The following is a 47,002-nucleotide window of genomic DNA, read 5'->3' as shown; positions in this document are numbered from 1 at the left end:
CAACTCGCCTCCGGCGTCCTACACGTCGGCGACACCGTGACCGTCCTGCCCTCCGGCCACACCACCACCGTCGCGGGCATCGACCTACTGGGCCGCGAAGCCGACCTCGCCTGGGCTCCGCAGTCGGTCACGGTCCGTCTCACCGACGACCTCGACGTCTCCCGCGGCGACCTCATCACCGCCGGTCCCGCCCCCACGCCGACCAAGGACATCGAAGCCACCGTCAGCCACCTCAACGAACGCCCCCTGCGCGCCGGCGACAAGGTCCTCCTCAAACACACCACCCGCACCGTCCGGGCCCTGGTCAAGGAGATCACCTACCGCATCGACATCGACACACTCGAACAGCGCTCCGGCAGCGACGGGCTGAACGTCAACGACATCGGCCACATCGTCCTGCGCACCGCCGAACCGCTCGCGCTCGACGACTACCGCACCAACCGTCGTACCGGCTCGTTCCTGCTCATCGACCCGGCCGACGGCACCACCCTCACCGCCGGCATGGCGGGCGAAGCGTTCGACACCGTACGCACCACGGAAGCACCCGACGCACTCGACGAGGAGGACTGGGTCTGATGCCCAGCGAGGCGTTCTCGGACATGGACAAGGAAGGCGGCCGCATCGGCAGCGGCGTGCTCGGCAGCGGCCAGGGCGGCCTGACCCGATGTGCGGGCCGACAGGGCTGAGAACGCCCTGTCACCGGGCTGTCTTTCCCCCACAGCCGCCCGGCTTGCCCCGGCACACCGCTGCCGCGCGCACCACCTTCCCGTACCTTCCGTCCGAGACCGCCTCCTGACGGTCCGTCCGTGAACAGGACTCACCATGGCACCGAACCCGGCACTCTCGCATACCCCCGTCCGCCCCAACGCCGGACGGATCAGACGCTCCGCCGCCGCCGCCGCGGCGGGGCTGACCGCGGTGGCCCTGCTGTCCGCCTGCGGCTACGGCTCCAAGGCCGACGACAAGTCCTCCGACGCCAAGGCCAACACCGCGGCCACCGCCGGGGGTTCCGAGGCGAAGCTGTCCGCGGACACGGTGAAGATCGGCTACTTCGCGAACCTCACCCACGGCACGCCGCTGGTCGGCCTGCAAGAGGGCCTCTTCCAGAAGGAACTGGGCTCCACCCAGGTCAAGACCCAGGTCTTCAACGCCGGACCCGCCGAGATCGAGGCACTGAACGCCGGATCGATCGACATCGGCTGGATCGGCCCCTCCCCCGCGATCAACGGCTACACCAAGTCCGACGGCAAGTCCCTGAAGATCATCGGCGGTTCGGCCTCCGGCGGCGTCAAGCTCGTCGTCAACCCCGACAAGATCGCCTCCCTGGACGACCTCAAGGGCAAGAAGATCGCCACCCCCCAGCTCGGCAACACCCAGGACGTCGCCCTGCTCAACTACCTCGCCGACAAGGGCTACAAGGTCGACGCGGCCTCCGGCGCCGGTGACGTCTCCGTCGTGCGCACCGACAACAAGGTCACCCCCGACGCCTACAAGTCCGGTTCCATCGACGGCGCCTGGGTGCCCGAGCCCACCGCCTCCAAGCTGGTCACCCTCGGCGCGAAGGTCCTGCTCAACGAGAAGGACGTCTGGCCCGACAAGAAGTTCGTGATCACCAACATCATCGTGTCGCAGAAGTTCCTCAAGGAACACCCGGACGTCGTGGAGGCCGTCCTGCGCGGCTCGGTGAAGACCAACGCCTTCATCAAGGCCAACCCGGACAAGGCCAAGGCCGACGCCAACGAGGCGATCAAGAAGGAAGCCGGCAACTCGCTGGACGCCGCCATCCTCGACCCCGCCTGGGCCGACATCGACTTCCTGGACGACCCGCTGGCGAACACCCTCCAGGCCGAGGCCGACCACGCCGTCACCGCCGGGCTCCTCAAGAAGCCGAACCTGACCGGCATCTACGACCTCACCCTGCTGAACAAGGTCCTCGCCGCCCAGGGCCAACCGGCCGTCGCGGACGCCGGACTCGGCGCCAAGTAGCGCCCGCAGCACCGCCGTTCGTCACGACTCCGCGGTCCGGCCCCGCCCGCCCGGTCGATCCCCGATCGATGCCCACCGGAACGGGCGGGGCCCGGACCACGGCCCCGCAGACCTCGACAGACCACTCACGCAGGAGGTGCCCGGATGACCCCGGCACTGACCACCTCGGCGGACGCCCCCGGCGCCGACGCCCGCGGCGGCGCGCCCGCCGTCCGGATCTCGCACGTGCACAAGTCCTTCGGCCGCCCCGGCGCCCAGACCCACGTCCTGGACGACATCACGCTCGACGTCGCCCCCGGCGAGTTCGTCACCCTCCTCGGCGCCTCCGGCTGCGGCAAATCCACCCTCCTCAACCTCGTCGCCGGCCTCGACAAGCCCACCGCAGGCGACATCGAGGTGACCGGCGGACGCCCCGCCCTCATGTTCCAGGAACACGCGCTGTTCCCCTGGCTCACCGCCGGCAAGAACATCGAACTCGCCCTGAAGCTGGCCGGCGTCCCCCGCCCCGAACGCCGCCCCGAAGCCGAACGCCTCCTCGAACTCGTCCGCCTGGGCGGCGCGTACGACAAGCGGGTGCACGAGCTGTCCGGCGGCATGCGCCAGCGCGTGGCGATGGCGCGGGCGCTGGCCCAGGGCAGCAAGGTCCTGCTGATGGACGAACCGTTCGCCGCGCTCGACGCCATCACCCGCGACGTCCTCCACGACGAGATCACCCGCATCTGGGCCGAACGGCAGCTCTCCGTCCTCTTCGTCACCCACAACGTCCGCGAAGCCGTCCGCCTCGCCCAACGCGTCGTCCTGCTCTCCTCCCGCCCCGGCCGCGTCGCCCGCGAATGGCACATAGACCTGCCCCAGCCACGCCGCATCGAATCCACCGGCGTCGCCGACCTGTCCATCGAGATCACCGAAGAACTGCGTGGGGAGATCCGTCGCCATGGCCAGCACTGACACCACCCCCCTCCTCGACAAGACCGACCCGGCCGGGAAGGACCCCGGCGACACCGCCGACGTCGGCGCCGGCCTGGACGCCCTCGACACCGTCACCGCGCAGCGCGGCTCGCTCGGCGAAGCCCTGCGCGGCAAGGCCCTGCCGCCGCTGATCGGCGTGCTCGTCGTCCTCGCGCTGTGGCAGGGGGCGTACAGCCTGGAGCTCACCTCCTCCTACAAGCTGCCCAGCCCGGCGGATGTGTGGCGTTCCGCGCAGGACCTCTGGTACGAGGGCACGCTGCTCTCCATCATCTGGACCAGCGTCTGGCGCGGCCTGTCCGGCTTCCTCCTCGCCGTGGTGATCGGCACCCCGATCGGCCTGGTCGTCGCCCGCATCAAGCCGGTGCGTACCGCGATCGGCCCCGTCCTCCAGGGCCTCCAGTCGCTGCCGTCCGTCGCCTGGGTGCCGGCCGCCGTCATCTGGCTCGGCATCAACGACTCGATGATGTACGCCGTCATCCTCCTCGGCGCCGTCCCCTCCATCGCCAACGGACTCGTCGCCGGCATCGACCAGGTCCCGCCGCTGTTCCTGCGCGCCGGACGCACCATCGGCGCCACCGGGCTCACCGGCGCCCGCCACGTCCTCATCCCGGCCGCTCTCCCCGGCTACCTCGCCGGCCTCAAGCAGGGCTGGGCGTTCTCCTGGCGCTCCCTGATGGCCGCCGAACTCGTCGCCTCCTCCCCCGACCTCGGCCGGGGGCTGGGCCGGTTCCTGGAGGACCAGCGGGAGTTCTCCGACATGTCGGGGGTGCTGCTCGGCATCATCCTCATCCTCTTCGTCGGCATCGCCATCGAGCTGCTGGTGTTCACCCCGGTCGAGCGCCGGGTGCTGCGCAACCGCGGTCTGCTGGCCGCGAGCAAGTGAGGCACCGCTGATGCCCGCCCTCCTCCTGATCGCCCACGGCAGCCGCGACCCGCGCCACGCCGCGACGGTGGCCGCGCTCGTGGAGGAGGTGCGGGCACAGCGGCCCGGCACCGAGGTCGCCACCGCCTACCTGGACCACTGCGCGCCGCGGATCCCGCAGGTGGTCGGACGGACGGCGGACGCGGTGGCGGTGCCGCTGCTGCTCAACCGGGCGTTCCACGCCAAGCACGACATCCCCGCCGCGCTGCGCGCCGCCGGTTCCCGGCTGCCGGTCGCGGACGTGCTCGGCCCCTCGCCCCTGCTGCTCGCCGCCCTGGACCGCCGCCTCGCCGGGGCGGGCCTGGACGTCTCCTCCGCCGCCGTCCGCGCCCGTACCGGCGTGGTGCTCGCCGCCGCGGGCTCCTCCGACCCCGCGGCCGGTGCCGCGACCCGCGCGGTGGCCGCCGAGTGGCGGCGCACCCGCGGCTGGGCCGCCGTCGAGGTCGCCTACGCCTCCGCCGCGGGCCCCCGCGTCCCCGACGCCCTCGCCGCCCTGCGCGCCGCGGGCGCCACCCGTACGGCCGTCGCCCCCTACCTGCTCGCCCCGGGCCTGCTGCCCGACCGCATCGCGGCGGCGGCCGAGGAGTCGGGCGCGGACCTGCTGGCCGATGTCCTCGGCCCCGCCCCCGAACTGGCGGCCCTGCTCCTGGAGCGCTACGACGAGGCCCGCCGCCCGGCGGCGGCCGTCCCGGCGCTCACCGCCTGAGCGACCAGGAGGCCTTGCGGTGCTGGTACTCGGCCACCGCAGCGGTGATCACACCGAGCGGCACCGGTTCGTCCACGTCGGCGATGGCCGCCTCGATCCACTGCCGCACCATGGCGGTCGGCTTCACCCCCCGTTCCCGCGCCCGACGCCGCACCTCGTCCGTCACCGGCTTGGGCCGCCGCAGCGAAGTGGTGGTCGTCACCGGCTCCGCCGCCCCAGGTCGCGGAGCGCTCCGGCACCGAGAAGGTCCTGCGGCACGAGTGGGTGGGCGTGCTGCGGACCGGCCAGCACGTGCTGCCGGCCACCGAGGGCCTGCATCTGGTCGTGATGTCCCCGCGCGACGCCGACACCGAGCAGCGACTGCGCCGTTGGCCACGGCCCCGGCCACGGCCACGGCGGGGACGGAATCCGCGCCGACGCCGACGGCGGTGTGACCCGGCGGGCCGTTCCGGCCGGAACGAGCACGGCCCGGCTCCCCCGTGCGAGGGGGAGCCGGGCCGTCGCCGGTGCGCGCGGGCGTCAGTCCGCCTTGCGGCGCTGGCGGCCGGTGCCGTAGTTGGAGCCGGACTTGGAGCCGCTGCCGGGCTTGGCGCGCCCCGAGGAGCGGCCGATGAACCCGGCCGCCTGCGGGCGCTCGCCCTGGGCGGCGGCGCCGAGGCGCTGCTTGGGGCGGGGGCGGCGCGGGTTGCCGTTCATGTCGACGTCGGTGGGCAGCCCGGAGCGCTTGCCGGGCCGGCGGCGCGGGGCGCCGGACTTGGCCCCGGCGGGCTTGTCGGCGCCGGCCTGGGCATCGCCGGACGCGCCCTGGTCCGCGGGGACCGGCACGGCCAGCGTCACCGGGACGCCGCTGGGCGTGCGGGCGCCGGTGATCCGGGCCAGGTCGGCGTCGCCCGGGCGGATCTTGGTGACGGTCGGGCGGATGCCGGCCACCGTCATCAGCCGGTTGACCTCGCGGCGCTGCTCGGGCAGCACCAGGGTGACGACCGTCCCGGACTCGCCGGCCCGGGCGGTGCGGCCGCCACGGTGCAGGTAGTCCTTGTGGTCGATCGGCGGGTCGACGTTGACGACCAGGTCCAGGCCGTCGATGTGGATGCCGCGGGCGGCGACGTTGGTGGCGATCAGCGCGGTGACGTGGCTGTCCCGGAACTGGTCCAGGACCCGGTTGCGCTGCGGCTGGGACTTGCCGCCGTGCAGGGCGGCGGCCTTCACGCCGTTGGCGAGCAGCTGCTTGGCCAGCCGGTCGGCGCCGTGCTTGGTGTGCACGAACATGATCACGCGGCCGTCGCGGGAGGCGATGTGCGCGGTGGCGGAGACCTTGTCGGCCGCCTCCAGCTGGAGGACGTGGTGGTCCATGGTGGTGACCGCGCCGGCCGAGGGGTCGACCGAGTGGGTCACCGGGTCGGTCAGGAAGCGCTTGACCAGCCGGTCGACGTTGCGGTCCAGGGTGGCGGAGAACAGCATCCGCTGCCCGCCCTCGGCGACCTGCTCCAGCAGCTTGCTGACCTGCGGCAGGAAGCCCATGTCGGCCATCTGGTCGGCCTCGTCGAGGACCGTGATCGCGACGTCGGACAGGTTGACGTCGCCGCGCCCGATCAGGTCGTCCAGTCGGCCGGGGGTGGCCACCAGCACCTCGGTGCCGCGGCGCACGGCGTTGGCCTGCCGGTTGATCGACATGCCGCCGACGACGGTGGTGATCCGCAGGTTGACGGCGGTGGCGTACGGGGTGAGCGCCTCGGTGACCTGCTGGGCCAGCTCGCGGGTCGGCACCAGGACGAGCGCCAGCGGGTGGCGGGCGTCGGCGCGGCGACCGGCGGTACGGGCGAGCAGCGGCAGGCCGAAGGCCAGGGTCTTGCCGGAGCCGGTGCGGCCGCGGCCGAGCACGTCGCGCCCGGCGATCGAGTCGGGCAGCGTGGCGGCCTGGATCGGGAACGGCGCGGTGACGCCCTCGCGGGTGAGCGCGGAGAGGATCGCCTTGGGCAGTTCGAGCTCGCCGAAGGACTCCGCCGGGGGCCGGGCCGGGGTGCCCTGGACCACGGTGAAGTCGGCGGCCTCGGGAACGGCGGCGGGGCGGTTCTGCTTGGGGGCGCCGGCGCGGCTGCGGGCCTTGCGCGGGCGGTCGCCGCCGACGGGGCGGTCGCCGCCGGCGGAGCGGCCGGCCTGGCCGGTGCGGCGGGACTGGTCGGTGGTGCGGGGGCCGCGGTCGCGCGGCGGGCGGGCAGGGGTGGTCATGGGATCTCCGTCCGTCGGTCTACAGCCCGGGACGCGGGCTGGGTCGGCCGTCGGGAGAGGTTCGCCGCCCCGGCCGTACGGCGGCATGAGCGGGGGCCCGCACCTTGCGGTGCGGGCCCCCGCTTCGCGATGATCGCGAGTCAGCTGGAGCTGACGTCAGCCGATGATCTGGATGTTCTCGGCCTGCGGGCCCTTCTGGCCCTGGGTCACGTCGAACTCGACCTTCTGGCCCTCGAACAGCTCACGGAAGCCCTGAGCCACGATGTTCGAGTAGTGGGCGAACACGTCAGCGCCGCCACCGTCCTGCTCGATGAAGCCGAAGCCCTTTTCGCTGTTGAACCACTTCACGGTGCCGGTAGCCATAACCGTCTCCTCTAACTGGGGCATCAGGGATCCACACCTCGTGGACCCCCAAGTAGCCGCGATCCCCATCCGGAGACTGAAACACCGGACAAAACAAATGCGCCTGGCGGTTGGAACCAGCAGGCGCACACCACGTTCATGGGAACCAAAACTGCAACTGCTTCGACTGTAGCACGGCGCCACCCCGGTTGACCGGGGACTTTCCCGCCCCGTAGATCACGTTTGGCGGCTCCGCAAAACGGGCAAGCGGCGCCCCGCCGAAGCGGGGCGCCGCCTGTTCGTAACCGACCCGGCCGGGTCAGCGCCGGCCGGCCGGCTCCGGCACCCCGTGGGTGCCGGACAGCGGGGCCGGGCCCTCGCCGTGGCCGCCGCCGTGGCCGTGCCCGGGGCGGTCCGCGTGGCCGGGCCACCAGGCCTTGTTGCCGATCAGCGCGGTGAGCGCCGGGGTGAAGAACATCGCCATCACGAAGGCCGCCAGGATGATGCCGAAGGCCATCGCGAAACCGAACTCCAGCATGAAGACGTTGCCCGCGAGCATGAAGGTCGCGAAGGACGCCGCCAGGATGAAGCCGGCCGCCGCGACGGTCGGGCCGCCGTGGCGCAGCGCCTCGCGCGCCGCCTCGCGCGGGCTGCGGCCCTCCCGGGCCTCCTCGCGGAGGCGGGCGATGATCAGGATGTTGTAGTCGGTGCCGATCGCCACCACGAAGAGGTAGATGAGGATCGGCAGCATGAACATCAGGCCGGTCTCGCCGCCGAGGTTCTGGAAGAGCAGCGTGGCGGCACCGAGGGTGGCGGTGAAGCCGAGGCCGACCGAGGCCATCAGGTACCAGGGGGCGACGACGCTGCGCAACTGCAGGCCGAGGATGAGCAGGATCAGCAGACCCGCGATCGGGAAGACCAGCTTGTAGTCGTGGGTCATCGCGAGGTTGATGTCCTTGTAGACGGCGGTCAGGCCGCCGACCTTCGCCTCGGTCCCGGCCGGTGCCTGGCCGTGCGCGACCTCACGGAGCTGCGTGAGGGTGTCGATCGCCTCGTTGCTGTCCGGCTTGTGGGTGAGCGTGACGGTGAAGTCGGCCGTCGCGCCGTCCGCGCTGAGCTGGGGCTTCGGCGCGGCCTGGGCCACTCCGGACACCGCGCCGAGCTTGGCGGCGTAGGGCTCGAACGCGCCCGGGTCGAGCTTGGCACCGCCGGTGTTGGTCAGGAAGACGTGGGTCGGGTCGGCCGCACCGGCGGAGAAGCCGTTGATCATCTTGTCCTGGACGACCATCGACTCCTTCTCCTTGGGCATGGAGCTGCCCGCCAGGTCGAAGGTGCCGTTGTAGCCCAGGGCGCCGGCGGACAGCGCCAGCAGCACGCCGCCGGACGCGAGGGCGACCACTGCGGGGCGCTTCTGCACCATCCGGCCGAGCGCGGCGAAGCGCGCGTCGTTCGGCTCCCGCATCCACTTCTTGCCGGGCCAGAACACGGCACGGGCCGGGATGACCGCGAGCAGGGCGGGGGCCAGGGTGAGCGAGGCGAAGGCGGTGACCACCACGGCGATGGCCAGCGCGGGGCCGAGAGCCTTGAACATGCCCAGGCTGGAGAGGATCAGCACGGCGAACGCGACGGTGACCGCGCCGGCGGCGGAGGCGATCGCCTCGCCGACCCGGCCGACCGCACTGGCCACGGCCTCCTTGCGGTCGTCCCCGGCCCGCAGCCGCTCGCGGTAGCGGAACGCCAGGAAGAGGAAGTAGTCCGTGCCGACGCCGAGCACGACGACGATCAGGATCGCCGAGAGGATCGGGGTGGTTTCGAGGCCGAACGCCTTGGTGGCATGGTTGATCAGGCCGTTGGAGGTCGGCATGGCGACCACGAGCGAGACCAGGAGCGGCAGGATGCCGGCCAGGATGCTGCGGAAGATGAGCCCGACGATGATCGCGACCAGAACGATCGTCGCCATCCCGATGAGGGCGTCGGCCGAGCCGGAGGCCTCCTGCTGGTCCAGCGACTGGGCGGCGGCGCCGCCGAGCTGGAACTTGACGTCGGTGCCCGCGGCAAGCGCCTTGCCCTCCTCGCGGAGGTGCTTGGCGACGTCGCCGAACGCCTTGGGGTCCTGCTGCTTGGACTTGTCGACGGCTATCGGCGCGAGCGCGTACTTGCCGTCCTTGGACGTGGTCTGCTCACCGACCGGGATGATCTTCTCGACCGCCTCGATCTTCTTGTCCGTGAGGCCCTGGACGATCTTGGCCATCGCCGCCTTGTCGGCGTCGTTCAGCGCGTTGCCGTCGTTGCGCTCGAACAGTGCCAGCGCGGACGGCGTGAAGCTGGCCGGGAACGCCTGCTCCTGGAGCTGCGCCGCCTGGATGGATTCGTAGTGCTTGGGCAGGAATGCGGCTTCGTCGGTCTGCGAGGTGATCTTCGGCGCCGTGGCGACGATGGCGATCATCGCGACGACCCATGCGGCGATCACCCACCACGCACGGCGAACGACGAATTGTCCTAGTCGGTGGAACATGCTCGATGCCTCCTGGGCATGGTTCACCGCAGCCCTTGGGGGACGGGACGCTGGGCGACGGCAGGGCCGGCTCGGGGAATGCCCGCGGGCACCCCCTTGCCGGTCGGCAGGTAAGTGGATCTGGGGCATCATCCTACGAGCACTTGCTTGCCGCCCGGCAAGGAGCCCCCGTCTGCTTCAACCCCCGTCGGGCCACCACGAAGCGGCCCCGACCCAGTCTCCCCCGGGCGCGCCCCCGTCGACCTCGTGCTCCGGGTGGAGCCTTCTCCCCCTCAGGGTGGAGACGCACCCCCTACCCCCTGGGAGGAGATCTCGGGGTCACGGGGTAGGGAGAACCCCACCCCGGCCCCGGGGAGAGCACCAGGAGACGGCCACCCGCCAGCCGGATTACCCGTCAGACCCCGCTTCCCTACCGTCGGTCGGGACGCCGGACCGCACCCGGCGAACCGCAACCGGCGCCCGCCCCCACCCAGGGCCGCCGCCGCTCCCGTCCGGCGACCACCGCCGATCTCCCAGGGGGGAAGAACCACCGTGAAGCCCGTGAAGTCCAGACCCGGCCTGGCGGCCGCGATGGGCGCCTGGAGCGCCCGGCACCGCAGGACCGCCGTGTTCGGCTGGCTGCTCTTCGTCGTCCTGACCGCCGCGCTCGGCAGCCTGCACGGCAGCACCAGGATCACCGACGCCGAGCAGGTCCCCGGCCAGGTCTCCCGGGCCGCGCGGATCCTCGACGAGGCCGGGCTGAAGAGCCCGGCCGGCGAGACCGTCCTGGTCCAGAGCGCCACCCGCGGCGCCGACGACCCGGAGTTCCGCACCGCCGTCGGCCAGGTGATCGCCGCTGTGACCGGCACCGGCGAGGCCGCCGAGGTCCGCTCGCCGTACGACACCGGGGCGGTCTCCGCGGACGGCCACTCCGTCCTGGTGACGCTGACGCTCAAGGGCGACCCCGCGACCGCGCCGGACCGCGTCCAGCCGGTGCTGGACGCGGTGACCGGCGTGCAGCGGCAGCACCCCGGCCTGACCGTGGTCCAGCTCGGCGACGCCAGCTCCGGCAAGTGGATGCAGGACCAGCTCGGGAACGACTTCGCCCGCGCCGAGTGGACGGCCGTGCCGCTCGCCCTCGGCATCCTGCTGGTCGCCTTCGGCGCGCTGGTCGCCGCCGTCCTGCCGGTGGTGCTCGCGCTCACCGCCTTCGTCGCCGCCGCCGGACTGGTCGCCCTCGGCAGCGGGTTCGTGCACACCAGCGGCGACGCGAGTTCGGTGATGCTGCTGGTCGGCCTCGCCGTCGGCGTCGACTACTGCCTCTTCTACCTGCGCCGCGAACGCGAGGAGCGGGCCGCCGGGCGCGACGCCGCCACCGCGCTGGCCGTGGCCGCCGCCACCAGCGGCCGGGCCGTGCTGGTCTCCGGCGTCACCGTGGTGGTCGCCATGGCCGGCATGTTCCTCACCGGCATCGCCACCTTCGAGGCGATGGCCTTCGCCACCATCGTGGTCGTGATCACCGCCGTGCTCGGCTCGCTCACCGTGCTGCCCGCACTGCTGTCGATGCTCGGCGACCGGGTCGAGAAGGGCCGGATCCCGCTCCTCGCCAGGCTGCGCCGCCCGCAGGGCGCACCGGACGGCGGACGGTTCTGGAACGCGGTGCTGACCCCGGTGCTGCGCCACCCGCTGGCCGCCACCCTGCTCGCCGGTGCGTTCCTGCTGGCCGTGGCCGCGCCGCTGCTCACCATGCACACCGCCAAGCTGACCTTCCAACAGCAGCTGCCCGAGGGCAACGCGCTGGTCGCCGCCTCGCAGCGGATCGAGGCCGCCTTCCCCGGCAGCCCCGCCCCCGCCACCGTGGTGGTCAAGGCCGCCGACATCGACTCCCCCGCAATGACCGCGGCGATCGCCGACCTCAAGGCCAGGGCACTGGCTAGCGGGCGGATGCACGGCCCGGTCGCGGTCACCGTGCACCCCGAACGGAACGTGGCCACCGTCGACGTCCCGCTCAACGGCACCGGCAACGACGCCACCAGCAACGAGGCCCTGAGGAGCCTGCGCGAGGACCTGCTGCCCGCCACCGTGCTCAAGGTGCCCGGCACCGAGGCCCCGGTCGCCGGCCAGACCGCCGCCTCGTACGACTTCAACCGGAGGATGACCGACTCGATGCCGCTGGTCCTCGGCTTCGTGGTCGTCCTCGCCTTCCTGCTGATGCTCACCTCGTTCCGCTCCCCGGTCGTCGCGGCCACCGCCGTGGTTCTCAACCTGCTCTCGGTGGGCGCCGCGTACGGGGTGCTGACGCTGGTCTTCCAGCACGGCGTGGGCGCCTCGCTGCTGGGCACCGCCGGGGTCGGCGCGGTGGAGTCCTGGGTGCCGCTGTTCCTCTTCGTGATCCTCTTCGGGCTCTCGATGGACTACCACGTCTTCGTGGTCTCCCGGATCAAGGAGGGCCACGACCGCGGCCTGCCGACCAGGGACGCGGTCGCCCACGGCATCCGCTCCACGGCCGGGGTGGTCACCAGCGCCGCGGTGATCATGGTGGGGGTGTTCTCGGTCTTCGGCTCGCTGTCCATGCAGGTGATGAAGCAGATGGGGGTGGGCCTGGCGGTCGCGGTGCTGATCGACGCCACGGTGATCCGCGCGGTGCTGCTGCCCTCGGTGATGACCCTGCTGGGCGACCGCAACTGGTACCTGCCGCGCTGGCTGAACCGGCTGCCGGACCTCTCGCACGGCGGGTCCCTCCCGCCGGCCGGCGCCGACCAGGCCCCGCCCGCCGGGCCGACCGGTCCGGCGGAGGGGGCGCGCCACCGCCGGGCCGGGGTCTGAGCCTCCCGGACGCCGCCGCCCCAGACCCGTTCGACGCGTCCGACGCCGGGCCCCGCAGCGCGCGGGGCCCGGCGTCCGTGCGTCATGATGATCACCGTCCGGAGTCCCCCGGATGAACGTCGGCGGAACGGAACCCCTGTCATGATCCCCTTCGACGAGGGCCGCGCCCGGCTGCTGCTGGCCCGGGCCTGCGAGTCGGCCGGGCTGGCCGCCCCCGACGGGGCCGCACTGCTCGCGCTCGGCGAGAACGCCGTCTTCGACCTCGGAGACCCGGCCGTGGTCGCCAAGGTCGGCCGCGGCCCCGAGCTGTACGACCGGGCGCACCGCGAGCTGGCCCTCGCCCACTGGCTGGCCGGACAGGACGTGCCGGTGGTCCGCCCGTACACCGCGGTGGCGCCCGAGCCGCAGCTGGCCGACGGCCACCCGGTCACCTTCTGGCGCCGGCTCCCGCCCGCCGTCCGGCCCGCCCGCCCCGCCGACCTCGCCCCGCTGCTGCGCGCCCTGCACCGGCTGCCGCTGCCGCCCTTCACACTCGGCCGGCGCGACCTGCTGGCCCCGGTCGAACGCTGGCTGGCCTCCGCCGAGGGCCATGTCGACCCCGCGGACGTCGCCTTCCTGCGCCACCGCCGGGACGCCTTCGCCGCCGCGCTGCCCGACCTCGTCCCGCAGCTGCACCCCGGGATGATCCACGGCGACGCGCTGCCGCGCAACGTCCACATCGGCCCGGACGGCCCGGTGCTGCTCGACCTGGAGTTCATGGCGAACGACCTGCGCGAGCACGACCTGGTGGTCCTCGCGCTCAGCCAGGACCGGTACGGCGTTCCCGCCGAGGAGTACCGCGCGTTCACCGGGGCGTACGGCTGGGACGTGCGCGAGTGGCCCGGCTTCACGGTGCTGCGCGGCGCCCGGGAGACCGCCAGCGCCTCCTGGGTGGCGCAGCAGGCGGCCAGCAACCCGGCCGCGCTGAAGGAGTTCCGGCGCCGGGTCGACTCGCTGCGGGACGGGGCCGCCGAGGTGCGCTGGTACCCGTTCTGACGGCCCTCCCCGTTACCCCCGGCGGCGCCGGGCCGCCACCGGGGGGAGTGTGAGAAGGCTCTTACGGCGGGCCGGTCCGGCCCGCAACCGGCGAACGTACGATCGGCGTCCTGTCGGACAGTCGTCCTGACCCGAGAGACCGGCACCGCACTCGTACCTCAGGAGCCGCCGCCATGCACCGGACCGCCCGCCGCCCCTGCGCCCCGACCCGACCGTCCCGATCCCGGCTCCGGCTGCTCACGGGCACGGTCGCGGTGGCCGCCGCCCTGGGGCTGGCCGCGTGCGGGACGGCCGACGGGGCGCTCCGGCCGCCGAGCGCGGCCGCGCCGTCCGGGACGCCGTCACCGGCCACCGCCCGGCCGAGCGGGACGGCGGCGACCGCCGTCGCGCCGGCTCCCGGCTCGGACGCCGTGCCGCCGGGCGGCGCGAACTCCCCGTCCGCCGCCCCCGCCACCTCGGCGGTGCCGCCCAGGCCGACGCCGAGCCCGTCCGCGGCCACGGCCTCCGCCGTGCCCACCACGCCCACCGCTCCCGGCACGCCGACCACCCCGACCGCGCCCTCCGCCGAACCGTCCACGCCCGCGGCGCCGCCCCCGCACACCGGGGCGGGCACCGTGATCGGCTCCACCGCCTCCGGCGGGCGCACCGTCGCGCTCACCTTCGACGACGGCCCCGGGCCGGCCACCGGCCAGATCCTCGACCTGCTGGCCCAGTACCGCGTCAAGGCCACCTTCTGCCAGATCGGCCAGAACGCCGCCGCCAACCCGGCCGTGGTCAAGCGCGTCCTGGCCGCCGGGCACCGGCTCTGCGACCACAGCGTCCACCACCCGCAGCCGTTCGCGAAGCTCCCGCACGACCGGGCCGGATACGAGATCACCGCCGCCCGGAACATGATCGTCCAGGCGGGCGGCCCCGGGACCGAGGTCCGCTGGTTCCGCGCCCCGGGCGGCGGCTTCGACGCCGACAACGAGCAGATCACCGCGAACCTCGGGATGTCCTCGCTCGGCTGGTCCGTCGACCCGCGCGACTGGGCGCGCCCGGGGGTGCCGGCCATCGTCTCGGCCGTGCAGAAGCAGCTCAGGCCCGGCGGCGTGGTCCTGATGCACGACGGGGGCGGCGACCGCAGCCAGACCGTGGCCGCGCTCCGGCAGCTGCTGCCCTGGCTGGTCGCCCAGGGGTACACCTTCGACTTCCCGGCGGCATAGCCCTCCTGTCGGGACCCCGTCCCGACGTCCGGTGGGCCCGTCAGGCCAGGACGAGCCGGTAGACCTGCCGGGAGCCGCCCTCCGGGCCCGGGTCGGCGGCCTCGGCCGGGGCGAAGCCCAGCCGCTCGTAGAAGACCCGGGCGCCGCTCGCCACCGCGCCCGGGTGATCCGGGCCGAAGGTCACCACCTCGACGGTGGCCGGGCCCCGGACGTGGCGGCGCAGGGCGTCCTCGACCAGGGCACGGCCGATGCCGGTGCCCCGGGCGCGCCCGGCGACGACCAGCCAGTGCAGGCGGTGGGGCCCCGGGCCGCCGACGCCGAACGGCAGGCCGCCGAGCAGCCCCGCGACGCCCTGGCCGTCCTCGGCGACGGTGGCCAGGCCGCGGGCGACGCTGTTCTCCACCGCGCGGTGGAAGCCCGGTTCGGCGACCATCGGGCCGAACCAGTGCTCGACCTCGGCGGCGAGGGCGAGGAAGCCGGGCAGGTCCGCGGGGCGGGCCGGGCGTACCGTCACCGGGCAGGCCAGCGCGGGTCGACCACCGCCTGGGGGTCCTTGCCGCGGCGCAGCCAGGCCTGGAGGCCCTCGGCCCACTGCCGGTACCAGTCGACCTGGCGCCGGTGCAGTTCGGCGGGGGCCACCGCCCCGACCTCGGCCGGGTAGCGGTCGGCCAGCGCGACGGCGACCCGGACGGCGGCCAGCGCGTCGCTGCCCGCCTCGTGGGCGTCCGTCAGCTCCACCCCGTACAGCTCGCAGACCCGTTGCAGGGTGCGGGAGCCCTTGCGGTACCTGTCCACGGCCCGGTCGATGACCAGCGCGTCCAGCACCGGCCCGACCGGCCGGCCCAGGCGCTCGGCGAGCGTCTCCAGCCCGTGCCTCCTCAGCTCGGCGTCGAGCAGCGACAGGTCGAACGGCGCGTTGAACGCCACCACCGGCCGCCCGGCGGCGATCCGTTCGCACAGCGCGGCGGCTATCTCGTCCACCGCCCCCTTCGCCGGCCTGCCCTTGCTCCGCGCCACCGCGTCCCCGATCCCGTGGATCGCCTCCGCCTCGGCGGGTATCGGCACCCCCGGGTCGATCAGCCAGTGGGCGGCTCCCACCCGGGCGGCTCCGACGGTGTCCACGAGGGCGGCCGTGACGATGCGGTCCACGGCCGGGTCGGTGCCCGTGGTCTCCAGGTCGAAGCCGACCAGTGGCTGCTGCCACCAGCTCATCAGATGTGTCCTTCCGTCCTTCGCTCGAAAACAGCCCCCATCATCACCCGCCCCACCGACAGAGCCGCCCGCGGGGAGCCCGGCCCGCCTGTCCGACGGGCCTGGGCTTGTCCTCGGACCGAACGGAGGAGCCGCCCATGGGCACCGCCCCGAACCTGCCCGTGCCCCCTCACCGCCCGGACGAGTCCCGCCCTCTGCGGACGGTCGGAGAGATCCGCGCCTCCCTGCCCGAAGACCGGGCACAGCACTTCGACGCCGAGCTCGCCGGCACCGACATCGACGCGCTCCCGGCGAGCGTCGAGCCGCCCGATGCCCTGATCGCGGCCACGGCGACCGCGAACGGCTGGACGCTCGTCAGCCGCGACGTCGAGCACCTGGCACGGGCCGGTGCGACCGTACCGAATCCGTGGACCTGCTGAGCGGCCGTCAGCGCCCGCTGCGGGCCCGCACGGGGCGTCGGACTGTCGCACGATCCGGGGTGGTCGCGGGGGCGGGGGCCGGGCGGTACAGGTGGACGTCGACCGCGTCCTGGTGGACGGCGGTGAAGCCGTGCCGCTCGTACAGCCGCCGGGCGGCGCTGCCGCGCAGGACGACGAGGTGCACCGGCTCCCCGGCGGCGTCGGCCTCGGCGAGGAGGTGGCGCAGCACGGCGGTGCCGAGGCCGCGGCCCTGAAGGTGCGGGGCCAGGTAGAACATCTCCAGGTGGCGCCCGCCGCGCCCGTCGGGGCGGACGGTGACGGAGCCCGCGAAGGACCCTTCGACCAGCAGCACAGAGGTCCACCGGGTGGAGAAGGAGTCCGCCACCCGGCGGCGGGAGCGGTCCGGGTCCCAGCGGCCGAGGCGTTCCAGGTCGGCGCGCATGACCTGGTCCTTGAGGTCGGTGACGCGTTCGAGGTCGTCGGGCGCGGCGGGTTCCAGGGTCCAGACGGGGAGCGTGTTCACGGCCCGCAGTCTGGCAGCGCTCGCACCGCCCCGACCAGGGTTCTTCTCAGGATGCGGGCGGCGGCGGCCGGCTCTCAGGACACCGGCCGGGAGTCGGCCCAGACGCCCTCGAACTCCTCGCGGTAGACCTCCAGCAGGCCGGGCTCGGTGCCGCCGGGCTGCTGGCCGGCGCCGCCGCGCAGCACCAGGGCCGGGGACTCCATGCCGCGCGCGCGGCGCAGGTAGGGCTGGATGACGCCGAGGTCGCGGCCCTGCCGGCGGCCGCCCGCCTGGCCGGGGGTGCGGGGGCCCTCGACCAGGTAGGCGGTGAAGCGCGGGGTCTCGTCGAAGACCCGGATCTCGAAGCCGCCCTGGTCCCGCAGCCGGGCCCGGACCCGCCGCACGTGCATGATGTTCATCTCGATGGAGCGCGACAACTCGCTGCGGCCGAGACCGAGTTCGCGTTCGCGGCGGCGCACGGCGCTGCTCGCCGGGTTGAGGAAGAGCAGCCGTACCCGGCAGCCCTCGCCGGCCAGGCGCACCAGGCGCTTGCCGGTGTAGTTCTGGCAGAGCATGCCGAGGCCGATGCCGAGCGCGTCGAGGCGCCGGGCACCGTCCAGCAGGTCCTCGACCGGCAGGTCGCGCTGGAGCCGGACCCGGTCGGCGTGCACCGCGACGACGTCCGCGTACCGGCCGGCCACCAGGGACTCGACCACGTCGGCGGGCACCCCGCCCGCGCCGCCGTCCAGGACGGCCAGCAGCCGGGCGGCGGCCCGCTCGGTCTGGGCCAGCACGGTCTGGGTGAGCACCCGGTTGCGGGAGACCACGTGCCGGGCCACCTCCAGCTCGTCCAGCGCCAGCTCGATCTCGCGCCGGTCGGCCAGGTACGGCTCGAAGCAGGGCCAGTGCTGCACCATCAGCTCGCGCAGCTGGGGCAGGGTGAGGAAGACCAGCGGGTCGTCGTCGGCCGGGTCGAGCAGGTAGCCCTTGCGGCGGCTGACCTCGCGTACGGCTCCGGCCCGGTGCGCCCACTCCTCGCCGGCCGGCCCGGCGGCGGCGGTGACCCAGTCCTCGCCGTGGGCGGGGGCGTAGATCGGGTGCAGCACCTCGTCGACGAGGGCGCGCAGCCGCTGTTCGACCAGGTTGAGCCAGACGTAGGCGCGGCCGGACAGCCGGACCCGCTGGTAGGCGTCCTCCCACTCGCCGGCCGACCAGGCCAGTGCGGGTATCTCGACCGGGCCGCCCTGCGCGGGCACCAGGGCGCCGGGGCGGCCGGTCAGGGTGGGGCGCATGACCACCGTGGGCGCCTCGCTGCGGGCCGCGCCACGGTCGGGGCCGCCCGGCCCGGAGCCACGGCCGCCGGCGGGAAACACCATGCGCCACCTCATCGGCTGACCCCCGCGGGCGCGGGGACGTTGACTGTTGACTGCCTGTCGGCCCGGACCGGCGGCCGGACGATCAAGGGTACTGCCCGGCGCGAGCCGCTCGCAGCCGGATGGCACCGGGCCCGCACCGGCCGGCGGTCCGACTCTTCACAGGAATGAACGGCCGGACACCCGTTCGGGCGAACCGGGGCCGCGTGTCCCGGCCGCCGGGGGAAGGCTCGGGGAGTATGCCGACTGTGCCGTACGTCACGGCGCGCCCGCGCCGCACATGTCCGGCCGCCCGGCCGGGCAGGCACCGTCCAGATCCGGGCCGATTGTCGGATCAGTCGCCAGTTTTCTTTGCAGACAAGGAAGTTGAGAAGCCATGCAGGTCTGGCCCGGTACGCCCTACCCGCTCGGCGCCACCTACGACGGAGCCGGCACCAACTTCGCGGTGTTCTCCGAGAGCGCCGACCGGATCGAGCTGTGCCTGATCGCCGAGGACGGCTCCGAGACGGCCGTCGAGCTGCGCGAGACGGACGCCTTCGTCCGGCACGCCTACCTCCCGGGCGTCCAGCCCGGCCAGCGCTACGGCTTCCGCGTGCACGGCCCGTACAACCCGGGCCTGGGCCAGCGGCACAACAGCGCCAAGCTGCTGCTGGACCCGTACGCCAAGGCGATGAGCGGGCACATCGACTGGGACGAGTCGGTCTACGGCTACCACTTCGGCGCCCCCGAGCGCCGCAACGACCTGGACTCCGCCCCGCACACCATGCACTCGGTGGTGATCAACCCGTACTTCGACTGGGGCACCGACCGCCCGCCGCGCACCGACTACCACCGCACCGTCATCTACGAGGCCCACGTCAAGGGCCTGACCCGGCTGCACCCGGGCATCCCGGAGGAGATCCGCGGCACCTACGCGGGCCTGGCCCACCCGGCGGTGATCGAGCACCTGGCCAAGCTCGGCGTCACCGCGATCGAGCTGATGCCGGTGCACCAGTTCGTCCGCGACCACCGGCTGCGGGACCTGGGCCTGGCCAACTACTGGGGCTACAACACCATCGGCTTCTTCGCCCCGCACTCCTCCTATTCCTCCACCGGCGACCGCGGCCAGCAGGTGCAGGAGTTCAAGTCCATGGTCAAGGCGCTGCACGCGGCCGGGATCGAGGTGATCCTGGACGTCGTCTACAACCACACCGCCGAGGGCAACCACCTGGGGCCGACGCTGTCGCTGCGCGGCCTGGACAACGTCTCCTACTACCGCCTCGCCCGGGACCAGCGCTTCTACGAGGACACCACCGGCACCGGCAACAGCCTGCTGATGCGCAGCCCGCACGTGCTCCAGCTGATCATGGACTCGCTGCGCTACTGGGTCACCGAGATGCACGTGGACGGCTTCCGCTTCGACCTCGCCGCCACCCTCGCCCGGCAGTTCCACGAGGTGGACCGGCTCTCCTCGTTCTTCGACCTGGTCCAGCAGGACCCGGTGGTCTCCCAGGCCAAGCTGATCGCCGAGCCCTGGGACCTCGGCGAGGGGGGCTACCAGGTGGGCAACTTCCCGCCGCTGTGGACGGAGTGGAACGGCATGTACCGGGACACCGTGCGCGACCTGTGGCGCGGCGAGAACGCCACGCTCGCCGAGTTCGGCTCCCGGCTCACCGGCTCCTCCGACCTCTACCAGGACGACGGCCGCCGCCCGATCGCCTCGATCAACTTCGTGACCTGCCACGACGGTTTCACCCTGCGCGACCTGGTCTCGTACAACGAGAAGCACAACGAGGCCAACGGCGAGGACAACCGGGACGGCGAGTCCTTCAACCGCTCCTGGAACTGCGGCGTCGAGGGCCCCGCCGCCGACCCGGCCGTCGAGGAGCTGCGGGAGCGCCAGCAGCGCAACTTCATCGCCACCCTGATGCTCTCCCAGGGCGTGCCGATGCTCTCGCACGGCGACGAGCTCGGCCGCACCCAGCTGGGCAACAACAACGCCTACTGCCAGGACAACGAGCTGACCTGGGTGCACTGGCCGGAGGGCGACGGGCCGCAGGCGCGGCTGCTGGAGTTCACCCAGGGGATGATCTGGCTGCGCCGCGACCACCCGGTGTTCCGGCGGCGGCGCTTCTTCCACGGCCGGCCGGTGTCCGGGCGGCCGGGTTCGGCCGCGCCGGGCCAGGGCCAGGGCGGTACGGGTGCGCAGGGCCCGGGCGGGCCGGCCTCCGGCGGATTCGACGACCTCACCGACATCGCCTGGTTCACCCCGGCCGGGGAGGAGATGACCAAGCACAACTGGGGCGCCAGCTACGCCAAGTCGCTGACCGTCTTCCTCAACGGCTACGCGATCTCCGAACCGGACCGGCGCGGCGGGCGGATCGTCGACGACTCCTTCCTGCTGATGTTCAACGCCCACTTCGAGCCGCTGGAGTTCACCGTGCCCGCCGACCACGGGCAGGAGTGGCAGGTCGTGGTCGACACCGCCCGGCCCCGGCTGCCCGCTCCGGGCACCGGCGCCCGGGTCAAGGCCGGGGACGCCCTGTGGCTCACCGACCGCTCGCTGATGGTGCTGCAACGGCCCGCGTAGGCGCCGTCCCCGGGCGGCGGGCCCGTCGGGCGGCCGGTCCCCGGAGGCGGCGCGGACCCTACGGGCGGCCGGGGCGGTCACCTGTTCGGGTCAGCAGCGGGTCTTGGCGGCGGGCTCCCCCGGGTACCTATGGAGCTATGACCCCCGCCGCCGAGCCCGCGCAGCCCCGCCCGGCCGCCACCGTCCCCTCGTCGTCGTACCGGCTCCAGCTCCAGCCCGGCTTCACCCTCCACGACGCCGCCGCCGCCGTCCCCTACCTGGCCGCCCTCGGCGTCTCCCACCTGCACCTGTCCCCGCTGCTGGAGGCCGTCCCCGGCTCCACCCACGGCTACGACACCGTCGACCACACCCGGATCAGCGAGCAGCTCGGCGGCGAGCCGGCGCTGCGCGAGCTGGCCGCCGCCGCGCACCGCCACGGCCTGCGGCTGATCGCCGACGTGGTGCCCAACCACATGGCCGTGCCCGTCCCCGAACGCCTCAACCGGCCGCTGTGGCAGGTGCTGCGCGACGGGCCCGACTCCCCGTACGCGCGCTGGTTCGACATCGACTGGACCGCCCAGCCGGGCCCGGCCGACGCCCCCGGGCGCGGCCGGGTGCTGCTGCCGCTGCTCGGCGACCGGCTCGGCGGCGTGCTGGACCAGCTCACCGTGGACGGCGACACCCTGCGCTACCACGACCACGAGCTGCCGCTGCGCCCCGGCACCGAGGAGCTGCCGCTGCCCGAGCTGCTCGCCCGCCAGTGGTACCGCCTGGCCTGGTGGCGACTGGCCCGCACCGAGCTCAACTACCGGCGCTTCTTCACCGTCAACGAGCTGATCGCGCTGCGCGCCGAGGACCCGGAGGTGTTCGCCGCCACCCACGCCGTGCTGCTCGGGCTGCACGCCGACGGCGTCCTGGACGGCTTCCGGATCGACCACCCGGACGGGCTCGCCGACCCGCGCGGCTACCTGCGGCGCCTCGCCGACGCCACCGGCGGGGCGTACGTCGTGGTCGAGAAGATCCTCACCGGCGAGGAGCGGCTGCCCGAGGACTGGCCGGTGGCCGGCACCACCGGCTACGACGCGCTGCGCCGGATCGACGGCGTGCTCACCGACCACGCGGGCGCCTGCCGGCTGGCCGGGGCGTACGAGTCCTTCCGGCACGGCGGCCCGGTCCGGGACCTCTGCGCGGACCCGCACCCCGCGATCGCCGAGGCCCGGCGCGGGCGGGCCGACATGACCGGGCCGGACGGCGAACTCGCCGCCGAGGTCGAACGGCTGGTGCGGATCGCGCTGCGGATCGGCGCCGCCGAGCCCGCGCACGCCGACCACGCGCCCGGGCAGCTGCGCGCCGCGCTCGGCCGGCTGCTCACCGGCTACCCGGCGTACCGCCCGTACGTCCGGCCCGGCGAGCCCCCCTCGACGGCCTCCGCGGCGCAGCTGCGGGCCGCCCTGGACGGCTCCACCGACCCGACCGACCGCCTGGTGGCCGCGCTCGCGCTCGGCGGGCTGGGCCGCGGCGCGGACAAGGACGAGTTCTGCGCGCGCTTCGCCCAGACCGCCGCCGCGGTGGCCGCCAAGGGCGTCGAGGACACCGCCTTCTACCGCTGGAACGCCCTGCCCGGCCTCAACGAGGTCGGCGGCGAGCCCGCCCGGCCCGGGCTCCACCCGGCGGAGTTCCACGACTGGTGCCGCTACCTGGAGCACACCTGGCCGCACAGCATGACGGTGCTCTCCACCCACGACACCAAGCGCAGTGCCGACGCCCGGGCCCGGCTCGCCGTGCTCGCCGAGCGGCCGGACGCCTGGGCCGCCGAGGCCGCCGCCTGGTCCACCGCCGCGGGCCCCGGCTTCGACCCGGACGCCGACTGGCTGCTCTGGCACACCGTGGTCGCCGCCTGGCCGATCGCCCCGGACCGGCTGGTCACCGCCCTGCTCAAGGCCGCCCGCGAGGCCAAGCTGCGCACCTCCTGGACCACCCCCGACCCGGGCTACGAGCGGGCCCTGGAGCAGCGGGCCCGCGCGGTCCACGACAATCCCGGGCTGCTCCCCCGGATCGAGGGCGCCGTGCACGCCCTGGCCCCGTACGCCCGGGCCAACACCCTGGCCGCCGCGCTGCTGCACCTCACCGTGCCCGGCGTGCCGGACCTCTACCAGGGCAGCGAGGAGCCGCTGTACACCCTGGTGGACCCGGACAACCGGGGCGTGGTGGACCTCGGCGCGCTCGCCGTGCGGCTCACCGACGCGGCCGCGCCGCGCCCCGGCGACCTCGCCCGGGAGAAGCTGCACCTCACCACCACCGCGCTGCACCTGCGCCGCGACCGGCGGCTCGGCCGGTACCGGCCGCTGGACGCCGCGGGCCCCGCCGCCGACCACCTGCTGGCCTTCGCCCGGGGCGAGGACGTGGTCACCGCCGTCACCCGGCTGCCGTACGGGCTGGAGCGGGCGGGCGGCTGGCGCGACACGGCGCTGGAACTGCCGGCGGGCGGGCCGTGGACGGACGAGCTGACCGGGCGGAGCTTCCCGGCGGGCGCGGTGCCGGTGGCGGAGCTGCTCGCGGCCCTGCCGGTGGCACTGCTGACGAGGAGGGCCTGATGCCGCTCTACCAGGTGTGGGCGCCCAACGCCGGCTCCCGGGTGCGGGTCGAAGTGGACGGCACGGCCCACGAGCTGGCCCGCTGCCCGGACCGGGACGGCTGGTGGTCCGGCGAGGCACCGGCCGGCGACTACGCCTTCCGGCTGGACGACGGCCCGCCGCTGCCCGACCCGCGCTCGGCCTGGCAGCCGCACGGCCCGGACGGTCCGAGCCGTACGGTGGACCACGCCGCGTTCCGCTGGTCGCGGACCGGCTGGAGCGGCCGGGCGCTGCCCGGCGCGGTGCTCTACGAGCTGCACGTGGGCACCTTCACCGCCCGCGGCACCTTCGACGCCGCCGCCGAACACCTCGACCACCTGGTCGAGTTGGGTGTGGACTTCGTCGAGCTGATGCCGGTCTGCCCGTTCCCCGGCCGGCACGGCTGGGGTTACGACGGTGTCTCGCCCTGGGCCGTCCACGAGCCCTACGGCGGCCCCGAGGGGCTCAAGCGCTTCGTGGACGCCGCCCACCGCAAGGGCCTCGGGGTGGTGCTCGACGTCGTCCACAACCACCTCGGCCCGTCCGGCAACCACCTTCCCGCGTACGGCCCGTACTTCACCGACCGGCACCACACCCCGTGGGGCTCGGCGGTCAACCTGGACGCGCCCGGCTCGGACGAGGTGCGCGCCTACCTGGTCGGCAGCGCCCTGGCCTGGCTGCGCGATTACCGGATCGACGGGCTGCGACTGGACGCCGTGCACGCCCTCGCGGACGACCGGGCGATCCACTTCCTGGAGGAACTGTCCGGCGAGGTACGGAAGTTGGCTGTCGCCACCAACCGGCCGCTGTTCCTGGTCGCCGAGTCCGACCTCAACACCCCCGCCACCACCACCCCGTCCGAGGCGGGTGGCCTGGGCCTCACCGCGCAGTGGAGCGACGACTTCCACCACGCCCTGCACTGCGCGCTCACCGGCGAATCCCACGGCTACTACGGGGACTTCGCCCGCGCACCGCTCGCCGCCCTCGCCAAGACGCTCACCCGGGGGTTCTTCCACGACGGCACCTGGTCCTCCTTCCGCGGCCGCGGCCACGGCCGCCCGTTCACCCCGCTCGGCGACGGCCACCGGCTGCTCGGCTACCTCCAGACCCACGACCAGGTCGGCAACCGGGCGCTCGGGGACCGCGTCTCCGCCGTCCTCACCCCCGGCCGGCTCGCCTGCGGCGCCGCGCTGGTGCTCACCTCGCCGTTCACCCCGATGCTCTTCATGGGCGAGGAGTGGGGCGCCACCACCCCCTGGCAGTACTTCACCGACCACACCGACCCCGACCTCGCCGAGGCCGTCCGACAGGGCCGGCGGCGGGAGTTCGCCGAGCACGGCTGGACCGCCGAGGCCGTCCCCGACCCGCAGGAGCCCGCCACCGTGCTGCGCTCGGTCCTCGACTGGACCGAGCCCCGGCGCGCCCCGCACAGCGAACTGCTCGCCTGGTACCGGACGTTGATCCGCCTGCGGCGCGAGCGCCCGGAGCTGTCCGACCCGGACCTCGGCGCGGTGCGGGTGACGTTCGACGAGGCGGCGGGCCTGCTGGTGGTGCACCGCGGGCCGTACCGGATCGCCGTCAACCTCGGGCCGGGCGAGGCCGCGCTGCCGCTCGGCGCCGCCGGGCGCGAGGTGGTGGCGGCCTTCGGCGCGGCGGCACCGGAGGGGACGGCGGTGCTGGAAGGAACGGCGGTGCTGGAAGGAACGGCGGTACGGCTGGCGGCGGACGCGGTGGCGATCGTCGCGACGTAGCCGGGACAGCTCACCAGAGGAAGGCGCCGATCCGCTCCCGGAGCGACGGGGCGTCCAGGCCGTAGGCCGCCAGGTGCTCCCCGATCGAGCCGTAGTGCCGGTGCTCCGCGCGCGGCACGCCCAGGCCCAGCACCCGGTGCGCGCGGTCGGCCAGCGCCGCGTGCGCCTCGTTGGCGGAGGTGCCCGCCAGGTACGGCTCGACCAGCACCACGTCCGCCCGGTCACCGAGCGCCGCGCGCAGCCCGGCGGCGTCGAAGGGGCGCACCGTCGCCGCGTACAGCACGGTGACGTCCATGCCCTCGGTGGCCGCGAGCACCGCGTCCAGCATCGGCCCGACGGCGAGCACCGCGCCGCGCGAGCCCTTCCGGACGGTGGCGAACCGGCCCGGCTCGACCGGCACCGGGGCCGCGTTCTGGTGCGCCGAGAGCCGGACGTAGACGTTGCGGTCGCCGTCCGCGTAGGCGTGGCGCAGCAGCTGCTCGGCCTCGTCCGGGTGGCCGGGGACGTGGACCGTCCAGTCCGGCAGGGTGTCCAGCAGGGCGACGTCGCCCGGGGACATGTGGGTGCGGCCGCCGGCCGGCCAGTCGTACGAGCCCGCCGCGCTCACCAGCACGGCGCCGACGCCCTGGTGGACCAGGTCCAGCTTGACCTGCTCGAAGGGCCGCTCGATCAGGAAGCTGGCGAAGGTGTGGGCGATCGGGCGCATCCCGGTGAGCGCCAGGCCGCCGGCGGCGCCGATCAGCAGCTGTTCCCGGATGCCGACGTTGACCACCCGGTCGGGGTGGCGCTGCTGCGCCGGGGTGAAGGCGGCCGCGGTGATGTCGGCGAGCACCAGGGCCAGCCGGGGGTCCTCGTCCAGCAGGCGGGTGGTCAGGTCCACGAAGCGGTCGCGCATGGTGTCCATCGGTGGGGTTCCTCTCGGGGGCTCGGTCTCGGTCTCGGACTCGGCGCCGGTCTCGGTGTCGGTCTCGGTGTCGGTCTCGGTGTCGGTCTCGGCGTGCTCGGGCGTGCTGCGCCGGCTCAGTGCGGTCCCTTGGGCTCGACCCGGGCGACCACCACGTGCGGGCGGCCCGGGTGCTCCGCGGTGTACGCGCGGTACAGCGCCTCGTGGTCGCGGCCGTCCACCGTCGCGGTCGACCAGCCCTCGGCCGCGAACCGCTGGGCGATGCCGCCCTGCCACCCGTGCGTGGCCGAGGAGTTGTCGATCACCACCGCGTGCAGCCGGTCCAGTCCGTAGGCCCCGGCGAAGGCCACCGCCTCGGCGTTGGAGCCCTCGTCGAACTCCGCGTCGCCGACCAGCACCCACACCGCCGGGTCGGCCAGGCCCTGCGCCCGCAGTCCGAGCGCGGTGCCGACGGCCAGCGGCAGGCCGTGCCCGAGCGACCCGGAGGCGATCTCCACGCCGCGGACCAGGGTGCGGTCCGGGTGGTGGCCGAGCGGCGAGTCGTAGCCGCCGAAGCTCGGCAGCACCTCCGGGTCGACGAACCCCTTGGCCGCCAGCACGGCGTAGTACGCCATCGGGCCGTGGCCCTTGGAGAGCAGGAAGCGGTCGCGGTCCGGCGCGTCGGCGCTCTCCGGGGCCACCCGCAGCACCCGGTCGTACAGCACCCAGAGCGCGTCCAGGGTGGAGGTGGCGGCGGGGCCGTGCTTCTCGTCGCCGGTCATCAGGCTCATCAGGGCGGGCAGGTCCTCGAAGCGGGTGCCGGTCGCGGTCTTGGCGGTCGCGTTCGTCGTCATGGCCACGATCCTGCAACTTAAAGCCGACTTGAGGTCAAGCGGCTACAGTGGGCTTCCATGACCGACCGCCCCGACGGCCGCCGCATACCCGGCCCGCACCACAGCGACCTGCTCACCATCGGCCAACTCGCCCACCGCAGCGGCCTCGCCGCCTCCGCGCTGCGCTACTACGAGAGCCTCGGCCTGATCCACGCCACCCGCACCTCCGGCGGCCAGCGCCGCTACACCCGCGCCACGCTGCGCCGGATCGCCTTCGTCCGCGCCGCCCAGCGGGTCGGTCTCTCGCTGGACGAGGCGAAGGTCGCCCTCGACCGGCTCCCCGACCGCCCGGCCCCCAGCCGCGCCGAGTGGGACCAGGTGGCCGAGTCCTGGCAGAACCGGGTCGACGACCAGATCGCCGAACTGCAGCGGCTCAAGGAGAAGCTCACCGGCTGCATCGGCTGCGGCTGCCTCTCGCTCTCCCGCTGCGCCCTCTACAACGCCGCCGACCGCGCCGCCGAAGCCGGCCCCGGCGCCCGCTACCTGCTCACCCGCGACCCGTCCACCCCGGAGCCCCTCCCCCCGGCCGCCGACGACCGCGGGACCTGCCAGGACGGGTACTGAGAACCCCTTTGCGCCGGGTCCGCCCGCCTGTCTAGCGTGACGCCATGCTGCCCCTGGTGCTGACGGACGAGGAATGGGACGCGGTGGTCCCCGACGAGACGGTGATGCGCCCCGGCGCGCAGGCGCTCTGCGCCCGGCTGGGCGTCGGGGGCCTGCCGTTGGAGCGCTTCGCGGAGGGCTCCGTCCCGGTGTACGCGGTCGGCGCGGAACACGTCCTCAAGCTGTTCCCGGCGGCCAGCGCCCGGGACGCCCTGGTCGAGGAACGGGTGCTCACCCGGGTGCACGGCGCCCTGCCGATCCCCACCCCGGCCGTCCGGGCGGCCGGCGAGGACGCCAACGGCTGGCGGTACGTCCTGATGTCCCGCATGCCCGGCGAGGGCCTCGCCCCGGCCTGGCCGCGCATCCCGCCGAGCGACCGCGAACGGATCGCCCGCGACTGCGGCGAGGCGCTCGCCGCCCTGCACGCCCTCGACCCCGAGCCGCTCGCCGACACCCTCGGCCCCGGCGACTGGCCGGCCTTCCTGGCCCGCCAACGGGCCGGCGCCGTGGCCCGCCAGCGCGAACGGGGCCTGGCCGAGGACTGGTTGGAGCAGATCCCCGACTTCCTCGCCGCCGCCCTGCTGCCCGCCGCTCCCGTACGCGCCCTGCTGCACACCGAGTTCATGCGCGAGCACCTGCTCACCGACCCGGCCGACGGCTGGCGCCTGACCGGCCTGATCGACTTCGAGCCCGCGATGATCGGCGACCCGGCCTACGACCTGGTCGCCGTCGGCCTCTTCACCACCCGGGCCGACCCCCGGCTGCTGGGCCGGCTGCTGGACGCCTACGGGCGCCGCTTCGAGCCCCGGCTGCTGCTGGCGTACACGCTGCTCCACGTGTACAGCAACCTGCCGTGGTACCTACGGGAGTTGAAGCCCTCGGCGCGGACGCTGGACGCCCTCGCCGAGGAGTGGTTCGGGGCCGCTCAGGGGCGCGGGTCGGTGCGCAGCAGGCCGTAGCGGACGATGTCACGCCACTCGCCGTCCCGGAACGTCACCGCGCGCTGCACGCCCTCGCGGGTGAAGCCGAGCTTCTCCAGGACGCGCTGCTCGGCCAGGTTGTCCGCCTCGGTGTCCGCCTCCAGCCGCATCACCGGCGAGTGCGCGAACAGGTAGTCCACCAGCAGCCGTTGGGCCCGGGTGCCGATCCCGCGCCCGCGCACCTCCGGCAGCAGCTGCACGCCGATGCTCCAGTACGGGGTGGTCGGCCGCACCCCGCTGCGGTTGGCGGCGACGAAGCCGCCGAACCCGCCGTCGACGACCACCGCGAGCATCCACTTCTCGTCCTCCAGCAGCCCGCTCTCCTGCCACCGGCGACGGAACCGCTGCGGGTCCCGCCAGCCGTACCACTGGAACTCGCCCAGCGCCTGCGGGTCGTTCACCAGCTCCTCGATCGCGGACAGGTCGTCCTCCACGATCGGGCGCAGGGAGACTGATTCTTCGCTCATGCAGGCGCCAACGGCCGGGAGATCGTCGCGGTTCCTCGGTCGAGCGGCGGACGGGGGTCGGTGCGCAGCAGGCTGTAGAGAACGACGTCGCGCCATGCGCCGGCCCGGAAGAGCTGCGCCCGCTTCACGCCCTCGCGGACGAAGCCGAGCTTCTCCAGGACGCGCTGCTCGGCCAGGTTGGCGGATTCGGTCTCCGCCTCCAGCCGCATCACCGGCGAATGCGCGAACAGGTAGTCGACGAACAGCCGTTGCGCCCGGGTGCCGATCCCCCGGCCCCGCGCCCCGGGCAGCAGCTGCGCGCCCATGCTCCAGTGCCAACCCGTCGGCGCGGCGGCCTCCCGCATGGCGGCGGCGTAACCGCGGAACTCCCCGTCCACGGTGATCGCGAGCGTCCACTGCTCCTCCGTGAGCAGCCCGTTCTCGGCCCAGACCCGGCGGATCCGGTCGGGCTGCCGCCAGCCGAACCACAGGTGCTCGCCCATGGCGTCGGGGTCGTTCAGCAGGGACAGGAAGTGCGGGAGGTCGGCTTCGGCGATCGGGCGCAGGGTGACGTTTTCCTCGTTCATGCCGGCGTCAACGCGCATACGCGAGGTGGCGGTTCCTCATTTCGCGGAAAAACTCCCCGAGAATTCCGATCGGCCCGCGATTTACCGCGCCGCGCTCTCGTTTACCGCGCCGCGCTTTCGTTTACCGCGATCGAGCGGGCGAGCCGGAATCCCACGTCGTCGATCCGCAGGGTCGGGTGGCTGCGGCGGCGCACGGAGGCGCGGCAGCTCCAGTGCTCGTCGAACCAGCCGCCGCCGCGCAGCACCCGGTAGTCGCCGTACACCTCGGGGTCGTAGCGGTCCCAGCACCACTCCCACACGTTGCCGAGCAGGTCGTACAACCCGTAGCCGTTGGGGCGCAGTCCGCCCACCGCGTGCGGGCGCTCGTCCGAGTTCCCGCGGTGCCAGGCGATCTGGTCCAGCGGGCCGTAGCGCGGGCCGTCCGTGCCGGCGCGGCAGGCGTGCTCCCACTCGGCCTCGGTGGGCAGCCGGTAGCCGTCGGCGGCGCGGTCCCAGGCGGCGTCCTCGCCGTCCACCTCGTAGGCGGGCGCCAGGCCCTCGCGCCGGGAGAGTTCGTTGCAGTAGCGGACGGCGTCCAGCCAGGAGACGCTGTGCGCGGGGCGGTGGTCGCCGGTGGCGCCCTCGTACTGCTCGCGGGTCACCGGACAGGCCGCCAGCTCGTACGAGGCGACGTCGACGGCCCAACTGCGCTGGGTGCGACGGTCGGAGAGGGTGACCCGGCCGGACGGAACGGTGATCATCCACCGATCCTAGGGCGTGCCGATCGGCAGGGCGGTCGCGCGGGAAGCCGGCCGGGCCGGCGTCCCGCGCGACGGCCGGCCCGCTACGCCCGAACGGTGACCGTGCACAGGCGCTTGGTGGCGCGGGTGAGGGCGACGTACAGGTCGCGCTCGCCGGCCGGGCGGGCGGTGGCGATGCCGTCCGGGTCGACCACGACGGCCTCGTCGAACTCCAGGCCGCGCGCCTCCGACGCCGGGACCAGCCGGGCGTACCGCTCGACCCCCGCCGCCGCCAGTTCCGCCACCCGGCCGTCCGCGCAGACCACGCCGAGCAGGTCGCCCGGGTGCGCGGCGCTCTGCGTCCGCAGCTCCCGGACGACACCGGCCGCCAGCCGGTCCGGGGCCACCGCGACGGTCCGGGGCTCGTCCCCGTTCCGGATCGAGCGGATCGGCGGCTGGTCCGGGGCGATCCGGCGCAGCAACTCCCCGGTGGTGGCCAGGATCTCCTGCGTGGTCCGGTAGCTGACGGTCAGCGTCCGCAGGTCGAAGCGGTGGCCGAGGTGCGGGTCGAGCGCCTCGTTCCAGTCCCGTGCGGCCGTCGCCGGGCCGGCCTGGGCGAAGTCGCCGACCAGCGTCATCGACCTGCCCGGGCAGCGGCGCAGGACCATCCGCCACTGCATCGCGGTCAGTTCCTGCGCCTCGTCGACGACGACGTGCCCGAAGGCCTGCTCGGGCGGGCCGTCGACCAGGCTCGCCGCCTCGTCGAGGAGCGGCAGGTCGGCGTCGGTCCACGGCGTGCCGGGCGTGCGCAGCAGCAGGGCCCGCTCCTCCCCGGTGAGGTGCGGGAGGTGCGCTTCCAGCGCGTCGGCGTCGGCCAGCAGGGCGCCGACCACGTCGCCGGGCTCCAGCCGCGGCCAGAGCTCCTCGACGGCCCGGTCGATGTGCGGGTCGTCGAGGAGCGCTGCGCGGACGGCGTCGGCGTCGAACTCGTCGGCCCCGGTGGCGGGCGCCTCGTCGATGCCGAGGTTGCGCAGGTCCCGGGCCGCCATCCGGTCGAAGTCGACCCCGGTGAGCTGGGCCACCTCGGCGTCGATGCGCTCCAGCGTCTCGGCCATGCCCCGGGCCAGCGCGCTGGTCAGGGCGTCGACCAGCAGTTCCAGGAACAGCCGGCGCGCCCGGTTGTGCGCGAGCCCGCTCGCCCGCGCCGCCTGCCGCGCCACGGCGACCTCCGCCTCCGCCAGGCCGACCCACTCCTTCCCGACCCGGACCGTGAAGTCCCCGCCCGGGGCCTGCCGGGAGCGGACCGAACCGGCCAGCGCGTCCGCCAGTTCGGCCCCGCCCTTGAGGCGGGCCACGTCGAGCCGGTCCACGGCGCCGGGCACCACGCCGGCCAGGTCCGCGCAGGTGGCCAGGACGACGTCGTTCTCCCCGAGCGAGGGCAGCACCTGGGAGATGTAGTCGAGGAACCGCGTGTTCGGCCCCAGCACCAGCACGCCGCGCTCGGCCGCCTTGGGGAACGCGTACAGCACGTACGCGGCCCGGTGCAGCGCGACCACCGTCTTCCCGGTGCCCGGGCCGCCCTGCACCACCGTCACGCCGCGGTGCGAGGACCGGACGATCGCGTCCTGCTCCGTCTGGAGCGTCGCGACCGCCGTGCCCATCCGGCCGGTCCGCCGCTCCTGGAGCGCCGCGGCCAGCGGCCCGTCGCCGACGACGTCCCCGGCGGCCGGCTCCGAGCCGTCCAGCAGCTCGTCGCTCACCCCGACCACCGTGCGGCCCGTCAGGCTCAGATGACGGCGGCGGCGCAGCCCCAGCGGGTGGACGGGCGTCGCCTCGTAGAACGCCCGCGCCGCCTCCGCCCGCCAGTCCACCAGCAGCGGCAGCTCGTCCTCCTCCCGTTGCAGGCCCAGCCGCCCGATCCGCAGCACCGTCCCGTCCGCCAGGTCGATCCGGCCGAAGACCAGCCCGCCCTCGGCCCCCTCCAGCCGGCGCACCTCACCTGCCAGCCGGCCCGCCGCCACCTCCCGCTCGTACACCTCGCCCGCACTGTCCGCCGTCGACGCGAGCACCCGCGCCAGCTGCGCCCGCGCCCCGGCGAGCCGCTCGTCGAACAGCTCGGCGATGACGGACACCTGCGCCCGCTCCAGCTCGACCTGCTGGACGGCGTTGTCATTGGTCTGCGACACGGAAGAGCCCCTCTCGGTTCGACCCGCCACTATGCAGAGGGAATCCGGGGAAGTAAACGTTGACTTGTCCGAGTCGGATGTGTCCCCCGATTCCCCGAACGGCCTTTTCCGGGCGGAATTCCGGACGACCGCCGGGGCCCCGCTCCCCGCCCCTCCACTGCCCGGCCCAGGCGGCCCTTCCCGGCCCTGGACCGGGGCGGAGCCGTACGCCCGGCCGGGGTCCGGGCACCCGTCCGCGGGCCACCCTCGACAGCCCCAACCACCCACCGCACAAGGCTTCTTGCACCATCTGCGACCGCCCGCCGGGCCGCCTAGGCTCGTCGGCATGAACCGTACGATCCGCACCACCGAAGACGTCCTCGCGCTTCTCGACGGCCTCTTCCCGCCGGCCGAACCGTTCTGGGACCGGTTCTACGCGGACCGGTCCGCCGCGCGCCCGTTCTTCACGCCCGAGCCGGACGAGAACCTCGCCTGCTGGCTCGACCGGGGCCTGCTGCCCCCGGCGCCCGGACGGGCGCTCGACCTCGGCTGCGGCGCCGGCCGCAACGCCCTCCACCTGGCCTCGCTCGGCTTCGAGGTGGACGCCGTCGACCTCTCCGCCACCGCCGTCGCCTGGGCCGAGGAGCGCGCCCGCGAGGCCGGCGCGGGCCCCGGGCTGCGGTTCCACCGGGCGAGCATCTTCGAGGCCGAACTCCCTTACGCCCAATACGACCTGGTCTACGACTCCGGCTGCCTGCACCACCTCCCGCCGCACCGCAGGGTCAGCTACCTGGCCCTGCTCGACCGGGTCCTGGCGCCGGGCGGGCACTTCGCCCTCACCACCTTCGCGGCCGGCGTGATGGGGTCCGAGCGGCCCGACGAGGAGCTCTACCGGCTCGGCGCGCTGGAGGGCGGCCTGGCGTACTCGCCGGACGAACTCCGGTCCCTGTTCCGCGAGTTCACCCCGCTGGCGATCCGCCCGATGGCCGCCCAGGGGCCCGACTCGCCGCTGTTCGGCGTGCCCTTCCTCCTCGCGGCGCTCTTCCGGCGCACCACCGACGGCCCCACCGACGGCCGCGCGTAGGCGGCACCCGGCCCCGGCGCCGTCAGTCCCGCTCCCGCCCCACCACCGCCTCGTACGCCAGCAGCGTGTCCACCACCAGGCGCCGCTGCGCCGCGCTGAGCGGCCCGAGGGCCGTGCGCCAGGCGGCGGCCCCCGGGGCGAGCCAGGTCTCGATGGCGGACAGCCGGGCGGGGGCGATCGCGACGATGCGGCGCCGGCGGTCGGCCTCGTCCTCGCGCCGTTCGAGGATGCCCTGCCGACTGAGGTCGCCGACCATCAGGCTGACCGTGGTGGGGGCGACCTCCAGCCGGGCGGCGAGGTCGTTGACGCCCATCGGCCCGTCCAGCAGCAGGAAGGCCAGCAGGGACAGGTGACGGGGCGCCAGGGCGAAGCCGCGCAGCGGTTCGGGGACGGGGATCCGCTTGGCCCGCCCGACCAGCCGGGGCATCAGCAGCAGCATCGACCGCACCGCGTCGTCGAGCTGCTCCCCGGGCGCCGGCTTGCGCCCCGACGAGGCCGCATCCGGCGAACTCGCCTCCGACGGCTCCCCGTTGCGCGGTTCTCCCTCGGGCGTTGACATCGCACACCCCTCCCCAGTTACCTTTGATATCAAAGCTGCTTTACGTGCAAAGCGAACCGTCAGCCCATGGTACGAACCGAACCGAACGGAGCTCCACCATGCCGCACCTGAGCCTGCACATCCGCGAGGAGTCCCTCGACCCCGAGGTCGAGCGGTCGCTCATCGCCGGTCTCACCGAAGCAGTCGCCTCGGTCTTCGGCGAGCAGTTCCGCCCCCTGGTCGCGGTCGAGTTGATCGGGGTCCCGCAGCGCCGCCGGGGCATCGGCGGGCTACCGACCGACGAGGTCGCGCCGGTGGTCACGCTGACGCTGCGGGAGGCCGCCTACCACCTGCCGCAGGTCCCGGACGCGCCCGCCCGCCTGGTCGCGGCGGCCACCGGGGCCATCACCGGTGTGCTCGGCGCGGCCGTCGGGCAGCAGACCGTCGTCACCCTCGACGGCGTACCGGCGGGCCGCTCCGGCGTCGGCGGCCAGGTCGCCTGACCGACCCGGCCGCCCGCGCACCGAAGACCCACCGCCCGCGCACCGCAGGTGTGCCACCCCACCGACCGAACGCGCCCGAACCGACCGGCCGCCGGCGCCCGTTGTCCCAAGAGGGGCCGGGTGCCGGCGGCCGCCCGCGTTCGACCCGCCTCCGGCACACCCGCCCCCGCCAAGCCTGACCACATTCGCCCCATAGGCCCCACCAGCCCCAAAGGGAATCCGGGCGTCCGGCCGGAACCCGGCTTTGCGACCGGCGGTCCGGTGGCATAGGTTTCGACCGCCGTCGACGCACCACCGACGCTGACCACCCCTCAGTCCCGGGGCGGACGGCGGGGCGAGGGGCCGACGGCCGTACGCACAGGGGGGAGGAGCTGCCATGCCGCGTGCCCGCGACCACAGGTCGACCGGGCGGCGAGGACGGACGGACGGCGCCGCGCACCGGCGGCGGACGGCCGGCGCGCGCCCGACCCCGACCCACGCCACCGGACACCCGAGGAACCGTCAGTTGCGCACCACCAGACTCGCCACCGCCACCGCCGCCGCCCTCGTCTGCCTGGGCGCGCTCAGCGCCTGCGGCCCCGACAACGGCGGCCAGGACACGGGCAAGCCCGCCGCCCCCGCCGGAGCCGGCAGCACCACGCCCAGCGTCAACCCCACCAAGCCCACCGGCTCCGAGAAGGGCATCCCGGACAAGGCCTGGATGGACACCAAGAGCATTCCGATGGACGAGAGTTACCACTACACGCCGCTGGCGGCCAACGCCAAGCCGGTCTCCGGCCCGGTCCAGTTCAAGGGCATGGAGCTGTGCCGCGCCGCGGTCGCCAAGGACGACGAGCCGCTGTTCACCGGCACCGCCGCCGCGAAGGCCTCGGTCGGCTTCGGCGGGGACCGCTGGACGGCCCAGCAGACCCTGCTGTTCGTCGGTGACCCCACCCACAGCAGCGGCACCAAGCAGACCACCAACCTGGCCGAGAGCCACCTGACGGAGGCGCTCAAGTCCTGCGCCAAGACCGCGCCCGGCGCCACCGTGAAGGTGGACAGCGCCCCGGACGCGCCGTACTTCGCCGCCGTCCTGACCGTCCCGCAGGCCGACGGCGGCACCGTCACCCTGCACGAGTACGTGGTCAGCGACGGCGGTGCGGTCAGCGAGCTGGCCGTCTGGGCCACCACCAAGGCCGGGGCCCAGCCCAAGGACGCCTGGAAGGCCCCCGAGGACAAGTACGTCGGCACCGGCATGACGGCACCGATGTGCGAGGCCCTCCCGGGCTGCGACGGGCGCTGACCTCCGCGGACGCCGACCTCTCGACAGGCTCCCACCCCACAGACGGCCGCCCGGTCCGTCCGGCACAGTGGACCGGACGGACCGGGCGGCTCCCTGCGGCCCGGCCCGCGCCGAGCGGTCAGCCCCGCAGCACCGCGAGTTCGATCTCCCGGCCGCCCGCGCCGCCGGGCACCGACAGCACCACCCCGGAGGATTCGAAGCCGGCCTTCCGGTACAGCGCCTCGGCCCGAGGGTTGTCCTCGTGGACGAACAGCCGCACCCGCTCGATCCGGGGCTCGGTGAGCGACCACGCCCACTCCTGGACGGTCCGGATCAGGTCGAGCGCCAGCCCGGTGCCCCGCGCCTCCGGCCGGACGTAGACCGCGACCACGTGCGCCTGGTCGACCTCGATGACGTCGCCCTCCAGGGCGCCCGCCCCGCCGGGCCGCTCGACCAGCGCGGTCATGGAGCCGAGCCAGCGCCCGTCCTCGGCCTCGGCGACGAACTGCGCCACGTGCGGGTCCGTCGCGGCCCGGGTCGTGCGGTCCTGCCAGAACTCGTCGGGCCTGGTGACGGCCCGCTCGTGGGTCTCCAGGAAGGCCACGTCCGCGACCGGGTCCAGCAGTGCTTCCAGTCGGAGGTCCCTGGCCTGCTGCCAGTCCTCGATCCGTACCCGCCTGATGATGATTCCGCTGCTCATCGCGTGATCATTTCATCGGCACCGACGGCCTCCGCAACCGAATTCGGCGCCGCCGACCGGGCCCGCGCCGAAGGTCGGGCCGGAGCCGCCGACCGGGCCGGGTCGACCCGGGACTCCGCCAGCAGCCGCGCCAGCAGCGCCGCCGGCCCCTCCGGCAGGCTGCCGTGGACGAGTTCGGTGCGGTGCACCAGCCGGGGCGCGGCGATCGGCGCGCGCCCTACCCCGGGCGCCGCCGCGAGCACCGGCTCGGGCAGCAGTGTGAGCCCGTGCCCGGCCGCCACCAGTGCGAGCAGCGCGTGCAGGTCGGTGCCCTGGTAGCGGGTGGCGGGCCGGAAGCCGTCGACGCCCGCGGCCGCGCGCAGCCGGGCCGCCGTCGGGGTGAGGTCGGGGGCGTCCAGCCAGCGGGCGGCGGACAGGTCGGCGAGCGCGAGACCGCCGCGGCCGGCCAGCGGGTGGCCGACCGGCAGGGCGACGGCGACCGGCCGCTCGGCCACCGCGACGGTGCGCAGCGGTCCGACGTCGGCCAGCGGCAGCGGGTCGCTGGGCGCGGCGAGGCCGTCGATCAGGGCGAGGTCGACCTCGCCGGTGGCGACCTGGGCGGGCAGCACGTCCTGGGCGAGCACCCGGACGACCGGTTCCGCCCGCGGATAGGCCCGGCGCACCTCGCCGAGCGCGCGCCCCAGCGTCGCCCCGACCGCCAGCGGGGTCGCCCCGAGCACCAGCCGGGCGCTCGGAGTGCCGGCCAGGCGCGCGACGTCGGCACGCGCCGCCTCCAGTCGGACCAGCAGCGGCGCGGCGTGCTCCAGCAGCCGCTGCCCGGCGCCGGTCGGGCCGACCGGGCGGCGGACCAGCAGCGCCGTCCCGAGGTCCGCCTCCAGCGCGGCGATCTGCTGGGACACCGCGGACTGGGTGTAGCCGAGCTCCCGCGCCGCCTCCGAGAAGGAGGCGAGGCGGGCGACGGTGACGAAGGTGCGCAGCTGCTGCGGGTCCACGGCGGGCATCAACCGATCTGATCGAAGCTTAAGGAATCATCGTTGGCGCTGATCTCGGGGGCGGGGCCAGGATAGCCGCATGACCTATCTGACCCCGCGGGTCGCCCTGGTCGGCGACCGCTCCCCCGCCGTCCGCTCGCACGCCCGGATCCCGGGCCTGCTGGACGCCCTCGCCGAGCACGACCACCTCGTCCTGGACGCCTACTGGATCCCGACCGGGGACGCCGCCGAGCCCGGCGCCCTGGACGGCTTCGACGCGGTCTGGCTGCTGCCCGGCAGCCCGTACCGCAGCGAGGCGGGCGCGCTGGCCGCCGTCCGGACCGCCCGCGAGCGCGGCATCCCCTTCCTCGGCACCTGCGCCGGGTTCCAGCACGCGGTGCTGGAGTACGCCCGCAACGTCTGCGGTCTGGCCGACGCCGTCCACGGCGAGGAGCACCCGGACGGGGAGCGGCAGGTCATCGCCCCGCTGGCCTGCTCGCTGGTCGGCCACGAGGGGGCCGTCACGGTCACCCCCGGGAGCCTCGCCGAACGGGTCCTCGGCGCCACCCGCACCCTGGAGCGCTACCACTGCGCGTACGGCCTCAACGGCGCCTACCTGGAGCGGCTGTCCGCGGACGGCCTGCGGTTCAGCGGTGCGGACGAGTCCGGCGAGGTGCGCGTCCTGGAGCTGCCCGGCCACCCGTTCTTCCTGGCCTCGCTGTTCCAGCCCGAGCTGGCCGGCGACGGCACCCGGGCGCACCCCATGATCCGCGCCCTGGCCGGCGCCGCCGTGGCCCACGCGGACTCCACGGCTCCGGCGGCGCACGCCTGATCCGGCGTCACCATCCGAAACCCCGGTCCCGCGTCACGACCCGGCGTCACATCGGCAGCGACCGCAGCCGCACCGGCCCCTCCGGCCACCCGGCCCCCGCCACCAGCGGCGCCCGCATGGTGCGCAGCGGCATCTCCGCCAGTCGGCCCTCCGGCTGCTCCACCGTCACTCCCTCCGCGACCTCCCGGAACCCGAGCCCCCGGTAGAACGCGGACAGCGGCGGGCGGCAGAACAGCAGCGCGTGCCGGTGGCCGAGCGTGCGCGCGTGGTCGAGGGCGGCCCCGACCACGGCCCGCGCGAGGCCGCCGTGCCGCCGGTCGGGCGCCACGCAGACCCCGCCGACGCCCATCACGGCCAGGTCGGTGCCGCCCACGGTGAGCGGCAGCGGCAGCAGCCCGGTGTGGGCGACGAGCCGGCCGTCGGCGGCCCGGACACCGAAGTGGATCTCCTTGGGCAGGAAGGCCAGCCCGGTGTACGCGACGCCGTACGGGTCGTCGCCGGGGCCGAGGATCTCCTCCTGTTCGGCGCGGCCGTACTGCGCGAGCCGTTCGACCACCGGCGCCCCGACGAGGTGCGGCTCTGGCGAGAAACGATCATTCATCCCGCCATGCTCTCCCCCCACCAGGGCTTTTCACCAGTCCCTTCCCGGCCACTCGGCCCGAGGACCGGTCCCGGCGCAGCGCCGGCCCGGCCCGGCGCCCCTCCCGGCGCAGCGCCGGTGCGGCAGCAGCGCCGTCAGGCCGCCGCGCGCCGCGCCAGCTCCGCCCAGACCCCGTCCACCCGCGCCTCCAGCTCCGCCAGGCCGCCGCCGTTGTCGATCACCAGGTCCGCGATCGCCAACCGGTCCTCCCGGGAGGCCTGCGCGGCCATCCGGGCCCGGGCCTCCTCCTCGGCCATCCCGCGCAGCCGCACCAGCCGGTCCAGCCGCACCTCGTCGGCCGCGTCCACCACCACGACCAGGTCGAACAGCGGCGCCAGGCCGTTCTCGGCCAGCAGCGGCACGTCGTGCACCACGACCGCGTCCGGCGCGGCCGCCGCCTCCAGCTCGGCGGAGCGGGCCCGCACCAGCGGGTGGACGATCGCGTTCAGCGCCTTCAACCGCTCCGGGTCGGCGAACACCACCGCCCCGAGCGCCGGACGGTCCAGCGCGCCGTCCTCCCGCAGCACCTGCGGTCCGAACTCGGCGACCACGGCCGCCAGACCGTCCGTCCCGGGCGCGACCACCTCGCGGGCGATCACGTCGGAGTCCACGATCACCGCGCCCCGCGCGGCGAACAGCCGGGACACCTCGCTCTTGCCCGCGCCGATGCCACCCGTCAGTCCGATCTTCAGCATGGCGTCAGGCTACCGGCGCGCCACCGGCGGCGTCAGCGCGGGCCGCCCGCGGAGCCCGCCGCTCGACAGGCGGCCGTCGCAGCAGCCCGTCAGTCCAGCTCCAGGCTCTCGCCGTCCCCCAGCACCGCCACCTCCGCGCCCGCACCCGGCCCCTCCGGTCCGACCAGCCGGGTGTGCACGGCGAACCCGACCGGGCTGAGCACCGCCTCGTGCACCGGCACGGCCCGGCGCGGCCCGGCCTCGCGGAGGTAGTCGACCACCTCGGAGGCCTTGCTCCAGGGCGCCGCGATCGGCAGCAGCAGGGTGTCCACGGTGTGCGGCGGCACGGTGAACGCGTCGCCGGGGTGGAACAGCCGGCCGTCGAAGAGGAAGCCGATGTTCGCCACCCGCGGGATGTCCGGGTGGATCTCCGCGTGCCACTCGCCGTGCACCGAGACCCCGAGCCCGCCGATCTCGAAGGCGTCGCCCTCGCCGACCACGGCGACCCGCTGCGCCACTCCGTCCAGCTGGGCCGCGACGGCCCGGTTGGTCCACACCCGCAGCGCCGGGTCGGCCTCCAGCGCGGCGCGCAGCCGGGACTCCTCGAAGTGGTCCATGTGCTCGTGGGTGATCAGGACGGCGTCCGCCCCAGCCAGGGCGGCGGGGTCGGTGAAGGCCCCCGGATCGACGACGAGGGTGGCCCCGCCGTGCTCGACGCGTACGCAGGCGTGTCCGAACTTGGTGATTCGCATGCCCGAACCATACAGCAATGCTGTACAGCAGTGCTGGGTGAATTTTCGATAGACTCCTCCCATGACCAGCGAAGCCCCCCACCCGGACACCCTGGAACTCGCCGCCGACCTGCGCGCCGCGATCGGCAGCCTGGTCCGCTCCCTGCGCGGCGGCGACGAACTCCCGCAGAACCAGGCCGCCGTCCTGGGCCTGCTGGTCCGCGACGAGCGCACCTGCACGGTCGCCGAACTCGCCGCCCTCCAGCGGGTCCGCCACCAGTCGATGGCCCGCACCGTCGCACTGATGACCGAGGCCGGGCTGGTGACCCAGCAGCCCCACCCCACCGACGGCCGCAAGCTGCTCGTGACCGCCACCGAGGCCGGCCGCACCGCCCTGTTCGACCAGCGCGCCCGCCGCGAACACCGGATCGCCGGCGTCATCGAGTCCCGCCTCACCCCCGAGGAACAGCAGACCCTGCGGGCCGCCGTCCCCCTGCTGCGCCGCCTGCACTGACCACGCCGCCACCCCTGCCGCGCCATCCGCCCTACGGGGAAGCCCGCTACGCCGTCCCGACCAGCGGCTTGGCCGGCCGCTGCGCCGGGATCACCACCGGCTCGATCTCCGGCAGGTCGACGTGCTCGCTCAGCCCGAACCGCCGGTGCAGCCGTCGCAGCGGGGCGGGCGCCCACCAGTTGAACTCGCCGAACAGGCTCATCGCGGCGGGCACCAGCAGGCACCGCACCAGGGTGGCGTCCACCGCGACGGCGACGGCCAGCGCGATGCCCATCTGCTTGACCATCAGCATGTCCCCGAGCGCGAACCCGGCGAAGACGATCACCATCAGCAGCGCCGCCGAGGTGATGATCCGACCGCTGCGCTGGACACCCAGCTCCACCGCCCGGGTACAGCTGTGGCCCTTGTCCCGCAGCTCCTTGATCCGGGCGAGCAGGAACACCTCGTAGTCCATCGACAGCCCGAAGGCGAAGGCGAAGACCAGCACCGGGAGGAAGGTCTCCAGCCCGCCGGTCGGGCTGAACCCGAGCAGCCCGCTGAACCAGCCGTCCTGGAACACCAGGGTGAGCGCGCCGAGCGAGGCGCCCAGCGAGAGCAGGTTCATCAGCAGCGCCTTGACCGGCATCACCACCGAGCCGGTCATCAGGAAGAGCAGCACCAGGGTGCCGACCGCGACCAGGCCCAGCGCCCACGGCCCGCGTGAGAGCAGCTCGTCCTGGAAGTCCACCACCGAGGCCGCGCCGCCGGTGACGTAGGTGGTCAGCCCGCCGCGGTCGGCCCGCAGCTCCTCCACCACCTGCTGGGCCTGCCCGCCCTGCGGGTCCCCGTGCACCAGCACGTCGATCGTGGAGACCGCGTCGCCCACCGGCGACACGGCCCGCACCCCGCTCACCCCGGGCAGCTTGGCGACCACCTCGTCCGCGTACGCCTGCGCCACCGGCGCCCCGCCCTCGACCACCACCGTGACCGGCGCGGCCGAGGCCTGCGGGAAGCGCTGGTCGACCGTCTCGGCGACCTGCCGCCCGGCCGAGGAGGCGGGCAGCACCGCGGCGCCGGAGCTGCGCATGTCGGCGTGCAGGAACGGCGCGCCCGCCGCCATCAGCAGCGCCACCGACGCGAGCGTGACCGCCACCGCCCGCTTGCGCACCCGGCGCACGGTCCGGCTGAAGAACCCCTCGTCCGCCACGGGCGCCACCGGCGTCCGGATCCGCGCGCCGGCGAAGCCGAGCAGGGCGGGGACCAGGGTCAGCGCGGCGGCGACGGCGATCACCACCACGCTCACCCCGGCGGCGGCCACCGCGCCGAGCACCGGGCTGGTGAAGACGAACAGGCCGGAGAGCGCGACGGCGACGGTCAGTCCGGAGAAGGCCACGGTGCGTCCGGCGGTCGCCGCGGTCCGTTCGACGGCGGCGGCGATGCCCGCGCCGTGGCCGCGTTCCTCGCGGAAACGATTCACCATGAGCAGCGCGTAGTCGATCGAGAGCCCGAGCCCCAGCACCGTGGCGATCGGCAGCACGCTGGTGTCGATGTCCATGATCCGGCTGAAACCGAACATGGCCAGCAGCGCGCCGCCCACCGAGGCGACCGCTCCGATCACCGGCAGCGAGGCCGCTGCCAGCCCGCCGAAGACCAGCACCATGACGATCAGCGTGAGCGGCAGCGTCACCAGCTCGCCGAACCGGGTGTCCTTCTCGGTCTGCTCCTTGACCTCCTGCTGGAGCACCAGGTCCCCGCCGACCGTGACGTGGGCGCCGCCCGTCCCGTCCAGCGCGGTGAGCCGCTGGGTGACGGCGTCGGTCTGGGCGGTGCTCGCGGTGTCGGCCATCCGGACGGTGACCAGGCTCGCCGTCCCGTCGGCGGACCGCAGCGCGGCCGGTGCCGGGCCGGAGCCGTACGCGTCCAGCGCGGAGGAGACCCCGGGCAGGGCGGCGATCTCGGCGGTGGCCCGCTCGACGGCGGCCTTGACCGCCGGATCGTCCACCGGCCGGCCGTCCACCACCGCGGTGACGGTGCCCTTGGCCGGGTCGGCCGCGGTGACCACCGCGCCGCCCCGGTCGGCCTCGGCGCTGGCGGACGTGGCCCCGGCCACCGAGCCCTCGAAGACCCGCCCCCCGATCAGGACGCCGACCACCAGGACGACGGCCCACAGGCCGAGCACCCAGCGACGGTGGCGGAAGCAGAACCGGCCGAGGGCCGCGAGCCGGCCGCCGACCACAGCGGTGGGGGCGGCGGAAGAGGGGTTACGCATGAAGGAGCCTTTCGGGCAGCTTCCCTCAATCTAGGTGCAACCCGAACTCCGGCCTATAGACGGGCAATGAGCCTCATCTCACACTTTCCTTCACATAAACCGCACATAAGTCGGAGCGGTATAAATCAATGCGGAAAACGAAATGGGCCCCACCCGGAGATTCCGGGTGGGGCCCACCGTCTAGCTATCGGCCAGCGGGAAGCGGGAGCCTCAGCTCTGGCCGCCGGCCAGCTTCTCGCGCAGGGCGGCCAGGGCCTCGTCGGAGGCCAGGGCGCCCGAGCCCTCGTCGCTGCTGGACGAGTAGGAACCACCGGCGGCAGCGGCGACGGCGTCGCCACCCTCCTCGGCGGCCTGGGCGTCGGCCTCGCGGCTCTTGATGACCTGGGCCTGGTGCTGCTCGAAGCGGGTCTGCGCCTCGGCGTACTGGCGCTCCCACTCCTCGCGCTGCTTCTCGAAGCCGGGCAGCCAGTCGTTCGCCTCGGGGTCGAAGCCCTCCGGGTAGATGTAGTTGCCCTGGTCGTCGTACGAGGCGGCCATGCCGTACAGGGTCGGGTCGAACTCGACCTCGGCCGGGTTGGCACCCAGGGCCTCGTTGGCCTGCTTCAGCGACAGGCTGATGCGGCGACGCTCGAGGTCGATGTCGATGACCTTGACGAAGATCTCGTCGCCGACCTGGACGACCTGCTCCGGGATCTCGACGTGGCGCTCGGCCAGCTCGGAGATGTGGACCAGACCCTCGATGCCCTCGTCCACGCGGACGAACGCACCGAACGGAACCAGCTTGGTGACCTTACCCGGAACGACCTGGCCGATCTGGTGGGTACGGGCGAACTGCTGCCACGGGTCCTCCTGGGTCGCCTTCAGCGACAGGGAGACGCGCTCGCGGTCCATGTCCACGTCGAGAACCTCGACGGTGACCTCCTGGCCGACCTCGACAACCTCGGACGGGTGGTCGATGTGCTTCCAGGACAGCTCGGAGACGTGCACCAGGCCGTCGACGCCACCCAGGTCCACGAAGGCACCGAAGTTGACGATCGAGGAGACGACGCCGGAGCGCACCTGGCCCTTCTGCAGGGTGGTGAGGAAGGTCTGGCGGACCTCGCTCTGGGTCTGCTCCAGCCAGGCACGGCGGGACAGGACCACGTTGTTGCGGTTCTTGTCCAGCTCGATGATCTTGGCCTCGAGCTCCTTGCCCACGTAGGGCTGGAGGTCGCGGACGCGACGCATCTCGACCAGCGAGGCGGGGAGGAAGCCGCGGAGGCCGATGTCGAGGATGAGACCACCCTTGACGACCTCGATGACGGTACCGGTGACGATGCCGTCCTCTTCCTTGATCTTCTCGATCGTGCCCCAGGCCCGCTCGTACTGAGCGCGCTTCTTGGACAGGATGAGACGACCCTCCTTGTCCTCCTTCTGGAGAACCAGGGCCTCGATGTTGTCACCGACGGCGACGACCTCGTGCGGGTCAACGTCGTGCTTGATCGAGAGCTCGCGGGACGGGATGACGCCCTCGGTCTTGTAACCGATGTCGAGGAGGACCTCGTCACGGTCGACCTTCACGATGACGCCCTCGACGATGTCGCCATCGTTGAAGTACTTGATGGTCTCGTCGATCGCGGCGAGGAAGGCCTCCGCGTCGCCGATGTCGTTGACCGCGACCTGCGGGGTGGTGCTGAGGGAGGAGTCGGTGGGGCTCGTCATTAGGAAAAGGGCTCCGGTACGGACATGAAAGTCGTAGGTAATGCCACGCGGAGGGCCCGTATCGCTCCCACCGAAAGCCGGACAGCCAAGAACACGGCACACCGGGATTCCCGTACAACGAGAACCGGCGTCCGTCTTGCGACCGTGGGGTCTTCGACAGATGCGAGCGCGACCTGCTCCGTCCGAGGCGCGCAGGCCCGCAGCGCAACTTGTAGCATACGGGGACGGCCAGGCACGGTCAATGCCGAAGGACGGCAAGACGGTGGAGCCCGGTACGGATCAGGCCATATCCTCCGAATGCGCGCCTCGCGGCGGCGCCCGAAGGGGCCTCGTCCCCGGATGCCACCGCCAGGACCCGGACCCTTACGGGCCGGTTCTCGGCAGCGACGCTTCCGCACTCCATACCCTACGCGATGGGCATTGTCACCGTGGCCACCACCCCCCAGTCGTACCTGCACGATCTTGACACCTCCCCCGTTCGGGACGAGGAGGAGGACGGCGACGACGCGCTCCGCAGGGAGGCCGGCACCGGGGAGAGCAGCCGGGCCAGCCGGCACTGGTGGGACCGCAACGCCGACGAGTACCAGGACGAGCACGGCGAGTTCCTCGGCGACGACCGCTTCACCTGGTGCCCCGAGGGCCTGGACGAGGCCGACGCCCGACTGCTCGGCGAGGTGGCCGGCCGGGACGTGCTGGAGATCGGCGCCGGCGCCGCCCAGTGCTCCCGCTGGCTGGCCGCCCGGGGCGCCCGGCCGGTCGCCCTGGACATCTCCTACCGCCAGCTCCAGCACTCCCGCCGGATCGACCTCGGCCGCGGCACCACGCCCGTCCCCGTCGTCCAGGCCGACGCCGCCGTGCTGCCCTTCGCCGACGCCTCCTTCGACCTCGCCTGCTCCGCGTACGGCGCCGTCCCGTTCAGCGCCGACACCGCCGCCCTGATGCGCGAGGTGCACCGGGTGCTGCGGCCCGGCGGGCGCTGGGTGTTCTCGGTGACCCACCCGATCCGCTGGGCCTTCCCCGACGAGCCCGGCGTCGAGGGACTCACCGCGGTGTCCTCCTACTTCGACCGCACCCCGTACGTCGAGCAGGACGAGCAGGGGCGCGCCACCTACGTCGAGCACCACCGCACCCTCGGCGACCGGGTCCGCGAACTCGTCGCCGCCGGCTTCCGGCTGGTGGACCTGGTCGAGCCCGAGTGGCCGGCCGGCCTGGAGCAGGAGTGGGGCGGCTGGTCCCCGCTGCGCGGACGGCTGATCCCCGGCACGGCGATCTTCGTCACCGAGCGGGGCTGAGGTTGCCTCCGGTAGGGCACGACCTGCCCGTCCGCGCCGCCCTGCCCGCCCTCCACGACGCGCTGGCCGGGCACGGCACCGCCGTCCTCGCCGCGCCGCCCGGCACCGGCAAGACCACCCTGGTGCCGCTGGCCCTGGCCGGGCTGCTGGACCCCGGGAGCCCGGTGCGGCGGGTGCTGGTCGCCGAACCGCGCCGGCTCGCCGTCCGGGCGGCCGCCCGGCGGATGGCCTGGCTGCTCGGCTCCTCCGTGGGCCGCGAAGTCGGCTACACCGTGCGCGGCGAGCGGCGCACCGGCCCCGGGACGGTCGTCGAGGTGGTCACCACCGGCGTGCTGCTGCAACGGCTCCAGCGCGACCAGGAACTTCCCGGCGTGGACGTGGTCGTGCTGGACGAGTGCCACGAACGGCACCTGGACGCCGACACCGCGCTCGCCTTCCTGCTCGACGTCCGGGCGGCGCTGCGGCCCGACCTCGGGCTGGTCTGCGCCTCGGCCACCTCCGACACCGAGGCCTGGGCCGAGTTGCTCGGCGGCGCCCCGGTGGTGGAGGCGCACGGGGTGTCCCACCCGGTCGAGACGGTCTGGGCGCCGCCGCCGCGCGCCGTCCGGCCCGCCCACGGCACCCGGGTGGACCCGGCGCTGCTCGACCACGTCGCGTCGGTGGTGCGGCGGGCGCTGAACGAGCGGGAGGGGGACGTGCTCTGCTTCCTGCCCGGTGTCGGCGAGATCGCCCGCGTCGCCGGGGCGCTGGACGGTCTTCCCGTGGACGTCCTGCAACTGCACGGCCGCGCGCCGCAGGCCGTCCAGGACGCCGCGCTCTCGCCTGGCGAGGGCCGGCGGGTCGTGCTCGCCACCGCCGTCGCCGAGTCCTCGCTCACCGTCCCAGGCGTCCGGGTCGTGGTGGACG

The 47,002-nt window shown here is 74.2% G+C and carries 43 protein-coding genes (1 of these 43 only partly in view); 21 read left to right on the top strand and 22 right to left on the bottom strand.

Features of this window, described 5'->3' with window-relative positions:
- The 5 genes from ACZ7RU_RS03610 to ACZ7RU_RS03590 all read left to right on the top strand — a co-directional run.
- Positions 1-576, top strand: a 576-nt coding sequence (locus tag ACZ7RU_RS03610) for an elongation factor 1-alpha C-terminal domain-related protein (protein ID WP_470339290.1), incomplete at its 5' end; no start/stop codon positions are given.
- A 246-nt stretch (positions 577-822) separates the two neighbouring features.
- A complete protein-coding gene (locus ACZ7RU_RS03605) occupies positions 823-1,986 on the top strand; it encodes an aliphatic sulfonate ABC transporter substrate-binding protein (protein WP_470339289.1) in 1,164 nt (387 codons plus the stop codon).
- 144 nt (positions 1,987-2,130) lie between these two features.
- Complete coding sequence (locus tag ACZ7RU_RS03600) at positions 2,131-2,934, top strand: ABC transporter ATP-binding protein (protein ID WP_470339288.1); 804 nt, start codon at positions 2,131-2,133, stop codon at positions 2,932-2,934.
- Complete coding sequence (locus ACZ7RU_RS03595; RefSeq protein ID WP_470339287.1) at positions 2,921-3,838, top strand: ABC transporter permease; 918 nt, start codon at positions 2,921-2,923, stop codon at positions 3,836-3,838. Before ACZ7RU_RS03600 ends, ACZ7RU_RS03595 begins: the two co-directional genes overlap by 14 nt.
- A 10-nt stretch (positions 3,839-3,848) precedes the next feature.
- Entirely contained in the window at positions 3,849-4,583 is a 735-nt protein-coding gene (locus ACZ7RU_RS03590) for a sirohydrochlorin chelatase (RefSeq protein WP_470339286.1), read from the top strand.
- Here the strand turns inward: ACZ7RU_RS03590 and ACZ7RU_RS03585 are convergent.
- The 4 genes from ACZ7RU_RS03585 to ACZ7RU_RS03570 all read right to left on the bottom strand — a co-directional run bounded on the left by ACZ7RU_RS03585 (position 4,573) and on the right by ACZ7RU_RS03570 (position 9,669).
- On the bottom strand, positions 4,573-4,785 hold the full coding sequence (locus ACZ7RU_RS03585; RefSeq protein WP_470339285.1) for a hypothetical protein: 213 nt from the start codon (positions 4,783-4,785) through the stop codon (positions 4,573-4,575). The two genes, ACZ7RU_RS03590 and ACZ7RU_RS03585, sit on opposite strands and share 11 nt — an antisense overlap.
- A gap of 317 nt (positions 4,786-5,102) precedes the next feature.
- Positions 5,103-6,812 (bottom strand): DEAD/DEAH box helicase, encoded by a 1,710-nt coding sequence (locus ACZ7RU_RS03580; RefSeq protein WP_470339284.1) that lies wholly within the window; start codon positions 6,810-6,812, stop codon positions 5,103-5,105.
- A 156-nt stretch (positions 6,813-6,968) separates the two neighbouring features.
- Positions 6,969-7,175, bottom strand: coding sequence for a cold-shock protein (locus ACZ7RU_RS03575; protein WP_049657493.1), 207 nt, complete (start codon positions 7,173-7,175; stop codon positions 6,969-6,971).
- A 298-nt stretch (positions 7,176-7,473) separates the two neighbouring features.
- The gene (locus ACZ7RU_RS03570; protein WP_470339283.1) at positions 7,474-9,669 is read right to left on the bottom strand and encodes an MMPL family transporter; all 2,196 of its coding nucleotides are present in this window, start codon (positions 9,667-9,669) and stop codon (positions 7,474-7,476) included.
- Positions 9,670-10,239: 570 nt separating this feature from the next.
- Between ACZ7RU_RS03570 and ACZ7RU_RS03565 the strand changes: the two genes are divergently transcribed.
- The 3 genes from ACZ7RU_RS03565 (at position 10,240) to ACZ7RU_RS03555 (ending at position 14,714) form a co-directional block, all read left to right on the top strand.
- On the top strand, positions 10,240-12,474 hold the full coding sequence (locus ACZ7RU_RS03565; protein WP_470339316.1) for an MMPL family transporter: 2,235 nt from the start codon (positions 10,240-10,242) through the stop codon (positions 12,472-12,474).
- A 141-nt stretch (positions 12,475-12,615) separates the two neighbouring features.
- Complete coding sequence (locus ACZ7RU_RS03560) at positions 12,616-13,509, top strand: phosphotransferase enzyme family protein (RefSeq protein ID WP_470339282.1); 894 nt, start codon at positions 12,616-12,618, stop codon at positions 13,507-13,509.
- A gap of 173 nt (positions 13,510-13,682) precedes the next feature.
- Positions 13,683-14,714 carry a polysaccharide deacetylase family protein gene (locus ACZ7RU_RS03555; RefSeq protein WP_470339281.1) on the top strand — a complete coding sequence of 344 codons (1,032 nt, stop codon included), beginning with the start codon at positions 13,683-13,685 and terminating at the stop codon, positions 14,712-14,714.
- 40 nt (positions 14,715-14,754) lie between these two features.
- Here the strand turns inward: ACZ7RU_RS03555 and ACZ7RU_RS03550 are convergent, their stop codons facing one another.
- Both ACZ7RU_RS03550 and ACZ7RU_RS03545 read right to left on the bottom strand, forming a co-directional pair.
- Positions 14,755-15,228, bottom strand: coding sequence for a GNAT family N-acetyltransferase (locus ACZ7RU_RS03550; RefSeq protein WP_470339280.1), 474 nt, complete (start codon positions 15,226-15,228; stop codon positions 14,755-14,757).
- Positions 15,225-15,926: an exonuclease domain-containing protein gene (locus tag ACZ7RU_RS03545; protein ID WP_470339279.1), complete on the bottom strand. Its 702-nt coding sequence runs from the start codon at positions 15,924-15,926 to the stop codon at positions 15,225-15,227. The genes ACZ7RU_RS03550 and ACZ7RU_RS03545 overlap by 4 nt, the downstream gene beginning before the upstream one ends.
- 137 nt (positions 15,927-16,063) lie before the next feature.
- Here ACZ7RU_RS03545 and ACZ7RU_RS03540 point away from each other — a divergent pair, with 137 nt between their 5' ends.
- Positions 16,064-16,345 carry a PIN domain-containing protein gene (locus tag ACZ7RU_RS03540; protein WP_470339278.1) on the top strand — a complete coding sequence of 94 codons (282 nt, stop codon included), beginning with the start codon at positions 16,064-16,066 and terminating at the stop codon, positions 16,343-16,345.
- 7 nt (positions 16,346-16,352) lie between these two features.
- Here the strand turns inward: ACZ7RU_RS03540 and ACZ7RU_RS03535 are convergent, their stop codons facing one another.
- Positions 16,353-16,868, bottom strand: a complete 516-nt coding sequence (locus ACZ7RU_RS03535) for a GNAT family N-acetyltransferase (protein ID WP_470339277.1) — start codon at positions 16,866-16,868, stop codon at positions 16,353-16,355.
- 74 nt (positions 16,869-16,942) lie between these two features.
- A complete protein-coding gene (locus tag ACZ7RU_RS03530) occupies positions 16,943-18,223 on the bottom strand; it encodes an SAV2148 family HEPN domain-containing protein (RefSeq protein WP_470339276.1) in 1,281 nt (426 codons plus the stop codon).
- Positions 18,224-18,596: 373 nt separating this feature from the next.
- Between ACZ7RU_RS03530 and glgX the strand changes: the two genes are divergently transcribed.
- The 3 genes from glgX (at position 18,597) to treZ (ending at position 25,131) form a co-directional block, all read left to right on the top strand.
- Positions 18,597-20,789, top strand: a complete 2,193-nt coding sequence (gene glgX / locus ACZ7RU_RS03525) for a glycogen debranching protein GlgX (RefSeq protein WP_470339275.1) — start codon at positions 18,597-18,599, stop codon at positions 20,787-20,789.
- A 137-nt stretch (positions 20,790-20,926) separates the two neighbouring features.
- A complete protein-coding gene (gene treY, locus ACZ7RU_RS03520) occupies positions 20,927-23,362 on the top strand; it encodes a malto-oligosyltrehalose synthase (RefSeq protein WP_470339274.1) in 2,436 nt (811 codons plus the stop codon).
- Positions 23,362-25,131: a malto-oligosyltrehalose trehalohydrolase gene (gene treZ, locus ACZ7RU_RS03515; RefSeq protein ID WP_470339273.1), complete on the top strand. Its 1,770-nt coding sequence runs from the start codon at positions 23,362-23,364 to the stop codon at positions 25,129-25,131. Before treY ends, treZ begins: the two co-directional genes overlap by 1 nt.
- Positions 25,132-25,141: 10 nt before the next feature.
- On the opposite strand, the gene ACZ7RU_RS03510 is transcribed toward treZ, so the two are convergent.
- The gene (locus ACZ7RU_RS03510; RefSeq protein WP_470339272.1) at positions 25,142-26,035 is read right to left on the bottom strand and encodes a transketolase family protein; all 894 of its coding nucleotides are present in this window, start codon (positions 26,033-26,035) and stop codon (positions 25,142-25,144) included.
- Between the two features lie 116 nt (positions 26,036-26,151).
- On the bottom strand, positions 26,152-26,868 hold the full coding sequence (locus ACZ7RU_RS03505) for a thiamine pyrophosphate-dependent enzyme (RefSeq protein ID WP_470339271.1): 717 nt from the start codon (positions 26,866-26,868) through the stop codon (positions 26,152-26,154).
- 57 nt (positions 26,869-26,925) lie between these two features.
- Here ACZ7RU_RS03505 and soxR point away from each other — a divergent pair, with 57 nt between their 5' ends.
- Together soxR and ACZ7RU_RS03495 are read left to right on the top strand one after the other, a co-directional pair.
- Entirely contained in the window at positions 26,926-27,471 is a 546-nt protein-coding gene (gene soxR / locus ACZ7RU_RS03500) for a redox-sensitive transcriptional activator SoxR (RefSeq protein WP_470339270.1), read from the top strand.
- Positions 27,472-27,515: 44 nt separating this feature from the next.
- Positions 27,516-28,469 carry a phosphotransferase family protein gene (locus tag ACZ7RU_RS03495; protein WP_470339269.1) on the top strand — a complete coding sequence of 318 codons (954 nt, stop codon included), beginning with the start codon at positions 27,516-27,518 and terminating at the stop codon, positions 28,467-28,469.
- Here ACZ7RU_RS03495 and ACZ7RU_RS03490 read toward each other — a convergent pair.
- From ACZ7RU_RS03490 to ACZ7RU_RS03475, 4 genes are all read right to left on the bottom strand, one after another.
- Positions 28,436-28,957, bottom strand: a complete 522-nt coding sequence (locus tag ACZ7RU_RS03490; protein ID WP_470339268.1) for a GNAT family N-acetyltransferase — start codon at positions 28,955-28,957, stop codon at positions 28,436-28,438. The genes ACZ7RU_RS03495 and ACZ7RU_RS03490 overlap by 34 nt on opposite strands.
- The gene (locus tag ACZ7RU_RS03485) at positions 28,954-29,523 is read right to left on the bottom strand and encodes a GNAT family N-acetyltransferase (protein ID WP_470339267.1); all 570 of its coding nucleotides are present in this window, start codon (positions 29,521-29,523) and stop codon (positions 28,954-28,956) included. The genes ACZ7RU_RS03490 and ACZ7RU_RS03485 overlap by 4 nt, the downstream gene beginning before the upstream one ends.
- Before the next feature lie 101 nt (positions 29,524-29,624).
- Positions 29,625-30,263: a formylglycine-generating enzyme family protein gene (locus ACZ7RU_RS03480; RefSeq protein WP_470339266.1), complete on the bottom strand. Its 639-nt coding sequence runs from the start codon at positions 30,261-30,263 to the stop codon at positions 29,625-29,627.
- An 83-nt stretch (positions 30,264-30,346) separates the two neighbouring features.
- Entirely contained in the window at positions 30,347-32,428 is a 2,082-nt protein-coding gene (locus tag ACZ7RU_RS03475; protein ID WP_470339265.1) for a HelD family protein, read from the bottom strand.
- Between the two features lie 325 nt (positions 32,429-32,753).
- Here ACZ7RU_RS03475 and ACZ7RU_RS03470 point away from each other — a divergent pair, with 325 nt between their 5' ends.
- Entirely contained in the window at positions 32,754-33,491 is a 738-nt protein-coding gene (locus tag ACZ7RU_RS03470; protein ID WP_470339264.1) for a class I SAM-dependent methyltransferase, read from the top strand.
- 22 nt (positions 33,492-33,513) lie between these two features.
- Here ACZ7RU_RS03470 and ACZ7RU_RS03465 read toward each other — a convergent pair whose 3' ends face one another.
- The gene (locus ACZ7RU_RS03465; RefSeq protein WP_470339315.1) at positions 33,514-33,930 is read right to left on the bottom strand and encodes a MarR family transcriptional regulator; all 417 of its coding nucleotides are present in this window, start codon (positions 33,928-33,930) and stop codon (positions 33,514-33,516) included.
- A 218-nt stretch (positions 33,931-34,148) separates the two neighbouring features.
- Between ACZ7RU_RS03465 and ACZ7RU_RS03460 the strand changes: the two genes are divergently transcribed.
- Both ACZ7RU_RS03460 and ACZ7RU_RS03455 read left to right on the top strand, forming a co-directional pair.
- Positions 34,149-34,532, top strand: a complete 384-nt coding sequence (locus tag ACZ7RU_RS03460) for a hypothetical protein (protein ID WP_470339263.1) — start codon at positions 34,149-34,151, stop codon at positions 34,530-34,532.
- Positions 34,533-35,037: 505 nt separating this feature from the next.
- Positions 35,038-35,814, top strand: a complete 777-nt coding sequence (locus ACZ7RU_RS03455) for a hypothetical protein (protein ID WP_470339262.1) — start codon at positions 35,038-35,040, stop codon at positions 35,812-35,814.
- A gap of 118 nt (positions 35,815-35,932) precedes the next feature.
- Here ACZ7RU_RS03455 and ACZ7RU_RS03450 read toward each other — a convergent pair whose 3' ends face one another.
- Both ACZ7RU_RS03450 and ACZ7RU_RS03445 read right to left on the bottom strand, forming a co-directional pair.
- A complete protein-coding gene (locus ACZ7RU_RS03450; RefSeq protein WP_470339261.1) occupies positions 35,933-36,493 on the bottom strand; it encodes a GNAT family N-acetyltransferase in 561 nt (186 codons plus the stop codon).
- Complete coding sequence (locus ACZ7RU_RS03445; RefSeq protein ID WP_470339260.1) at positions 36,490-37,494, bottom strand: LysR family transcriptional regulator; 1,005 nt, start codon at positions 37,492-37,494, stop codon at positions 36,490-36,492. The genes ACZ7RU_RS03450 and ACZ7RU_RS03445 overlap by 4 nt, the downstream gene beginning before the upstream one ends.
- A 70-nt stretch (positions 37,495-37,564) precedes the next feature.
- On the opposite strand from ACZ7RU_RS03445, the gene ACZ7RU_RS03440 reads away from it, so the two are divergent.
- Entirely contained in the window at positions 37,565-38,296 is a 732-nt protein-coding gene (locus ACZ7RU_RS03440) for a CTP synthase C-terminal region-related (seleno)protein (protein WP_470339259.1), read from the top strand.
- A gap of 46 nt (positions 38,297-38,342) precedes the next feature.
- Here the strand turns inward: ACZ7RU_RS03440 and ACZ7RU_RS03435 are convergent, their stop codons facing one another.
- From ACZ7RU_RS03435 to ACZ7RU_RS03425, 3 genes are all read right to left on the bottom strand, one after another.
- Complete coding sequence (locus ACZ7RU_RS03435) at positions 38,343-38,897, bottom strand: GNAT family N-acetyltransferase (RefSeq protein WP_470339258.1); 555 nt, start codon at positions 38,895-38,897, stop codon at positions 38,343-38,345.
- A gap of 134 nt (positions 38,898-39,031) precedes the next feature.
- Positions 39,032-39,631 carry a dephospho-CoA kinase gene (gene coaE / locus ACZ7RU_RS03430; protein WP_470339257.1) on the bottom strand — a complete coding sequence of 200 codons (600 nt, stop codon included), beginning with the start codon at positions 39,629-39,631 and terminating at the stop codon, positions 39,032-39,034.
- A gap of 89 nt (positions 39,632-39,720) precedes the next feature.
- The gene (locus ACZ7RU_RS03425) at positions 39,721-40,362 is read right to left on the bottom strand and encodes an MBL fold metallo-hydrolase (protein ID WP_470339256.1); all 642 of its coding nucleotides are present in this window, start codon (positions 40,360-40,362) and stop codon (positions 39,721-39,723) included.
- 61 nt (positions 40,363-40,423) lie between these two features.
- Between ACZ7RU_RS03425 and ACZ7RU_RS03420 the strand changes: the two genes are divergently transcribed.
- Positions 40,424-40,855 carry a MarR family winged helix-turn-helix transcriptional regulator gene (locus tag ACZ7RU_RS03420; protein WP_470339255.1) on the top strand — a complete coding sequence of 144 codons (432 nt, stop codon included), beginning with the start codon at positions 40,424-40,426 and terminating at the stop codon, positions 40,853-40,855.
- Between the two features lie 46 nt (positions 40,856-40,901).
- Here ACZ7RU_RS03420 and ACZ7RU_RS03415 read toward each other — a convergent pair whose 3' ends face one another.
- On the bottom strand, positions 40,902-43,103 hold the full coding sequence (locus ACZ7RU_RS03415) for an MMPL family transporter (RefSeq protein WP_470339254.1): 2,202 nt from the start codon (positions 43,101-43,103) through the stop codon (positions 40,902-40,904).
- Between the two features lie 210 nt (positions 43,104-43,313).
- Positions 43,314-44,804: a 30S ribosomal protein S1 gene (gene rpsA / locus ACZ7RU_RS03410; protein WP_316520647.1), complete on the bottom strand. Its 1,491-nt coding sequence runs from the start codon at positions 44,802-44,804 to the stop codon at positions 43,314-43,316.
- Between the two features lie 413 nt (positions 44,805-45,217).
- Here rpsA and ACZ7RU_RS03405 point away from each other — a divergent pair, with 413 nt between their 5' ends.
- Together ACZ7RU_RS03405 and hrpB are read left to right on the top strand one after the other, a co-directional pair.
- Positions 45,218-46,096: a class I SAM-dependent methyltransferase gene (locus ACZ7RU_RS03405; RefSeq protein ID WP_470339253.1), complete on the top strand. Its 879-nt coding sequence runs from the start codon at positions 45,218-45,220 to the stop codon at positions 46,094-46,096.
- A gap of 2 nt (positions 46,097-46,098) precedes the next feature.
- Positions 46,099-47,002, top strand: the start of a protein-coding gene (gene hrpB / locus ACZ7RU_RS03400) for an ATP-dependent helicase HrpB (protein WP_470339252.1). The gene runs 1,607 nt beyond the window's last position; only the first 904 of its 2,511 coding nucleotides appear in the window; its start codon is at positions 46,099-46,101; its stop codon lies beyond the right edge, outside the window.

The sequence above is a fragment of the Kitasatospora sp. NPDC114501 genome (assembly GCF_055633695.1).
The sequence above is the reverse complement of the archived record's forward strand: the minus strand, read 5'-3'. Positions and strand labels throughout refer to the sequence as shown.

Bases quoted from the DNA above. Each gene is read 5' to 3' on its own strand.
- ACZ7RU_RS03490 (WP_470339268.1), bottom strand. From the start codon at position 28,957: ATGAGCGAAGAATCAGTCTCCCTGCGCCCGATCGTGGAGGACGACCTG.
- glgX (WP_470339275.1), top strand. From the start codon at position 18,597: ATGCAGGTCTGGCCCGGTACGCCCTACCCGCTCGGCGCCACCTACGAC.
- ACZ7RU_RS03470 (WP_470339264.1), top strand. From the start codon at position 32,754: ATGAACCGTACGATCCGCACCACCGAAGACGTCCTCGCGCTTCTCGAC.
- ACZ7RU_RS03580 (WP_470339284.1), bottom strand. From the start codon at position 6,812: ATGACCACCCCTGCCCGCCCGCCGCGCGACCGCGGCCCCCGCACCACC.
- ACZ7RU_RS03450 (WP_470339261.1), bottom strand. From the start codon at position 36,493: ATGAGCAGCGGAATCATCATCAGGCGGGTACGGATCGAGGACTGGCAG.
- ACZ7RU_RS03405 (WP_470339253.1), top strand. From the start codon at position 45,218: ATGGGCATTGTCACCGTGGCCACCACCCCCCAGTCGTACCTGCACGAT.
- ACZ7RU_RS03480 (WP_470339266.1), bottom strand. From the start codon at position 30,263: ATGATCACCGTTCCGTCCGGCCGGGTCACCCTCTCCGACCGTCGCACC.
- ACZ7RU_RS03540 (WP_470339278.1), top strand. From the start codon at position 16,064: ATGGGCACCGCCCCGAACCTGCCCGTGCCCCCTCACCGCCCGGACGAG.
- ACZ7RU_RS03495 (WP_470339269.1), top strand. From the start codon at position 27,516: ATGCTGCCCCTGGTGCTGACGGACGAGGAATGGGACGCGGTGGTCCCC.
- ACZ7RU_RS03600 (WP_470339288.1), top strand. From the start codon at position 2,131: ATGACCCCGGCACTGACCACCTCGGCGGACGCCCCCGGCGCCGACGCC.
- ACZ7RU_RS03605 (WP_470339289.1), top strand. From the start codon at position 823: ATGGCACCGAACCCGGCACTCTCGCATACCCCCGTCCGCCCCAACGCC.
- ACZ7RU_RS03595 (WP_470339287.1), top strand. From the start codon at position 2,921: ATGGCCAGCACTGACACCACCCCCCTCCTCGACAAGACCGACCCGGCC.
- ACZ7RU_RS03460 (WP_470339263.1), top strand. From the start codon at position 34,149: ATGCCGCACCTGAGCCTGCACATCCGCGAGGAGTCCCTCGACCCCGAG.
- ACZ7RU_RS03425 (WP_470339256.1), bottom strand. From the start codon at position 40,362: ATGCGAATCACCAAGTTCGGACACGCCTGCGTACGCGTCGAGCACGGC.
- ACZ7RU_RS03565 (WP_470339316.1), top strand. From the start codon at position 10,240: ATGGGCGCCTGGAGCGCCCGGCACCGCAGGACCGCCGTGTTCGGCTGG.
- ACZ7RU_RS03465 (WP_470339315.1), bottom strand. From the start codon at position 33,930: ATGCTGCTGCTGATGCCCCGGCTGGTCGGGCGGGCCAAGCGGATCCCC.
- rpsA (WP_316520647.1), bottom strand. From the start codon at position 44,804: ATGACGAGCCCCACCGACTCCTCCCTCAGCACCACCCCGCAGGTCGCG.
- ACZ7RU_RS03440 (WP_470339259.1), top strand. From the start codon at position 37,565: ATGACCTATCTGACCCCGCGGGTCGCCCTGGTCGGCGACCGCTCCCCC.
- ACZ7RU_RS03545 (WP_470339279.1), bottom strand. From the start codon at position 15,926: ATGAGCTGGTGGCAGCAGCCACTGGTCGGCTTCGACCTGGAGACCACG.
- ACZ7RU_RS03510 (WP_470339272.1), bottom strand. From the start codon at position 26,035: ATGGACACCATGCGCGACCGCTTCGTGGACCTGACCACCCGCCTGCTG.
- ACZ7RU_RS03485 (WP_470339267.1), bottom strand. From the start codon at position 29,523: ATGAACGAGGAAAACGTCACCCTGCGCCCGATCGCCGAAGCCGACCTC.
- ACZ7RU_RS03435 (WP_470339258.1), bottom strand. From the start codon at position 38,897: ATGAATGATCGTTTCTCGCCAGAGCCGCACCTCGTCGGGGCGCCGGTG.
- ACZ7RU_RS03420 (WP_470339255.1), top strand. From the start codon at position 40,424: ATGACCAGCGAAGCCCCCCACCCGGACACCCTGGAACTCGCCGCCGAC.
- ACZ7RU_RS03445 (WP_470339260.1), bottom strand. From the start codon at position 37,494: ATGCCCGCCGTGGACCCGCAGCAGCTGCGCACCTTCGTCACCGTCGCC.
- treY (WP_470339274.1), top strand. From the start codon at position 20,927: ATGACCCCCGCCGCCGAGCCCGCGCAGCCCCGCCCGGCCGCCACCGTC.
- soxR (WP_470339270.1), top strand. From the start codon at position 26,926: ATGACCGACCGCCCCGACGGCCGCCGCATACCCGGCCCGCACCACAGC.
- treZ (WP_470339273.1), top strand. From the start codon at position 23,362: ATGCCGCTCTACCAGGTGTGGGCGCCCAACGCCGGCTCCCGGGTGCGG.
- ACZ7RU_RS03590 (WP_470339286.1), top strand. From the start codon at position 3,849: ATGCCCGCCCTCCTCCTGATCGCCCACGGCAGCCGCGACCCGCGCCAC.
- coaE (WP_470339257.1), bottom strand. From the start codon at position 39,631: ATGCTGAAGATCGGACTGACGGGTGGCATCGGCGCGGGCAAGAGCGAG.
- ACZ7RU_RS03505 (WP_470339271.1), bottom strand. From the start codon at position 26,868: ATGACGACGAACGCGACCGCCAAGACCGCGACCGGCACCCGCTTCGAG.
- ACZ7RU_RS03575 (WP_049657493.1), bottom strand. From the start codon at position 7,175: ATGGCTACCGGCACCGTGAAGTGGTTCAACAGCGAAAAGGGCTTCGGC.
- ACZ7RU_RS03560 (WP_470339282.1), top strand. From the start codon at position 12,616: ATGATCCCCTTCGACGAGGGCCGCGCCCGGCTGCTGCTGGCCCGGGCC.
- ACZ7RU_RS03415 (WP_470339254.1), bottom strand. From the start codon at position 43,103: ATGCGTAACCCCTCTTCCGCCGCCCCCACCGCTGTGGTCGGCGGCCGG.
- ACZ7RU_RS03530 (WP_470339276.1), bottom strand. From the start codon at position 18,223: ATGGTGTTTCCCGCCGGCGGCCGTGGCTCCGGGCCGGGCGGCCCCGAC.
- ACZ7RU_RS03555 (WP_470339281.1), top strand. From the start codon at position 13,683: ATGCACCGGACCGCCCGCCGCCCCTGCGCCCCGACCCGACCGTCCCGA.
- ACZ7RU_RS03570 (WP_470339283.1), bottom strand. From the start codon at position 9,669: ATGTTCCACCGACTAGGACAATTCGTCGTTCGCCGTGCGTGGTGGGTG.